Below are 57671 nucleotides of genomic sequence, written 5' to 3'. Positions count from 1 at the left end.
AAATATCGACGAGATAGATAATGCAACTTATGATGGTGTTATAGAGTTTATTGATTTTGATTTAGGAAAGTTTGCAGAAAATAATGATTTGCATAAAGTGTCATTAAAAGCAGACGTTCATGGAAGTGGTTTTAATGTTGAAAATATCAACTCTTCTATTATAGGTAAAGTAACTCGTTTAGATTTTAGAGGATATTCTTACAAAGATCTAAATGTGAACGGGCAATTTCAAAACAGAAAATTTGATGGGTACCTACAATCAAGGGATGAAAATTTTAAACTAGATTTTAAAGGGCTAGCAGATTTTTCTTCTGAAACACATAAATTTGATTTTGTAGCAGATATTGATAAGTTGGATTTAAAAAAGACTAACTTTTTCAATAGAGACAGTATCTCAGAATTAAAAGGAAAAATCCAATTAGATGTTGTAGGTAATACGTTTGATGATATTGTTGGTAAAGCAACCTTTCAAAACCTTATTTATAAAAATGAAAATAAAACGTTTTCATTTAAAAACTTCAATATTAAATCTTCTGTAAAAGATAGTATTAAAACTATCGAAGTAAATTCTACAGATATTGTCAAAGGTAAATTAGAAGGTAAATTTTATTTTAACGATATAATACCAGTTTTTCAAAATGCTTTAGGAAGTGTATATACTAATTATGAAGCCTTGCCAATTGAAAAACATCAATTTTTAAATTTTGATTTCACAATTTATAATCAAATTGTAGATGTTTTTTTACCTAAAATCTCTATAGGAAAAAACACAAGAATTAGAGGACGAATTAACTCTGATAAAAATTTAGTGAAATTGACTTTTTCTTCGCCTAATATTAACGCGTATGAAAATGATATTAAAGATGTAATATTGAGAGTTGATAATAAAAATAAACTTTATAACACACACTTTACAGCACAAAAAATAGCCAATAAATATTATCATATAAGCAAGTTAAATCTGGTAAATAGAACGGCAAATGATACTTTGTTTTTTAAATCTACATTTAAAGGGGGGAAAAAGGAAAAAGAAAACTTCGATTTAAATTTTTTCTATACAATAAATGAGTTACACGAATCTGTACTTGGATTACAAAAATCAACTTTTAATCATAATGGATTCGATTGGATTATCAATCCAAAATCAGATAAAAAAAATAAATTAGCTTTTAACGTTAAAGATAAAAGTTACAAATTCAGTCCTTTTAAATTGATATCTGATGAGCAAAATATTGATTTTGAGGGAAGTGTAATAGGTGATAATCAAAAAGATATTAAAGCAAGTTTTAAGAAAGTACAATTGCAAAGCTTTTTGCCTGAAATAGAAGGGTTGTTTTTAGAAGGTTTATTAAATGGTAATCTGGCACTTAAAGAAGAAGAAGGAAAAATTGAGCCCAAAGCAAATATTATTATTAATGATGTTATCGTAAATGATTTTTCGCAAGGTACTTTAAAAGCTAAAATAGAAGGAGAAAACTCTTTAAATAAATTTAAAGTTGATGTCTCTTTACGAGATTATAATTTCGATAATATTAAAATCATAGGAGGTTTAGATTTTACAAATAATAAAAAACCTCAAGTAGATCTTAAAGTTAATTTTAATCAATACGAATTAAATGGTTTTACTGATTTGGGAGGAGAAGTACTTTCCAATATTAGAGGTCGTTTATCTGGAGACTTTACAGCGAAAGGATTAGCGTATAATCCTATTTTTAAAGGAGAGTTAAAGTTAGATGAAGGAGGTTTAACATTTCCTTATTTAAATATAGACTTTGATCTTATTGAAAACACTAAAATTAAACTAGTTGATCAAACTTTCTTTATCAATAATATTATAATAAAAGACACTAAATATGATACTAAAGGGTATTTAAATGGAAGTATTACACATAGTAATTTTGAACAATGGTATTTAAAACTTGATTTAGATACTCCTAATTTATTAGTGTTAGATACTAAAGAAGCTGAAGAAATTCCTTATTATGGGAAAGGATTTATTAGAGGAAATGCTAGAATAAGAGGTTTAACCAGTAATTTAAGTATTAAAGTAAATGGAAAAACAGAAGAAGGAACTTTATTTGTTATTCCTTTAAATGATGTAACTACTATCGATAATTATAAGTTGATACGTTTTAAAACTAATGAGGAGGTAAACGAAAAAGAAATTAATATTGAAAAAATTAAAGGTGTAAATCTTGATTTTGATTTAGAGGTAACTAAAGATGCAATAGCCCAAGTAGTAATTGATAAAGTGTCAGGAAGTGATTTAAAAGGAAGCGGAAACGGAAATTTACATATAGAAATTGATACACGAGGTAAGTTTATTATGGATGGTGCAATTACTATCGATAACGGGTTTTATAATTTTAAATATGGAGGTATTATAAGTAAGCCTTTTCAAGTACAAAGAGGAGGTACGATTTCTTGGTCAGGAGACCCTTTAAAAGCACAGTTAAATCTTACGGCAATTTATAGAACTAAGGCCAATCCAGCTCAATTATTAGATAATATTAATTCAACTAGAAAAATCCCTATCGATTTGTATACGCATATCACAGGAGGTTTATTTGATTCTAAACAAGAGTTTGATATAAAGATACCAAATGCAAATTCAACAGTAGCTTCTGAACTAGAATTTAAATTGAATGAAAACGATATTAATACCAAAATGCAACATTTCACATTTTTAATGGCATTTGGTACTTTTTTTAATGAAGAAAATATAGGAAATAGCGCATCTAATGGTATAACAGGTACAGCAGCTCAAGTTGCGTCTAATATATTATCAAGTGTTATAAATAAAGAAGATAGTAAATTTAAATTTGGAGTGCAGTATACACAAGGAGATAGAACAAATGTAGAGCAACTTCAAAATAATATAGACGATCAAGTTGATTTATCGTTTTCAACTCAAATTTCAGACAGAGTCTTAGTGAACGGAGCTTTAGGTGTACCTATTGGAGCAAGTGCTCAAACTAGTGTTGTAGATGTTAAAGTAGAGGTTTTATTAAATGAAGAAGGAACTTTAAGAGGAATGTTTTTTAATAAGCCTAATGATATTCAGTTTGATATAGATAATGAAGGTTATACTCAAGGTTTAGGATTATCGTATCAAGTTAATTTCAATTCATTAGGTGAATTAGGTGAGAAATTAGGTATAAAGAAAAAGAAGAAGAAAAAGAAAAAAGAAGTAAAAAAAGATAGTATTATTGTAAAAAAAAGTAAGTTAATAAACTTCAAAAAGAAACAAGACACTACAAAAATTAAACAATGATCCGAACAACTAAAAACTACATAGTTTTAGCTTTAAAAGGAATGGCGATGGGAGCAGCAGATGTAGTTCCTGGAGTATCAGGTGGAACAATAGCATTTATTTCTGGAATTTATGAAGAGTTATTACAATCAATCAGTAATATAAACTTAAGTTTATTTAAGACTTTAAAAGAAGAAGGTTTCAAAACAGCTTGGAAGCAATTAAATGGGAATTTTCTATTAGCACTTTTCACAGGAATTTTTATAAGTGTTTTGTCGTTAGCTAAAATAATTTCTTGGTTACTAGAAACACAACCAATTTTAGTTTGGTCTTTTTTCTTCGGTTTAGTTTTGGCGAGTGTTATTTATATAGGAAAACAAATTAAGAAATGGAGTGTTTTGTCTTTTGTATTATTAGTTTCTGCCGCAGTTGCAGCATATATAATAACAACATTACCGCCACTAGTATCAGAAAGTTCTTCAAATTTATTTTTGTTTTTATCTGGAGCAATAGCAATTTGTGCTATGATTTTACCTGGAATTTCGGGGTCTTTCATCTTAGTTTTATTAGGGGCTTATAAACCAATATTAAACGCAGTAAGTTCAAGAGATTTTGTAACTGTTTTTTTTGTGGCTTTAGGGTCGATAGTTGGATTATTATCGTTCTCTAGAGTTTTAAAATGGTTATTTGCTAATTATAAAAATTACACATTAGCTGCATTAACAGGTTTCATAATAGGTTCTTTAAATAAAATTTGGCCTTGGAAGAAAGTATTAACCTACAGAATAAACTCTCACGGAGAAAAAGAAGCCTTTAATGAATTGTCTATTTCTCCATTTTCATACGAAGGAGATCCGCAATTACTTTATGCAATAATTTTATCAATAGTTGGTTTTAGTTTAATTATTCTTTTAGAAAAATTAGCCGTTAAAAAGTAATTATTGGTAAATTAGGCCTTATGCACAAGGAACGAACATTCTTAGAGAAACTAAATCTTTTTTTAAAAGGTTTAACCATGGGAGGAGCTAATAAAGTTCCTGGGGTTTCTGGAGGAATGGTTGCTTTTGTTATGGGATTTTATGAAGAATTAATTTTTACTTTTCAACGCATAAATAAAACAGCTTTTAAGTTATTGTTTAGTGGAAAGTTTAAAAGCTTCGCCAGATATACCAATTTTCAATTTTTAGTTTGGGTAATGTTAGGAAGTACATTTAGTTACTTTAGTGTTTCTCTAGTACTCGATTATTTCCTTAAGAATTATGAACTTTATGTTTGGGCTTGGTTCTTTGGAATGATTATAGGTTCCATTTATTACATTTCTAAAGATTTTGGAAATTGGAATTTTAAAAGTGTAATTTCATTACTTATAGGTGTGAGTATAGGTTTGGCAATCAGTTTTATGACACCAGCAAAAGAGAACGATAATTTATGGTTTGTTTTTCTTTGTGGAATTATTGGTGTCTCAGGAATGACTTTACCAGGTTTATCAGGTTCTTTTATTCTTATTCTTTTAGGAAATTACGTTTTATTACTAGTAGATAGTGTCAATGTACTAGGAGTAGTAATTGCTAATATGTTTTCTGGTGATTTTTCAGGATTTAAAGATGCTGTTAAAGTTAGATATCTGAAAATTATATCTGTTTTTACCTTAGGTTCAGCTTTTGGTTTAGTGTCTATTTCTCATGTTTTAGGATATGTGTTAAAACATTATAAAAATATAGTTACAGCTGTTATTATTGGTTTTATTAGTGGTTCTTTAGGAATTGTTTGGCCTTGGAAAAAAACCATTTACAAACAAGAAAATAGTCAGTTTTTGTTTGATAGTAAAGGAAACAAAATTGTAGAAAATTACGAACGATTTATTCCAGATTTTCAATTAACAGAAACTTGGATTACAATTGGTTTTATAATAACAGGAATAGCACTTATTTTAATAATCGATTTTTATGGAAGAAAAAAGAAGTAAGAAATTATTCGGATTAATAGGTAAAAATATTTCCTATTCATTTTCTAGAGGATATTTTGCTGAAAAGTTCGAAATGTTAGATTTACATGATCATGAATATGTAAATTTCGACCTTACAGTTATCAACGAGTTAGACGATGTTTTAAAAGAGTATAATTCTAGTTTAAAAGGTATGAATGTAACAATACCGTATAAAGAAGAAATCATTCCTTTTTTAGATAAAGTTGATAAAAAAGCTAAAAAAATAGGAGCAGTAAATACTATAAAAATAAGCAAGAAAGGAAAACTTAAGGGGTATAATACCGATTATTATGGTTTTAAAAATTCATTAAAACCATTATTGAAAGAAAAACATAAGAAAGCATTAATTTTAGGAACAGGTGGTGCTTCTAAAGCGATTGCTTATGCATTAAAAAAGTTAAACATAGAATATGCTTTTGTTTCTCGAAAAGCTAAAAATGAAGCTATGTTTAGTTATAATGATTTAAATAAAACAGTTGTAGAAGATCATTTAGTAATTATAAATTGTACACCTTTAGGAACTTCACCAAATATTACACAAAAGCCAAATATTCCTTATCAATACATTGGAGAACATCATATTCTTTACGACTTAATTTATAATCCGGCAGAATCTGCTTTTTTAAAGTCAGGAAAAGAAAATGGAGCAACTATTAAAAATGGTTTGCAAATGCTAGAATTACAAGCTGAAAAGGCTTGGGAAATCTGGAACTAATATTTTTTTTTCTACAAAAAGAAGGATTCGCTTATTTAGAATCAAGATATATTCAATATTCCTTATCTTTATGTTCGAAATCAAATGGAACTATAAACATTTTTAATATGTTAGAAAATAAAGATAAAAGTACAAACGAGAATTCTACTGAAGCTATAACAAACAAAGAAACGGTTTCTGAAGCTACACAATCTGCAGTTAATGAAGTGGAGAATATGGTAGCCGAGAATTCTGAAAAAGATGAGAAAAAAGAAGAAATTCCAATGCTAGACTATAATGCAATGGAATTGGAACAATTAGTAGTAGAATTAAAGAAACTATTAAAAAATCATCCCGTACAGCTTATCAAGAATAATGCAGATGAAATTAAAAATGCGTTTAATGTAAAGTTTGGTAAACTTTTATCTCAAAAGAAGGAAGAGTTTTTAGCTGAAGGAGGTAATTCTATCGATTTTCAGTTTTCTAGTCCTGTAAAAGTTGAATATAACGGACTTTTACGAGAGTATAAAGAAAAGAGAGATGCTTACTATACACAAATAGAAAATCAACTTAAAGATAATTTAGAGAAACGTAATATTATTATTGATGAATTAAAATCGTTGATAGAAAATGCAGATCCTAGAACAATGTATAATGAATTTCAAAAAATTCAAGAGCGTTGGAAAGGAGTTGGTGCAGTTCCTAGAGATCGTTACAATGATACATGGAAAATTTACCATCATCATGTAGAGCGTTTTTATGATTTATTACATTTAAATAAAGATTTTAGAGAGTTAGATTTTAAACATAATTTAGAAGAGAAACAAAAGTTAATCGCAAGAGCAGAATCTTTATTAGAAGTTGAAGATGTAAATGTTGCTTTTAAAGAATTACAGGAATTACATAGAATTTGGAAAGAAGATGTTGGACCTGTAAATAGAGAACTTCGTGAAGATGTTTGGAATCGTTTTAGTGATATAACTAAAAAATTACATGATAAACGTCACGATTACTACAAAGATTTACGATCTAAACACCAAGAAATTATCGATGCTAAATTGATAATAGTTGAAAAGATCAGTAATTACGATTTTTCTAAAAACCAAACACATAAAGATTGGCAGAAAAGTATTCGCGAGGTAGAAGCTTTACGCAAAGAATATTTTAATGCTGGTAAATTGCCATATAATAAAAGTGAAACTGTTTGGCAAAAATTAAAAGAAGCTACTAAACGTTTTAATACAGCAAAAAATACTTTTTATAAACAAGAAAAATCTTCTCAAACAGATAATTTGAAGAAGAAAATGGAGTTAGTAGAATTAGCAGAAAGTTTAAAAGATAGTGAAGATTGGGAAACTACAACTAATACGATGAAGCGTATACAGTCTGATTGGAAAAAGATTGGGCATGTACCTCGTAAATATTCAGATGAAATATGGAATCGATTCAAAGCTGCTTGTAATGCTTTTTTCGACCGTTTAAATGCTCATAGAGACGGTGTAAGTCAAGAACAAGAAGCTATTGTTGTAGAAAAGAAGAAGTTTTTAGAAGATTTTAAAGCATTAGAAGGCCTAACTGTAGAACAAGTACAAGAGTACATTCAAAAATGGAGAGCTTTAGGTTCTTTACCAAGAAATGCGCGTCATTTAGATGGTAAATTTAACAAAGCTGTAGATGCAAGTTTAGCAAAATTAAATTTAGGCAGAGAAGAGATAGAGTTAATGAAGTTTAAGAATGTAGTTGATGGTTATTTAGCTCAAGAAGATTATAGAAAATTAGATAGTGAGCAATTCTTTATCCGTAAAAAGATTACAGAAACTGTAAGAGAAATGCAACAGCTAGAGAATAACTTAAGTTTTATATCTAATGCTACAGAAGATAATCCATTAGTGAAGAATGTAAGAAAAGGAATTCAAGGATTTAAAGACGAGTTAGATATTTGGCAGATGAAGTTAGATTATTTAAGAAAGTTAGATTACTAATAATCTAGTTTTATGAAATTACAAAAGCCCAGATAAATATCTGGGCTTTCGTGTTTAATCCGTATATCTATGGAAACTAGACCCTTGATTTTTTGGTGCTGGTTCTGGAACTGGTGTAGCAATGAAATTTTGAGATTCAGAAGAACAAAAAGTGCTTGAGCTTGCAATTCTCTGATAACATGTTTGGTTGTTTAAATAAGTTTCATAACTATTTTAGTATAGTTATCACTTAAAATATACTGTTAAAATGGTTGTTTTTTTTTCGATTAAAAAAAACTAATAGGAATTAGAAATAAAAAAACCTCGAATTATTTCGAGGTTTCTTGTTTTATATTTTTATGATTGATTAAGAGAATAAATTATCAATTTTATGTTTCTCTTCAGCAGCTAAGGCAGCATCAACTAAGATTCTACCACTGTGCTCATCAATTGTAATCTTTTTTCTGTTAGCTATTTCTAACTGTACTTGTGGTGGAATAGTAAAGAAAGAACCTCCAGCAGCTCCACGCTCAATAGATACAACAGCTAATCCGTTTTTTACTTTATTACGAATTCTTTTGTAAGCAGTTAATAAGTGCTTATCAATAGATTCAGAAAACTCAATAGATTTCTCTTGTAATAACTTCTCTTCTTTTTCAGTTTCTTGTAAAATAGCGTCTAACTCAGATTTTTTAGCATTTAAGTGTCCTTCTTGTTGTGCTAATTTTTCTTTAGTGTTTTCAACTACTTGTTTCTTTTGTGCAATTTTAGCTTTAAATTCCTTAATTCTTTTTTCAGCTAATTGAATTTCTAATTCTTGATATTCAGTTTCTTTACTTAAAGAATCAAACTCTCTATTGTTACGAACATTCTTTTGTTGTTCTTGGTACTTTTTAATTAAAGCTTTAGCCTCTTCAATAACTAACTTTTTGTTACTAATATCAGTATCTAAATTAGAAATATCTTGCGCTAAGTTCGAAAGTCTAGTATTTAATCCGGCAACATCATCTTCTAAATCTTCTACTTCTAAAGGTAATTCTCCGCGAACATTTCTAATTTCATCAATTCGAGAATCGATTAATTGTAAGTCGTATAAGGCTCTTAACTTTTGTTCTACCGTTACTTCTTTTTTTGCCATCTTTAAATATAATGTATTGGATTTGTATTTTCTTCGCTTAAAATAATTGCAAAATTAGTAAATTTTTTTGTAAGATAATCAACTAAAAGATTTTTTGTATACTGTTCACTTTCATAATGTCCAATATCTGTAAGTAAAATCTTGTTTTCTGCTTTATAAAATTCATGATACTTAAAATCTGCACTTATATATGCGTCTGCTTTTCCTCGTATTGCGTTAGAAATCGCAAAACTTCCAGAACCTCCTAAAACTGCTACTTTTTGTATAGGTTTTCCTATTAATTCAGAATGTCGAACACATCCAGTTTTAAAAGTTGATTTTACAAATTGTAAAAAATCTATTTCTTCCATAGGAGAACTAAATTCCCCAATCATACCCATTCCTACTAATTGATTTTTATTATCTAAAGTGATAATTTCATAAGCCACTTCTTCATACGGATGATTTTTTTGTAATGCTTGTAAAATTTTTCCTTCTAAATGGTTTTCAAAAGTTACAGTTATACATGTTTCCTCTTCAAAATGTAACTCTCCTTTTTTACCAATAGTTGGATTCGAGTTTTCTTTTCCTCTATAACTGCCTTTACCTTCAACATTAAAGGAACATTGATCGTAATTTCCTATGTTTCCAGCTCCAGCATTAAATAAAGATTTTCTTAAATCATTAGCATCACTGTAAGGAACATAGGTGGTTAGTTTTTTGATTTGTTTCTTTTTTGGGATTAAAACCTTTGTGTTTTGTAAACCTAATACTTTACACATTTTTGCAGAAACACCGTTGTTTGAATTATCTAAAGCGGTATGTGTAGCATATATTGCAATATCGTTTTTAATTGCTTTTAAAACTACACGTTCTACATAATTATTTCCGTTTAATTTCTTTAAGCCACTAAAAATAATAGGATGGAAACTTACAATTAAATTGCATTTTTTCTCAATAGCTTCGTCAACGGTTTTTTCTAATGTATCTAAGGTAACAAGAACTCCTGTTACTTTTGTATTATAATTGCCAACTAACAAACCTACATTATCAAAGTCTTCAGCATAAGATAAAGGAGCTAGTTTTTCTATATAGTTTGTAATATCTTTTACGATCATAGTATCTATTTAGCTAAAGGTAAAGTTAATATTTTTAATGTATTTTCGCTGCAATGAAAGCTATTAGATATTTATTATTTCCTTTTGCGATTATTTATGATTTAATAACTACGATTAGAAACTTTTTTTATGATAAAGGAGTATTTTCATCTACAGAGTTTCAATTACCAGTTATTGCTGTTGGAAATTTAAGTACAGGTGGTACAGGGAAGTCACCTCAAATTGAATATTTAATTCGTTTATTAAAAAATGATTATAAAGTTGCTGTTTTAAGTAGAGGTTATAAAAGGAAGACAAAAGGTTTTATTATATTAAATGAGAATCATATTGCTGAAGATGTTGGAGATGAACCTTTACAATTTTTCTCAAAGTTTAATGAAGATATTCATGTTGCTGTTAATGCAAACAGAACAGAAGGAGTACAACAGTTAATATCGAAGGTTAATCCAGATGTAATTTTATTAGATGATGCTTTTCAGCATAGAAAAGTAAAAGCAGGTTATTATATTTTACTTACTAAATTTAATGATTTGTATTGTGATGATTTTATTTTACCAACTGGTAATTTAAGAGAGAGTAGGAGAGGAAGTAAAAGAGCAGATGTTATTATTGTAACGAAATGTCCTGGAAATCTTTCTGTAAGTGAAATGAATATTCTTCGAAAGAAATTAAATATTAATAAAAAACAAAAGTTGTACTTTTCTACTATTGATTACAATGAAAACTTGAAAGGAAGTAAAAAAATATCAGTAAAGGAATTAAAAGGTTATGATTTAGTTTTAGTTACAGGTATAGCAAATCCAGATTCTTTATTAGCGTACTTAAAAGAAAATAATTTAAATTTTACCCATATTAATTTTCCTGATCACCATAATTTTTCTAATTCAGATATTTCTAAAATTGAAAAGACTTTTAATGCTATTTCTTCTGAAAAAAAAATGATTCTAACTACAGAAAAAGATTTCATGAGGTTGAATGGCAGAATTTCTAACTTAATATATATTGCTATAGAAACAAAGTTCTTAGCAGATGAAAAGCTTTTTGTATCTGATATTACAGGTTTTATAAAAAGTTAAATTTGTATATTGGCATTGTTTTTGCTCCCCTTCACCTGTAAAAAAGAATATAATGGGAAGAATAGTTTACACTTTATTATTAGTTTTTTCTGTAACTATTGGTTTACAAGCTCAACAAGAAAATCAAATGAAAACGGAAGTTGAGAAAAACATTTGGTTACCTACAATGAAAGAAGCTATAAAGAAAGCTACTGCAGAAAATAAACCCATTTTAATTTATTTTACAGGTTCTGATTGGTGTGGGCCTTGTATCAATCTAGATAATACTTTATTTCATACAGAAAAGTTCGAAAAATTTGCCGCTGAAAATTTAGTGTTGTATACAGCTGATTTTCCTAGGAATAGAGATTTAGTTACTAAAGAGAATAGAAAAATTAATAAAGAACTAAGTCACAGATACGATCAAAGTTCTTTTCCAACGATAATTTTAATTAATTCAAAAGGAGAGGTTTTAGGGAGAAAAAATGGGGCTTATTTACCTGAGTATTATTATACTTTCTTTGAAGAAATTGTAAGTCAAAACAAATAAAAAAATGCCATTTTAATATAATTTAAAATGACATTTTTTAATATAATTCAGTGTTTAATTATACATGTTTTTTGCCAAAAGACTCTCTTGCTTCAGCCATGATTTGTTTAATGTCTTGATCATCTTTTCTTGGACAAATCATAATTACATCTTTCTTTTCAACTACGATGAAATCTTGTAATCCTTGAATAACAACACGCTTTCCGTTTTGTGTACGAATCATATTTCCTTTAGCGTCTCTAAAAATAACACTAGCACCAACAACAGCATTTTCTTGTTCATCTTTCTTTAGCTTACCATAAAGAGATCCCCAAGTACCTAAATCATTCCATCCAAAATCAACAGGTAAAACATGTACGTTATTTGCTCTTTCCATAATGGCAAAATCAATAGAAATATTCTCACATTTTCCGTAGTTATTTTTTATAAAGTCATCTTCAAAATCTGTATTGTATACATTGCTTCCATCGTCAAGAACATCAACCATTTCGGGTAGGTAGACTTTAAATGCTTCTATGATACTTTTCGCAGACCAAACAAAAATTCCAGCATTCCATAAATAATCACCGCTTTTTAAAAATTGTTGAGCCGTTTCTAAATCTGGTTTTTCAGTAAATCGAGTTACTTTTTTTATTTCTGTTGAATTTTGTTCGTATCGAATATAACCGTATCCAGTATTTGGATGATCTGGTTGAATACCTAGAGTCATTAAAATATCTTCTTTAGAACAAGCTTCAAAAGAAGTTTTAATATTCCTTAAAAATTCACCTTCATCTTTAATCCAATGATCGGAAGGAGCTACTAACATAACCGCGTTTGGATTTTGTCTATAGATTTTTAAAGCAGCATATAAAATACATGGAGCTGTATTACGCATTACAGGCTCTAAAAGTAATTGTCGATTACTTAGTTGAGGCAGCTGTTGCAATACTAGTTTTTCATAACTCGTATTTGTGGCAATTAAAATATTATTAGTAGGTACAAGTTCATTAATACGTTCAAAAGTCCTTTGAATAAGAGATTGACCAGTTCCCAACATGTCATGAAATTGTTTAGGAAACTTTTGAGTACTTACTGGCCAAAATCGAGAGCCAACTCCTCCGGCCATAATTATAGCGTAATAATTTTTAGTCATAATGGGTGTGTTTTATGTCAATCCAACAATTGAAACTTCTATATTTTGATTAAAGAGATAAACTTTATTGTTCTTTAAATTTAAGCATTCAAATCGAGTTCTTCTCTTTTTTCCTTTTTTATATGTGTTTTTTTTATACACAAAAATACTACCTTCTGGAATTTCAAAGACAAAGTTCTTTCCTGATTTTGCCATATTTCCTTTTAAAGCTAGGGCTAATTTAGGATCAGAATCTGTGCTAGCTTTTGGGTTTTTAAAGTGGTTAGCTAATAGAGGAAGTATATGATTTGGATAAATATCTGGTCGTAAGAACGGAAGCATTAAATGTTGAAAGACTGTTTTCCATTCTTTACCATGTGGTTGAACTCTACCAAATTTTTTATAGGTAACATGATGTGCTATCTCATGAATTAAAGTTAATAAGAATTGGTATTTATTTAAATTGTTATTAACTGTAATTTGAGTTCTACCATCTGCAAATGTTCTAAAATCGCCATGTTTGGTTTGTCGTTCATTTACAATTTTAAGATTTATAGCATATTTTTTAATTAGATATTCTGTCAAAGGAACAGATTGTTCTGGAATGTATGCTAAAAGTGTTGCTTTCAATTGTGTTAAAATCTTAAATAAGAAAAAGTTATAAGTTTGATTCTTTTGTAAAAGAAAAACCTAAAACTATGATAAAAATTAACTTTATACTAGTTTTAGGCTATTAAAATGAAAAAACTTATTTAAATTTTTGCTGTAGTGTTTAATTAAATAAACAGTTACATTTAAAAATTATAGACACTCAAAAATAGTATTACAGCAGATTTTTTTTCAAATGCTTTTCACTGAAATGAGTAAGGTGTTTTTCCTATGAGTTATAATTAAATTTTATTTTTTAGATAAGTAATTGTACTTCATTAAATCAGATTTACTTTGAATTGGGAATTTTTCTCCATCTTTTAATATGAAGTTTAAGTTAGTAATTTTTAATACGTCGTTATAGTAGTGATCTGTAATGATAATCCCTTTTTCTTGTTTGAGTTTTAAAAGTAAGTCAGAAATAATCTTTATATAATTTGGTTCTACCATAGAAAAAGGTTCATCTAATAGTAAAAAGGGGTGATTTAAATTTCCAATCAATAAAATTTCTAGATATCTTAATTCACCTATAGAGAGAGTTCCTATTTTTTGTTTTTCAAAAGAAGCTATTTTGGTATCATAAAAGATTTTTTCTTGATCTTTAGATTTGGAAAAAAATAAAGGTATAATATCTCTTACTTTTTTCTCTTTCGGTAAAAATGTATTTTGAGGTAAGTAAGCTATAAGTTTATCTGATATAACCTTTTCTTTTGGGATACTTTTATAATCTATTTTAATTAAAATCTCGTTGGCTTTAATAGTGCCAAATATAGTTTTTAGTAATGAAGATTTACCAGATCCATTTCTTCCAAAAACACCAATAATATCTCCTGTACTACATTCAAAACTAATATTATTCAAAATCTTTTTGTTACCAAAAGAGAGATTAATTTTTGAAACGTCTAACTTCATTATTTAATAACTAAAAGTATTAATAAAACAGGAAGAATAAAGATCCAATTGAACAGGAAAACATTGGAAAGTAATTTTCTTTTTGTAAATCCTAAATTGTAATACATGTAGTATTCATTTTCTTTAAAAAGATGAAATCCCCAGTATCCAATTAACACTCCAAAAGTAGAGAAGTTGATAATAGCCCAAAATAAACTACTTGATAAAAAAAGTACTAAAGAAAATACAAAGTTTAAAAAGTTTACATCAACATAATATTTCCAGAAAGCTGTGTAATTCATAGAATTGTAAATAATTCAATACAATAATATGTTTTGAAACTGGAAAAAGCTGGTAATTAAATGTTAAATATGTTTTGAATACAAGTTATGGAGTAGAACTTGAAACTTGAAGTACTTTTCCGTTATAAAATTTATTTCCAGTTAAAGCAAAATTAAAAATATAATCAGCCATTTCTATAGCTTTTAAGGGAGCTTGATAACCAGGAAAGGCTTCTTCTAACATTTCAGTTTGTACAGCTCCAAGAGCTAAAACATTAAAAGCGATTTGTTGTTCTTTGTATTCTTCTGCTAGTAATTCAGATAATGTAATAACAGCTCCTTTTGCAGAACTATATGCTGCTAAACCAGGGAATTTCATGCTGCCTTGTATTCCTCCCATGCTACTTACTGTTACAACATGACTTCCAGATTTCATAAAAGGGAGTAAATTTTTTGTAAGAGATGCAACCCCAAAAACATTTACTTGATACACTTTTATGAAATCATCGGTAGTTAATTCGCTAAAAGGTTTATTAATTAGCATACCGGCATTATTGATTAAAATATCAACAGAGTTCCATTCTTTTTCTACAAAATTAGCCGCATTTATAATGTCATTTTCTTTAGAAAGGTCAGTAGAAATTGTAGTTATATTTTCATGATTTACTTTATCTAAAGAATTTGAATTTCTTGATAAGGCTAAAACTTTATGTCCGTTATTAGCAAATTGTAATGCTAATTCATAGCCAATTCCTCTACTAGTTCCTGTTATAACAATATGTTTACTCATGTATTTTGTATTTTAATCTAAACTAATGCTTTAATATATCCCACTTTTCTTTTAACAAAGAGTTATTTACGATGTTATTTTCTTTGTCAGCTATTTCCTTCGAATATTTAATTCGATCATCTAATATTGGATGCGAACTTAAGTATTTCGGTGTGTATGCAGAAGTTTCTTCTTTCAAAATTTCGAATAATTCATGCATTCCGTTTAAGTTGAGGTGGTTGTTTTTCATTAATTCTAGTCCAAAAAGATCAGCTTCTTTTTCTAAACTTCTTGAAAACGACAATTGAGAAAAGCGATGAGCGTTATCTTTAAAAATATTAGTAACTCCATTTGCGTCTCCAAAAATTATTGAGAAAAATATAGAACCTGAAATATCACGAGCTAGGTTCTTTAAAATATGACGTTTTTCAATATGCGAAACTTCATGACCAATTAAGGCCGTTAATTGATGTTCACTTTCTATTTTTTCTAATAAACCAGAGTAAATTACAATGATGCCTCCAGAAATAGCGAATGCGTTTAATTGATTACTTGTTGATACTTTTACTTGGATTGGGAACTCAGATTTTATGTGTAAAGTATTTACAAAATCTTGTAGTTTTTCTGATTGTTCTTCGTTTATATGTAATGTGTTAGCTAAATTGTTATATACATAATCGCCAAAGATTATTACATTTTCTTTAGCTAAGTTTTTAGCAAAGTTTACTGCTACAAAAGGAAAAATCCAAAAGTATAAGATTAAGGATAAACTTAAGATTCCAGAAAGTAAAAGCGCAATCGATTTTCCTATTGACTTATGTAGTTTTACATCAAGTTGATTACTGAATTCTTTTTTGTTATTTATATATTTTATGAATTCTTTATCTGAACTTTCAATTCTTTGAAAAGGAAAATTATTTCCATAGGTGAAAGCAACTATGTCTTTTGTGTAAACTTCTGATTTTTTGATAGAATTTGTTTTCCAAAGAATAATTTTAGAAAATTCATTCAATTTATTTTGATCTGCAATACTGATTTTCCATTCATGGGGATTAGGGCAAATATTTACTTCATGAGAAGCAGAAGATATTCCATCAAAGTAAGTCGCAGAAAATTGCATTTTATATTAAATCAATATCTAAAAAATCTAAGAAATCATCACCAGCAGCATTATTATAATCATCATATTGCACTTGTTTAATACTATTGGTATCTAAACCTTCTTCTATTTGTAAAAAACGGAACATAAATTTATGAGTTCTAACAATAACCCATGGTGTAGCGATTCCAAAAGTAAATGTGATTAGTAAAAAGTTTACAATTACAAGTTCAAAAACATCACCGGCTTTCATATCTAAAGAGAACTTAACTTTTCTGCCGTTTTGAGTAATCTCTGTATTATTTGCGTAAAAAGCTAATAATTCTTTGTAATACCAGAAAGTGTATATACCTAATGTTAAATAGAATAAGAAAAAGAATTTAAGGTTTATCCAAAATAAAGTACTTCCTTCACCTTTGAAGTCAAATGATAAATTTCCAAATCGTAAATGACTAAAAATATATTTACGAATATCTACAGCAAACCAAGGTGAGTAAATTCCTAAAGTTAAAATGGTTAATAACATGCCAATTAAACATTTCCAGAATAATTCCATTCGATCACCTAAATATTTAAAATAAATACCTTTCCAAGAACTTCTAGAAGTACGATATCGCATTGCACCATGAATTGCAAAAGGAATCAATAAAATAATAAAAAGATAAAATACCCCAATAGAGATACCAAATGTTGTAGGATTATTACTTACAACTCCATAGATCAAGAAAAAATAAAGTAGAAGTAAGAAAACATATACTTTAATAAAACCTTTAAAAACTTCTTTTCCTGTTCCATGAAAAGCGAACCTAGCTTTATCTAATTCTGTTGATTGATAGTGATATTTTAAACGCTCAACTTTAGCCCAAGGATAGTATAAACCAAAACTAATAATAGTTAAGAATAGATTTTTAAAGAAAATAATGGCAAATTCACCACCTTTTCCAAAATATGTAAAACGCTTTTTTTCTGATTGTAAACGATTAAGAAAATCCATAGAAACTTGTATAATAAACGTAAAAATGCAATATTATTTTAAAGTATACAACTTTTGAATATTTACTTTAAATTTGATTCTTTAACTCCAAAAAAACTATTTACTAATGAGAAAATATATATTGTTATATCTTTTTATATTCATTCAAAGCGTAGCTTTTGCCCAAAACACTTATATCTATTGTGGAAATCTTTTAGATACTGAATCTGGTAAAATACAGTCGAAACAAACTATTATTATTGAAAAAAATAAGATTATTGATGTTGTTTCAGGTTATGTAACCCCCAAAAAAAATAGTGATAAAACAATTGATTTAAAAGATAAATACGTGCTTCCTGGATTAATAGATATGCATGTTCATATTGAGAATGAATTTGGACCTACTACTCGTTTAGATAGGTATATTTTAGATGAAGCTGATATTGCTTTTAATTCTGTTGGTTTTGCTAAAACAACCTTACTTAAAGGATTTACAACGGTAAGAGATTTAGGAGGAACTGGAGTTAATATTTCTATTCGTAAAGCTATTGATAAAGGGAAAATTCCTGGTCCTAGAGTAATTACAGCAGGAAAATCGATAGCTTCTACTGGTGGACATGCAGACCCAACGAATGGAAGTAGAAGGATTTTAGTGGGGAATCCAGGACCGAAAGAAGGTGTGGTAAATAGTGTAGAAGATGCAAAAAAAGCAGTACGACAACGTTATAAAAATGGAGCAGATTGTATAAAAATTACAGCTACAGGTGGTGTATTAAGTGTTGCGAAAAGCGGAGATAATCCACAGTTTACAATAGAAGAAGTTAAAGCTATTTGCAAAACTGCCAAAGATTATGGAATGCATGTTGCAGCTCATGCCCATGGAGACGAAGGAATGCAACGAGCTATTATTGGAGGTGTAAAAACTATTGAACATGGAACTTATATGAGTGAAGCAACTATGGATTTAATGAAAAAATATAACGCATATTTAGTACCTACAATAACAGCTGGAAAAGAAGTAGAAGAAAAAGCTAAGGTTAAAGGATATTATCCTGCAATTGTTGTTCCTAAAGCATTAGCCGTGGGACCACAAATTCAAGGAACTTTTGCTAAAGCATATAAAAGAGGAGTAGGAATAGCTTTTGGAACCGATGCTGGCGTATTTAAGCATGGTAAAAATGCAAAGGAGTTTGGTTATATGGTTGAGGCAGGAATGCCTGAAATTGAAGCAATTCAATCTGCTACAATAACAAATGCAAAAATTTTAAAAATGGAAAGTGAAATAGGTCAGGTAAAAAAAGGTTTTTTTGCAGATATTATAGCTGTTACTGATAATCCATTAAAGAATGTGAAAACAATTGAAAATGTAGTTTTTGTAATGAAAAATGGTGAAGTTTATAAAAAGTAATAGATAAATGATTTAATTTGAAAAAAGACTTTTACATTTTTGTAAGAGTCTTTTTTTTATAGAATAAATTCATCTAAAATTATGTAACTTTTTCTAGTTGAAATAGACTTATAAATTGAAATTAAAAATTACTTAGTTATGATTAAAATGACTCCATTTTTAAGTAGATATAATTTTATCTTAATACCGTTGTTACTTCTAGTATCACTAACATTATTAAGCCTTAATTTTCAATCAAATTCTAATTTAGCTCCATATTTAATTATAGATTTCTTATTCACTATTCCTCTAGTATATTTTTTACTAATTAGAAAAAAAGATATTCATAAGTTTACTGTGGTTTCTGTCTTTGTGTTAGGTGTTTTACTTTCTAGTTTTTTAATTCCGACTGAAAATCAAGGGACATTAAAGTTGGTGAAATCATACATAATTCCAATTCTTGAGTTAGTGATTTTTTCTACTATATTAATAAAAACTAGAAAATTATATCAAGGATATAAAAAGAATAATGTAAAGAATTATGATTTTTTTGAGACAATTCAAGCTGCTAGTTTAGAAATTTTTCCCAGTAAAATAGCTTCTTTTCTAGCGACAGAGATTACCGTTTTTTACTACGCTTTTTTTAAATGGAAATCTACAGATATAAAGAATAATGAATTTACATATCATAAAGAAGGTACTTATACAGGTATTTGTATAGGAATTCTGTTAGTTATTTTAATAGAAACTTTCGTTTTACACATGTTGATAGCTGAAAGGAATTTGGTTTTAGCATGGATAATTAGCGGATTAAGTATTTACACCTTAGTACAGGTTATTGCCTTAATAAAATCAATGAGAAGTAGACCAATTTTTTTTGATAATGATAAACAAAAAATATATTTAAGATTTGGTTTTTTAGGCAAAGCAGAAATAGATATAGAAAATATTAAAGCTATAAGAAGTATTAATGATAGTGAAAAGTTAAATCACATCTCTTTTTTAGGAAGTTTAACAGGAGCAAATATGATTATTGAATTTAAGGAAGAAATCAGTTATAATTACTTTTATGGAACTGATAAAAAAACAGATCATTTAGCTTTTATTATTGATGATAAAAATAATTTTATAAAAAGAGTTAATGCCTTAATATAAAAATAAAAGAAGCCATTTAGGCTTCTTTTATTTTGTTTACATATTCCCCCCGAAACTGTAAACCTACTATATTTTTTTATAATCTTCTTTTTTAAAGAAAAAGAACTATTCATTTTCTTTTCAGTAATAAATAGTTCTTTTTAACAAACCAAATTAACTACTATAAATAATTATAATGAAACAAACTTTACATTAAAGATAGAACAAAGCTTTAATGATTTGATTGTATTTCGATGAATGGTAGACTTTCCTTAGTTTAATAAGAAAAGTACTTTAGTTAAAAGTAATATGCTGATAAGCACCTATATCAGGATTAGGATTTCTAGCAACACCTAAGATATCTATGCTAATTGAAGAGGGTAATGCATTACCCACAGCAGCACTGTTGCTACCAATAATAAATTCTTCTTTGCTGTTATCTTTAAAATCTTCATTACCATTTAGTATAACATTTAAATAATGAGAAGTATCGTTGAAATTTAATTCATTATTATTTTGAAAATTATTGTTGAAATCATCAAAATGAATTAAACAGTTTTGAACCATATAGTTAAAACTATCACCATTTTGTACACGATCTATAACGAATTCTATATTATTATTTCCTGTAATTATACAATTGGTGAAATTTGCAGCATTTAAATCTCTTGTTTCTATAACATCTTGTCCGTTCTCATCTTTAAAAGATAAAAAGTTATTTATTAAAACAGCTGGCAAAGAACGTAAGCTTTTATTCCAGTAATTAGCAAAAGTAGAATGTGTAAAGTTATAAGTTCCACCAATAGTACCAGCAAAAGAAGCTTGTCCTGCATTACCTATAACAACATTTTCTCCAGAGATATTTGCTTGTCTACCTAAAAGGCCAAAACTAGTTTGATTATAAATTTCTGTATTTGTTAAGCGGAGAGTAGGAGAGGAGTTTGTTCCTTGATTATCTACTAATATTCCTACAATACCATTTTTAATCTGTGCATGGTTTATTTCATTGTTTATACTTCCAGATCGCATCCAGATTGTACCCCATTGACCAGAAACTCTACTGAAAGAATTTTCTAAACGATCTCCTTCAAAAACAACTTTTTCATCTAATGTACCATTAACTTTTAAAGTTGCATCTTTGTCTATGATTAAACCAGAATTATCATGAAAATGGATTCTTGCTCCAGCTTCAATAGTTAAAGTTTTGTTTGCAGGTACAGCTGCGTAACCGTATATAACATAAGGTTTGTCTTTGGTGAAAGTAAGTTCGCTATCTTCTAAAAAACGCCCTTGAATAGATGTTAATTCTCCATCTAAGGAAAGGTTGTCTATTTCCATAGATATAGGATCTCTATCAGGAAAAATAAAAGTGGCATCTTGAACTAAAGTAACTAAATCAACATCTTGTTGATTTGTACCTGTATCAAAAAGAATTTTATCTGTATAAAGTGGATCTGGAATGGCACTAAAATCGATTGTAGTTTCTACAAAAACAAAAATACTGTCTTTAGCTAATATTTCTACATCCTGAAACATTTTCCCAGGAACTCCATCAACATTTAAACGATAATTAGAAGAGGTTCCGTTTTCTAATCGAATTTCAGGAACAGTGATAGCTTTATCGCTTCTGTTATATACTCTTAAGTTATAGGTAGCAGATCCTATATTTGTGAAAATAGTATCTAAAAAAACTGTATCTCTAGAGAATTCTAAATTACCAAAGCTAGGAACAGTGCTGAAATCTTTTCTGCAAGAACTAACAATAGTTATAAGTGCGATTATTAAAACAGTCTGTATTAGCTTGGTCATAGTTTTATTCTTTTATGATTTCAATTTCAAATAATTTACTCCAGTGTTTACCTGTAACGAATAAGCGGTTGTTTTTAGTATCGTAAGCTATACCATTTAATACATCATCTGTTTCTAATTTTTGCTCTCTTAAAATGGTTTGCCTTAAACTTTTCATATCAATTAAAGCTTCAACAATTCCACTATTAGCATCAATTATTGCAATTGTAGGTTTTATTTCTTTACCAGTCTTCCAGTAATTTGAGTAAATTTTACCATCAACATATTCTATTTCATTAAGTTTATCAATAGGCTTTTTTAAGGCATAAACTTGAATATTTCTTTTTTCCTTTTGGGTAGCTGGATCTAGAAACCAGATTTTATTAGTTCCGTCAGTTTTAATTAATTCAGAATCTGAATGTGTTAATCCCCATCCTTCAACACTATTTCCATAAGGGAATTCTTTTTTTAGGACAAATGTATCTAAATCAAATATAAAACCTTTTCTTGCCTGCCAAGTTAGCCAGAAGATTTCATTATTAAAAATAGTCATACCTTCTCCGAAATATTTGTCACTAAGATCATATTTTTGTATAACTTCCCCTGTTTTAATTTCTACTTTTCTTAATGAAGATTTACCTCTTCTACCAGTAGTTTCATATAAATAACCATTGTAATATTCTAATCCTTGTGTATATGCATTTTTATCATGCGGATAGGTATTTACAATTTTATAGCTATATATTTTAGGAGTTACATTAGAATAAACTTCTATTGAAGAACGAATCTTTTTTACTTTGCCAGGAATAAAAGCAAGTGCAGTAATATCATGTTTTCCTATTCCGAAATCAGAAATATTAATAGTTGTTTTATTTTCATTTATGGTTAACTGTTTTTTCCCAAAATATAATTGAATACTATCTGCTTTTTTACCGTTTAATTCATTTAAATCTATCTGAACTTTTTCTCCTAAAGCTACCTTTTTCTTATTTTGTAATTTAAATTTGTAGTTGTTTTCATTACAAGAGGTTAGGGTAAAAGCTAAAGCGATTAAAATACCAGAAAAACATGAAATTTTCATATAAGGTTGAGTTGAATGTATTAGTTCTTTAATTATACTACAAATAAAACAATTTATTTGTTTGGAATTTAAAAAAAAGGGTTAAATTTGCACCCTCAAATAGCCATTGCAGGTTTTTGATTTTACTTGAAGGCGTTTAAAACCTTACCAATTTTAAACAAATTCACACTAAATTAAAAGTTTTAAAGATGAAAAAAGGTATACACCCAGAAAATTATAGAATGGTGGCTTTCAAAGATATGTCGAACGGAGATGTATTTATAACAAGGTCTACTGCTAACACAAAAGAAACTCTTGAAGTAGAAGGAGTAGAGTATCCATTAGTTAAATTAGAAATTTCTAGAACATCTCACCCATTCTACACAGGTAAGTCTAAATTAGTAGATACTGCAGGACGTATCGACAAGTTCAAGAACAAATACGCAAAGTTTAAGAAATAAACTTTTCAAATATAGAAATATAAAAAGCACTAACATTGTTAGTGCTTTTTTATTGTATAAATCTTGTATCTTAGCCTGTAAACTAACAAAAATTCAAGAAAATGAGAGACACCATTTTAGCGGTAGTAATCTTAATTAATCTTTTATGTGGAGTATTGGTTTACTTTATTCCAGATTTAGGTAATTACATTTTATTAACTATTGCTTCAGCCTTTACTTTATTAGCTTTTTACGATGCTTTTATTCAGAAAAATCACTCATTAATGAGAGCATTTCCAATTATAGCGAGATTGCGTTGGTTTTTTGAAGAAGAAAGAGAAAAAATTCAACAATATTTCATAGAGGATGATTTAAATGGTACACCAATTAATAGAGAGAAAAGAAGTATTGTTTATCAAAGAGCAAAAAAGGAGGTTGAAACAGTACCGTTCGGAACTCAACATAATGTTTATGAAAAAGGATATGAATTTGTAAAACATTCTTTGTTTCCTACAGATCATCACAAAGTAAAAGGAGAAAATATTGTTTTTGGTTCAGATAAATGTTCTCAAAAATATGAAAGCTCTATTATAAATATTTCTGCAATGTCATTTGGTTCTTTAAGTAAGAATGCAATTAAAGCTTTAAATCAGGGAGCTAAAATGGGATCGTTTGCACATAATACAGGAGAAGGTGGAGTTTCTCCTTATCATTTACAAGGAGGAGATCTAATTTTTCAAGTTGGTACAGGTTATTTTGGAGCAGGAAAAACAATAGATGGTAAACGCTACTTTGATGATGAAATATTTAAAGAAAATGCAATAAGACCAGAAGTTAAAATGATTGAGATTAAATTATCTCAAGGTGCAAAACCTGGTCACGGTGGAATTTTACCAGCCAAAAAGAATACAGAGGAAATTGCAAAAATACGTTCAGTAAAACCTTTTACTAGAGTAGATTCTCCACCTTCACATTCTTCATTTTCTAATTTTAATGAAATGATTGCTTTTTTACAAAAAGTACGTGAGTTGAGCAATGGAAAACCTATTGGAATTAAATTTTGTGTTGGTAACAATGAAGAAATAGAACAAATGATAAAAGCCTTTGCTGATGCAAATAATTATCCAGATTTTATTGCTGTTGATGGAGGAGAAGGAGGTACTGGTTCTGCACCATTAGAGTTTTCTAATTATGTTGGAACACCTCTGTTAGAAGGACTTGCTTTTGTAAACAAAATGCTGATTAAATATAAGCTGAAAGATCAAATTAAAATTATAGCTAGCGGAAAAGCTATTGATGCTTTCGATATTGTAAAGTTTAAAGCTTTAGGAGCCGATGCTATTGGAATGGCTAGAAGTTTTATGTTGAGTTTAGGTTGTATTCAAGCTCGTGAATGTAACTTAGATACTTGTCCTGTTGGTGTAGCAACTCAAGATGAAGATTTAGTAGAAGCTTTAGTAGTAGAAGATAAAAACGTTAGAGTCAGAAATTATCATGCTAAAACCATTTTAGCATTAAAGGAGTTAGTTTCTGCTATGGGAAAATCTTCTATTAATGATATCTCGGCTAAAGATGTTTTTAGAAGAAATAAAGCAGGTGATTTAAGCTCTTTAGAACAAATTTATTTTTCAGAAAACTAGTCATTACAAACATATTTTTGGAAACAACTTTAGAATTTAAAAATACAGTATATCATTTAGAAAGATATCCAGAAACAAAAGATAATTCTTTAAAAGCTTGGAGTAATGCAGAAATCTTAGCCTTAAATTATTTAGAGGATAAAAAATTTAGTCATTATCATATTTTTAATGATCGTTTCGGGGTTTGGAATTGTGTATTGAAAGATAAACCTGTAAAAACGGTTTGGACTTATGCTAGTCAGAAAAAAGCTGTTCAAAAGAATTTAAAGTTAAATAAAATTGATATAGTTGACTCATCATTTATTCATCCATTAGATGAATATGGAACTATAGATTGTGCTTTGGTAAAAATACCTAAATCTCTGGAACTGTTTGAACTTTTCTTAGCTAAGATTCATAAAGCATCTGAAGAAAACACAGAGGTTGTATGTTGTTTTATGACTAAGTATTTTAGTACTTCTTATCTTAAAATTGCTGAAAATTATTTTAGCGACATTCAGCAAACTAAAGCATGGAAAAAAGCTAGATTATTAATTTTAAAAAATCCTAAAAAAGAATTGATAAATGAAAAAAAGTTTATCAATAAAATTTCTTGGAAAGAAGATGTATTGCATCAATATTATGGTGTTTTTTCGTCTAAAAGTGTTGATATAGGAACACAGTTTTTGCTAGAGAATATAAAAATTACAAAAGATGAAGTTAAGGTTTTAGATGTAGCTTCAGGTAATGGAATAATAGCCCGTGAATTATTAAAGTTAAATGAGAATTGTGAGCCTACACTTGTCGATGATTTTAATTTAGCCATAGCATCATCGAAATTAAATCTACCTGAAAATAAGTCAACATTTATTTGTGATAATAATTTACTTACATTAAAGAAAAACAACTTTGATTTGGCTGTGAGTAATCCTCCTTTTCATTTTGAATATGAGAATAATATAGAAGTTAGTTTAGAGTTGTTTTCTCAAGTTAAAGACTGTTTAAAAGACAATGGTCATTTTGTTTTGGTGGCTAATAAACATTTGAATTATAAAGTACATTTAAAAAAGCTTTTTACTGAGGTTACTATTGTTAATAGCAATAATAGATTTGAAATAATATTATGTTTTTAAAAAACTTCCTTCTTATTTTATTACTGAAAATAATTAAAAATTAAATTTAGGTGTATTAATAGTAAAATGTAATTTTTATTGAAAAAAAACAATTTATTTTGTTAGGCATAGAGTTTTTTTGAGACTATTATGTTGCGAAAAAATAAAATATTAATCTTATATTGCAAAAACGAGTAAAATATTATACATATCAATTAAATTTATTTTCTTTCTACATAAAGTTAGGAATTACACGCAAAATATAAAAAGAGATAAATAAAGTATTTTAAGTTATCTAAAAACGAAAGTTTTAAGGAAAAAAGATTAAGTTAACAGAAGCTTTTAATTGATTATATTATTACTAATTATAAGTATTGAATAACACGAAGTAAAAATTGTCATCATAGATAAAAATGAATATAAGAGAGTAGAAACTACAGTATAGTGAATTACAAACATATCTGTAACTCTAAAAAATAATTTAATGCCATTATAAAGAATTATTAGTGTAGCTTGAAAAGAAGAAAATTATTTGAATTAAAAAGAAACCCAATAAATACATTTATTGGGTTTTTTGATTTGCAGAAGATGAAATTTTCAAATCTTTTTAATAACAAATTTCCCCTCATTATTATATGCATTCATAGCAAAAATGCAAAAGAGGGATTCAAAGAATAATAGTTTTATCATAAATAAATTTAATTGGTTTTTATAGAAACAAAACTATTCTCGTATCAAATGTATTTCTATTAAAGAACTGTTAATTTAAAGTTATTGCCATTATAAAAAACAATAATGACTTGTATATTTTTCTTAATTTATATTAAGAATTAAAAATTTAACAAAACTAAAATGAAACTTCGTAAAGTTCTTTTATATATTTTTTTCCGTATTTACGTTCAAGTTTTCTTACAGTAAAATGCCCCTTAGCCATTTCTTGAAAATGATTAATAAAGAGTGTGTTTATTAGTGCTCCTCCAGCTGCTCCTATTATAGGAACAGATTGGGCAATTGTTTTTTCAGTTACTTGAATTCCAAACCGTTCGGCTATTTTACCAATTACATTTAAGAATAAAGTTGTTCCCTCGTGAAAAACACCATGTTCTGTAACAAATTTATTCGTTTGTACTATAGAATTTGAAAGAAACGCTCTTGTAGCATAGTAACTAGATTCTAAATTATCATCTTCAATACTGTTTCCACCTAAAGCGAATACTTCTAAACAAGCAAGTTTTGTGTCAATTTCTTTTATAGGTTCACCATGAGATCGAGCTATATCTGCAATAGATCTTAATATAATAGTAGTAGTTAAAGGTAGTTCAAACGCTAAACCAGTTAAGCCGAATATACCACCTATAGTGCCAGTGGCGCCAACTGCTATTTTATGAATTAGATTACTAGACTTTTCAAACTTTTCTTCTTTCATAGTAAAAATAGCAGCATCAGCAGCTTTTAATAATGATGATTTAGTAATATCATTTAGTTTTTCATTCCAATTTTTAGGAAGTGCTTCTATGCCTTTTTGTATAGGGTTACCAATGATATTACTTAATTTAATGGCTATTCCTGAATTTTCTAGTAACTGTTTAGCATTTTTTAATTCTTGAAAATCTTCGTTAGTGATTGTGTTTCTTAATTTATTCATTGAAGCAATTTATAATTTAAATATACTAAACTATTCTTGATATTTTATTTATTATTTTTTTAGATACACACTATAAATAACAAACCATTCGACTTAACATATGTTAATTTCATCTGTGTTTTAATATTCATTCGTCTGTATACAAGTTGATAGAGGTTTTTCTCTTAGTATATTAGTTGGGGATTATTACAGGATTATTAACACTTGAGAAAAGAAAATGGTTTTAAGGAATCATTTTCTTTTTTTACAAATTTTAATATTGTATTAACAAGTTGTTTTAATTCTAATGCATATATTTACTTTAGCTATGAATGTAATTGCTATTAGCTTTCATTTTATTATTATACAGTTTGTGTTTATTTACAATAAACGATTATAAAGCTATTAAGATTTAAATGTTAAGGGTTTGTTTGAATCTTTAAATTACTTAGCTAAAAAATTGAAAACTTCTTGTAACGCTAATCATTTTGGGGTAAATCAAAGCGTTATAACTTTTTAATTCAATTTTTGCCGCAACTCAATAAACTTATGCTTCTGAGTTGCGGTTTCTTATTTTTATTTTAACATGTATGAATGTAATTTATCGCTTATAGTTTAGACTATATAAACAAGATTAGTTTTACTTATGGGAAATATATTACAGTTATTAGATAGGAATACTATTGAAACGGGAGGTTTTCATGGTATCGTGCAGAAGAGATTGGTTGTTAATTCCAAATTTGGGCCTAAATCTGGAGTAAAGAAAGGAACTTGGGAGGGTATTGGAAACCTAGTGTATTTTGCTGATAGTTGGTTTGGAGAAGGAGTTGAGACTGGATTACACCCACATCAGTATATAGATGTATTAACTTTTGTAGTAGAAGGGAAGTTAGATCATGAAGGTTCTCTTAAGCATGGAATTAGTTTAAAAGCATTAGATTTTCAAGTGCAAAAATCCGGTAAGGAAGGTTTTTTACATAATGAAATAAATAAAGGAACTACTACAACAAGAATGTTACAACTTTGGTTACTACCAGAACAAATAGAACAGAAATCAAGTTTTAGAGTTCATAGAGCAGAAAAAGGTTTAATAACAAATGTATACGGACTAAGAGATAAAAATTCTACACAGATAGATGTAATTTATTTATCACAAGACGATTTGTATATATCAAAAAAAGAAAGTTTAGTATATGTTGCTAAAGGTAGTATAAGAATAGGTGAAGAATATATTTCTGAAGGAGTAATGTTGAATATCGATAAGGATATTATTCATTGTAATAAAGAAAGTATATTAATTAGTGTTTATATAAAAGAATAAAAAAAGCCTTGCTATTTGTTATAGCAAGGCATTTTTTTTATGCTTCAGCTTCCATGTAATCTTCTATAGGATTACAAGAGCAAATTAAATTTCTGTCTCCATAAGCATCATCAACTCTTCTAACTGATGGCCAGAACTTATTATCCATGATATATTCTAAAGGATAAGCAGCTTCTTGTCTAGAATAAGGAAAATCCCAACTATCATTAGTTAACATTGCTAAAGTATGGGGAGCATTCTTCAATACATTGTTTTGATCTTCTTTAGTAACAGTATCAATTTCTTTTCTGATAGAAATTAAAGCATCACAAAAACGATCTAACTCACTTAAACTTTCACTTTCAGTTGGCTCTACCATAATAGTACCTGCTACTGGGAAAGATACAGTAGGAGCATGGAATCCATAATCCATTAAACGTTTAGCGATATCAACTACTTCGATTCCGTTTTGTTTAAACTCTCTACAATCTAAAATCATTTCGTGAGCAGCACGTCCCATTTCTCCAGTATACAAAGTTTGGAAATGTTCTTGTAAACGCTCTTTCATATAGTTTGCGTTTAGGATAGCTATTTTTGTTGAGTTAGTTAAACCATCTGCTCCTAACATTGTAATGTATCCATAAGAAATTAAACAAGCAAGTGCAGAACCCCATGGAGCAGCAGAAATCGCTGTAATAGGATTTTCACCTCCAGTTGTAACTACAGGGTTAGTAGGTAAGAAAGGGACTAATTGTGGAGCAACACAAATTGGTCCAACTCCAGGTCCACCACCACCATGTGGAATAGCAAATGTTTTATGTAAGTTTAAGTGACAAACATCAGCACCAATAGTTGCAGGGTTTGTTAATCCTACCTGTGCATTCATATTTGCACCATCCATATATACTTGTCCACCATTATCGTGAATGATAGAAGTAATTTCTTTAATTGCTTTTTCAAATACTCCATGAGTAGAAGGGTAAGTAACCATTAAAGCCGCTAAGTTGTCTTTATGTAACTCAGCTTTAGCTCTTAAATCTTCTACATCTATATTTCCTTTTTCATCTGTTTTTGTTACAACGACTTTCATTCCTGCCATAACAGCGGAAGCAGGATTTGTACCGTGTGCAGAAGATGGTATTAAACAGATGTTTCTGTGTGTATCTCCGTTAGCTTCATGATAAGCTCTAATAACCATTAGTCCAGCAAATTCACCTTGTGCTCCAGAATTTGGTTGTAATGAAGTTCCAGCAAAACCAGTAACAACATTTAATTGTTGTTCTAAATTTTTTAATACAGTTTGATAACCTTCAGCTTGATTTAAAGGAACAAAAGGGTGAATATTTCCCCATTGTGGGTTACTTAAAGGTAACATTTCAGAAGCTGCATTAAGTTTCATTGTACATGAACCTAAAGAAATCATTGAGTGATTTAAAGCTAAATCTTTTCTTTCTAATTTCTTGATGTAACGCATCATATCAGTTTCTGAATGATATGTGTTGAATACTTCGTGATCTAAGAAAGATGTGTTTCTTTTTATATTTTCTGGAATTATATCCTCTGAAACAAATTCAGTTATTGTAATATCTTGAATATTAAAAGCTTGCTCAAAACAATCAACTATAGCATTAATTTCTTTTAAACCTACAGTTTCATTTAAAGAAATAGCAACATGATTTTTATCAACATAATTAAAGTTAATCTGGTTAGCTTCTGCCGTAGATCTTAATTTTTCAGCTTCAACTTCAACTAAAATAGTGTCGAAATATGCAGTGTTCTTTTGTTTAAACCCTAAACGATTTAATGCTACTGCTAATGTTTGTGAAGCACTATGAACTCTGTTGGCAATAAATTGAATTCCTTCTTTACCATGATAAACAGCATACATTCCAGCCATAACAGCTAATAGAACTTGAGCTGTACAAATATTAGAGGTAGCTCTTTCACGTTTTATGTGTTGCTCTCTGGTTTGTAGAGCCATTCTTAAGGCAGGTCCGCCATCTTTATCTTTAGTAACTCCAATAATACGACCTGGAATACTTCGTTTGTACGCTTCTTTAGTTGCAAAATACCCTGCATGTGGCCCACCGTAACCTAATGGAATTCCGAATCTTTGTGTAGTTCCTACTACAACATCAACACCAAATTCACCTGGAGCTTTCAAAACAGCAAGAGATAAAATATCAGCAGCTACAGCAACTTTTATATTGTTGTCGTTTGCTTTTGATACAAATTCAGAATAATCTATAACATTACCGTTTTTTCCAGGGTACTGAAGAATAGCACCAAAGTAATCATCAGCAAAATCAAATTTTTCATGATTACCTATTACTAACTCTATTCCAATAGGAATAGCACGAGTTTTTAATACCGATAACGTTTGCGGTAAAATTTCCTCAGAAACAAAGAATTTGTTAGCTCCAGCTTTCTTTTTAGCTCTTTCTCTAACATCAAATAATAAAGCCATTGCTTCCGCTGCAGCTGTTCCTTCATCTAATAAAGAGGCATTAGCTAACTCCATTCCTGTTAAATCACAAACCATAGTTTGGTAGTTTAACAAGGCTTCTAATCTACCTTGAGCAATTTCTGCTTGGTAAGGAGTATAAGCAGTATACCATCCGGGATTTTCTAAAATATTTCTTTGAATTACACTAGGAGTAATTGCTTCATGATATCCTAGACCAATATAACTTTTGAATATTTTATTTTTAGCCCCCAATTCATTAATATGTTGTAAGTATTCATACTCACTTAATGCTTCAGGCAAATCTAATTCATTTTGTAAACGAATATCGTCTGGTATAGTTTCGTAAATTAATTGGTCAATACTATCTACACCAATTGTTTTCAACATAATATCCTTTTCATTATCTCTAGGCCCAATATGTCTTAATTGAAATAAATTTGTATTCATTGTTGTCGCGTTGTTTATTTTGATGAGCAAAAATAACTAAATATTGAAAATCTTTTAAATCTTAGCTAACAAGTTTTTAACTATCCATAATAGTTCTAAACAAATAATTACTTTTATACCGTGAAATATTTGAAGGCAATTTTTGAATTTTATATTAACTCGAGTTTACATGTTGCATTTTCGGTTTATGCATTAGTAAGGGTTACAGAGTATTATTTTAATTTATCTTATAATGAAGAGTTAAGTTATTTTATTTTTTACGGTACTATTACTGGATATAATTTTGTTAAATATGCAAGTATTGCTAAGTTACATCATATGAGTTTAACCAAAAACTTAAGGTTAATTCAAATTTTTTCTTTTTTGTCTTTTGTATTAATGTCTTATTATCTAACACTATTAGACTCTAAAGTACTTCTATATTTTTGTCCTTTTGTTTTGCTTACACTTTTTTATACAATTCCTATTTTTAAAGGTTTAACAACGAGCTTAAGGAATATAAGTACAATAAAGATTTTTATTATAGCCATAGTTTGGGCTGGAGTAACATCTTTTATCCCATTATTAAATCAAAGTGAAATAGGAATTATTGAAGTCTATTACATTATACAACGTTTACTATTTGTAGTTGTACTTACTTTACCTTTTGATATTAGGGATATGAATTATGATAGAAAATATTTACAAACTATACCTCAAGTGATAGGAGTAGAAAGAGCAAAAAAATTCGGAGTTATTTTATTATTAATAACTATTCTAATAGAGTTTTTTATAACACCAAATTTTAACTTTAAACTTATATATACAATTGTATTTTTTGTTTTATTACTTTTTTTACAAAAGTCAAAAGTAAAACAATCTAAATATTACGCTTCTTTTTGGGTAGAAGCAATACCGATTTTATGGTGGTTTACTATTGAAACTGTAAAATAAAAAAAGGCTTTTGTAAAAAGCCTTTTTTTATTAATTTGTTAATATTTCTTTTTTACTTGATTTGAAGTTTTTCTTCTTAATTTTTGATGGACAAAACTGAGAGTATGTAATTGTACTATCACATGAAAAGCTTTCACCTTGACTCCATGCGTTTATTGTTTTATTTCCTTGGGTTACTACAGCTTTTGAAATAATAGTCGTACAATCTGTTTTTTTAAATTTATGAACAGATATACTATATGAATGCTTTTGAACACCAGCTTCATGTTTTTTTTGATTTTCTACTTCTTTTAAATTAGGACAACCATTGTTTTTTAAAGGAATGTCGTTATAATCACCAACAAATAGTTTAGTCTTGTTTAAATTCCATCCTTTTTTAATTGTAAAAGTAACGTAGAGGTTGGTTTTGTTTTTGTAGCTTATTGTTAAAGTACCAACTTCAGTATTTTCTCCTATGAGTTTAGAACTAAAAAAAACTTTCTCTTTCTTAATCAAAGGATTTGAATTTGAGAAAATATTTTTATTATAGGTATTATTAGTAGTAGTGTAGTTAGAAAAAAGTAAAGTTAGACAAATTACAAAGCATAAATTTTTAACTTTTCTCATATTGTATTGATTTAATAATATTTATAAATATAATTTTTTATAATAAAATAAGAGTCATTATTATAATCATTAATGACTCTTAGAATTTAATGTGTTTATTAAACTATTTAGTTTTCTAATTAGTGGTAGGTCCTCCACCTTCTCCACCTCCGTTATTACAAAGGGGTGAGTACATAGCCCAGCTTTTACCATCAAATCGAACACCTTTACCCCAGGCAGTTTCATTAGAAGATCCATTACTTACTTCAGCATGAGTGGCAATACATAAACAATTAATACCTCTTAAAGATGAATTTGGAATAGTATAAGTAAATTCGTTAATATTATTATGATTCATTTTATAAGGGAATTTACCTATTTTAGGATTTCCTTTACGAGTTGTAGGTATTAAATCACAATCACCTAAATATAAATGCGTAGCTTTTATAGTCCAATTATCATTTGCTGTGTAGGTTACATACATATTGGTTCTATCAAAACTTAAAGTTACAGAACCAATTATTTCGTTCTGTCCAGCAATTAAATCAGCAGACCACAAAGTGAAAGGAGATTTTACAAGTATAGGAGTCTTATTTGATAAATTATTTTGATTTAATAAGTTCATTAAAAAATCATATCCATAAGTTAATTCTTGGTTTTCAATGTTGTTAATACTTTCATCATTTTTATTACAAGAGTATAATAAAGATAAAGACAAGATAAAAATGCATAATAAGTTTCTCATAATTGTTGTTTTTGGAATTATTTGAATTTTAAATTCATATTCATTTATAAAAAAGTTATAAGTAGAATAGTGTCTTTATAAAAAGAAATTTGGTTAAGATTTATAGTTAATTAAAAACATTTGATGTCACTCTAAGCTGAGTACTTCTAATTTTTTCGTGAAGTTAAGATATATCTCTATTTTTTTATATCTAATAATAGATAATAATGTAGGTGTAAAAACATAAAATATCCCCCTCATAATTTAAGTTTTTAAAAAATTAAATAATTGATGGGCAAATATATACATTTTTATATTACTTGCAGGAAAGTAAATAAAAAATAAACAAAGCCTAATATATAAGAGTCAATTGTTTTATAGATAAAAGGGTCGTATTTTTACTTTTCAATAAATAAAAGTGACCATGAAAATAATCATTTCTCCTGCAAAATCATTGGATTTTGATACTAAGGCAACTACGGAAGATTTTTCTATTTCTAGTTTTTTAAACCACTCTGAGAAACTGAATAAAAAATTAAAAACATTATCAAGAAAGAAACTATCTGAGTTAATGAAAATTTCTGACGATTTAAGTGCTTTAAATTATGATAGAAATCAAAAATGGAGTTTACCATTTAATTTAGATAATGCCAAACAAGCAGTGTTTAGTTTTACTGGAGAAGTGTATAGAGGTATAGATGTATATTCTTTAGAGGTAGAAAAAATTTCTAAATTACAGGAAAAACTCAGAATTTTATCGGGATTATACGGAGTATTAAAGCCTTTAGATTTAATTCAACCTTACAGATTAGAAATGGGAACAAAATTAAAAGTGGGGAGAAATGAAAATTTGTATCAATTTTGGGGAGATATTTTAGTAAATTCATTAAATCAAGAACTTAAAGATGATGAGTTGTTAGTAAACCTAGCAAGTGCAGAATATTTTAAAGTATTACCCAAAAAATTATTAAAAGTACCTATGATTACACCTGTTTTTAAAGATTTTAAAAATGGGCAATATAAAACCATTATGACATTTGCCAAAAAAGCCAGAGGACTAATGGTGCGATATATAATAGATAATAACATAGAAAACTTAGATGGTTTAAAGGGGTTTGATGTAGAAGGGTATAGGTTTTCAGAAGAAATGTCTAAAGAAAATGAATTAGTATTTACAAGATAGTAATTAAATAAAAAGGTGTTATTAATAATATAAATAACACCTTTTTATATTTTAACAATCTGCTAAACCTACGGTAATAGCCAATCCTCCTTCGGAAGTTTCTTTATAATTTTTATTCATGTCTTTTGCGGTTTCCCACATAGTTTCTATAACTTTATCTAAAGGTACTATAGCGTCTTCTGGGTTACCTTCTAGTGCTAATTCAGCAGCATTTATAGCTTTAATGGCTCCCATAGCATTTCTTTCGATACAAGGGATCTGAACTAAACCACCTATAGGGTCACAAGTTAACCCTAAATGATGTTCCATTGCTATTTCAGAAGCTTCTAAACATTGAGAAGGTGTTCCTCCAAGTAGCTCTGTTAATGCCGCCGCCGCCATAGCTGATGAAACCCCAATCTCCGCTTGACAACCTCCCATTGCAGCTGAAATTGTTGCATTTTTCTTAAAAATACTACCAATTTCTCCAGCTACTAATAAAAATTTACGAACATGCTCTATAGTAGCATTATGATTTTCAATAACCATATAATACATAAGTACAGCAGGAATTACTCCAGCACTTCCATTTGTAGGCGCAGTAACTACTCGCCCCAAAGAAGCATTAACTTCATTTACAGATAAAGCTAAACAACTTACCCATTTTAATATTTCTCTAAACTTTACTTCTGTGCTTCTAATAGCTGAAACCCACTCTTCCTTATTATTGTATTTACTACCTTTAATTAACTTTTGATGAGTAGAAAATGCTCTTCTTTTAACATTTAATCCGCCAGGTAAAATACCTTCTGTATGACATCCGATATACATACACTCTAACATTGTGTTCCAAACATTATCCAACTTTGCATAAATTTCGTTTTCAGAACGTAACATATTTTCGTTAGCAAAAACAATTTCAGAGATGTTTTTTCCGTGCTCTTTACAATAACTATCTAAATCTATTGCTTTGTTGATAGGGTAAGGAAAGGTAATGTCTGTATTATTAGAAGTGTTTTCATTATTTTCTTCCTGTATTACAAATCCACCTCCAATAGAATAATAAGTTTCAAATGAAATTAGTTCTTTTTTTAGATTAAAAGCTTTAAACGTTAATCCATTAGAGTGAAAAGGTAAAAATTCTCGGTGAAATTCAATATCGTCATTTACGAAATCGATTTCTTTTTCAAGATTAAAAAAAAGAGTATTAGTATCTTTTATCTTACTGATTATTGAGTTTATTGATTCTACAGGAATAAACTCAGGATCGGTTCCACTTAATCCTAATAAAATAGCTAGATCGGTTGCATGACCTTTTCCTGTTAAAGATAAAGAACCATATAAATCTACCTTTATAGTGTTAATACTATCGAATAAATTTTGTTCTTTGATTTTTTGAATCCATTGTTGAGCTGCTCTCCAAGGGCCTAAAGTGTGTGAGCTAGAAGGGCCAACACCTACTTTTAGCATATCAAAAACACTAATGAATTGTGACATAAGTTTCAGTTGTTTGTATTAACAAAAATAAAGAACCTGTATTGAATTTCAATACAGGTTCTTCTATAAGTTTAAAAAACGGAAAAAATTACATTCCGTATACAGATTCTTTACCAAATTTTTTAGCTAAAAGATAGTAAACTACTGCACGATATTTATTTCTTTCTGACTTGCCAATTTGCTCAACAACCTCAGCGATTGCATCATCTAATTCAGAACCATCAGTTAAACCTAATTTTTTGATTAAGAAATTTTTCTTCACAGTTTCAAGTTCTTTAGGGTCGGAACCAGAAACAGTTTCAGCATCTCTTTTGTAGATAGAAGGTCCTAAACCTTTAGTAACAGCGGTTAATAAATCTGCATCAAAACTTAAATTTTTGTCATTCATAAAGTTTTTGTACAGCTCCACTTTTTCGTCAAATTTGCTCATAATTTTTTAATATTAGTTATTTTGTTTTTCAACATCTTTTCAAATATAGAAAAATAATTAGGTAAATCAAATTGATTTTCAGTATCAAAATCTTTCATTTTTTGATTAAGTTTTATGCTTGTTAATTTGTTAATTATTTTGTTGAAAAATAAACAGTGTTGCTGTTAGAAAAAAAGACTTCTTGTAGTAGATTTATAATAAATCAAATTCTACAGTAAATGTCTTTATCAAAATTTGAATCTATGTTAAAAACCAATGAAGTATATTTTTTCGATACTTCTGAGTTTGAAAATATAGTAGAGCATTATTTAAATGTAGGAAAGCATTCTTTAGCAAAGAAAGCATTGCAATTGGGGTTAGAGCAACATCCAGAATCTATTAATTTAAAATTATTAAAAGTAGAGGTTCTTGTATTTGATAATGAAATAGAGACTGCAATTAGCTTATTAGCAGATATAGAAGCTATAGAGCCTCATAACGATGAGGTTTTTATACAAAGAGCTACAATTTTATCAAAAGATAAAAAACATAAAGAAGCTATTGAAATTTTAAAAGAATCATTAGAGTTCGTTGAAGACCCTGTGGATGTTTGGGCTATGATAGGAATGGAGTATTTGTATTTAGATGATTATGAAAATGCAAGATTTAATTTTGCAAAATGTATAGATGTAGATTTTGAAGATTATTCTTCCTTGTACAATATTATTTATTGTTTTGAAATGGAAGAAAACTATGAAGAATCAATCGATTTTTTAAAAAAATATTTAGAAAAGAATCCATATAGCGAGGTAGCCTGGCATCAATTAGGAAAGCAATACTATGAGTTAAATATGTTTGAAGATGCTTTAAAAGCTTTTGAATACGCAGTATTAGTAGATGATGCTTTTATTGGAGGTTATTTAGAAAAAGCAAAAACATTAGAGAATTTACAACGCCATGAAGAAGCTATAGAAAACTATTTAATTACATTAGAATTGGATGATCCAACAGCTTATGTTTATATAAGAATCGGAGAATGTTATAATAAATTAAATATAAAAGAGACAGCAATAAAATATTTTAAAAAAGCTGTTTATGAGGATCCTTTACTTGATAGAGGTTGGTTGTTATTGACAGACATTTATTATGATGTTGAGAATTATAATAAGGCTGTTTATTATATTAATAAAGCTCTACAAATTGATGATTCTAATCCAATGTATTGGAGGAAATATGCTGAAATAAATATTAAACTTAATTTTTATGAAGAAGCTGTAAAGGCTTTTCAAATGTGTGTAAACCTTGGAGATATTGATGTTGAAATTTATATTGCTCTTGCAGATGTTTTACTTTTTATAGGTGAATTTGAAAATGCATTAAGTATTTTATTAAAAGCTAAAAAAGTTTATAACAATTTTGCTGAAATTGAATATCGCCTATTTGGTCTGTTTAAAATAAATCATGAAGATGATTACGCTTTTAGCCATTTAAAGAAAGCATTAGAGATCGATTTTGAGCACCATGAGTTGATAAAGGATTTGTTTCCTACAATATATAAAGATCAAGACACTCAAAATTTTATAGCTAAGTTTAGCTTACTCTAATAGTTTTTTCTTCCAAAGTTGCTGAATGATTATACCTGAAATTATTGTTAAAATAGATAGAGTTAATGCAGTGCTTGTTCTTCCATATATCCAATTTCCAGTAGCGAATAAGAACCCATAAATACCTATAATACTACAAAAGAAAGCTACTATTTTTGACCCTATGTTTTTAAATTTACTTTCGTTACCAAAAATTAATTGATTAAATTGATCAAGAGTGTTTTTGTCTGTAGGTTTAGTATTTAAAGTTACAATTATCCATACTACTGTGGTTACAAAAACTCCAATTATTAATTGCCAATAACCTTTAATATCTAAAATAGGTTCAACCATTTTATTATTTATAAAAAAGAAAATAGCAATTAAGAATGAAACTATCATAGCTGCAATTTCACTATAAGGGTTAACTCTATACCAAAACCATCTCAAAATGAATAATAACCCAGTACCTGCTCCTATTTGTAGTAATAAATCAAAAACATCCTTAGCAGATTGTAGAAAGAAAGAAAAGGAGGCAGCCATGATCATTAATACAACTGTAGAAACTCTACCAACAATTACTTTCTGATTTTCTGAAGCTTTATTATTTATAAAACGACTATAAAAATCATTTACTATATAGGAACTTCCCCAGTTTAATTGTGTTGAAATTGTACTCATAAATGCCGCAATTAACGATGTGAGTACTAAGCCTAATAAACCTGCTGGTAAATATGTCATCATTGCAGCATAAGCGACATCATCACCTCTCATTTCCTTAGTTAAATTAGGAAAAGTATTATTAATGCTAACTAAGTCTGGGAATACAATTAATGATGCTAAACCAACTAAAATCCAAGGCCAGGGTCTAATAGCATAATGAGCAAAGTTAAAAAATAAAGTAGCCCAAGTTGCATTTTTTTCGTCTTTAGCAGCTAGCATTCTTTGTGCTATATATCCTCCGCCACCAGGTTCGGCTCCAGGGTACCAAGTACTCCACCATTGCACTGCAAAAGGAATAATAAACAAAGTGATTAAAGTTTCAGTATTTGAAAAATCTGGTAGTAAATTTAATTTACTTTCAACAGAGGAGTGTGTTAGTAGTTCTTGAATTCCACCTATTTCAGGTAGGTTCACTATGTAAATTGTGGCCCAAATAGAACCTATCATCGCAATTATAAACTGAACAAAATCTGTTAATAAAACACCTTTTAAACCACCTAAAGATGAATAAATAACAATTATTATAGAAGAATACAATAGAGTCTCAGTTTGTGATAAACCTAATAAAATGTTAGCTATTTTAGATCCTGCTAAACAAACTCCAGCCATAGTTATTACATTGAAAACGACTCCTAAATAGATTGCTCTAAATCCTCTTAAAAATCCAGCAGTTTTACCAGAATATCTTAATTCGTAAAATTCTAAATCTGTTGTAATTCCTGATTTTCTCCAAAGTTTAGCATAAAAAAAAACGGTTAGCATACCTGTTAGTAATAAAGCCCACCAAACCCAATTTCCAGATACGCCATGAGTTCTTACGAGTTCAGTTACTAATCCAGGTGTATCTGCTGCAAATGTAGTAGCAACCATAGAGATTCCTAAAAGCCACCAAGGCATGTTTCTGCCAGAAAGAAAAAAATCGGCACTACTCTTTTTGGCTGATTTTGATGCTCTTACTCCGATGTAAAGTGATAATAAAAAGAAAATTATAATTATTGAATAATCTAGTGTGGTTAGCTTCATTTCAGTAAGTTTATGCTAATGTAAATAATTATTTTAAAAAGGGATAAAATACAATGAAAATCGAAAACGATTTCGCATTTTTATCTCAAAAAACAGCAAAATATAAGTAACTTTGGTATCAATATTTATGGGACAAAAAGTAAAAAAAATAGCAGTTATGACTTCTGGAGGAGATTCTCCAGGTATGAATGCAGCAATAAGATCTGTTGTAAGGACAGCAGCATATTATCGAACAGAATGTATCGGAATATATAGAGGATATCAAGGAATGATAGAAGGAGATTTCACTCCAATGTCTGCTCGAAGTGTAAATAACATAATTCATAAAGGAGGAACGATTTTAAAATCGGCTCGTTCTAAAGAATTTATGACTAAAGAAGGAAGAGCAAAAGCTTACGAAAATCTTAAAGAAGAAGGTATAGAAGGCTTGGTAATTATTGGAGGTGATGGTTCTTTTACAGGAGGAGTTGTTTTTAATAGTGAGTATAATTTTCCTGTAATCGGTATACCAGGAACTATAGATAATGATATTTATGGTACTTCACATACTTTAGGTTATGATACTGCATTGAATACAGCAATGGAAGCTATAGATAAAATTAGAGATACTGCTTCTTCTCATAATCGATTATTCTTCGTAGAAGTTATGGGGAGAGATGCTGGTTTTATTGCTTTAAATACTGGAGTTGGAGCAGGAGCTGAAGAAATTTTAATTCCTGAAGAAGATTTAGGATTAGAACGCATGTTAGAATCTTTAAAGAAAAGTAGAAGATCAGGTAAATCATCTAGTATAGTAGTTGTAGCTGAAGGTGATAAATCAGGTAAAAATGTATATCAATTAGCTGATTATGTTGAAGAGAATATGCCAGAATATGAAGTTAGAGTTTCAGTTTTAGGTCATATGCAAAGAGGAGGTTCTCCAACATGTTTTGATAGAGTGTTAGCTTCTAGGTTAGGTGTAAGAGCAGTTGAATTATTAATAGATGGAGAATCTAATTTAATGGTAGGATTGAAGGATAATGAAGTAGCTTCAACTGATTTGGAAAAAGCTATTAAAGGTCAAAATTCAATAGATAAAGAGTTATTAAGAGTGTCGGATATTATGACGACATAAATCATGTAAAAATAAACAATAAAATGATTAAAATAGGAATTAATGGTTTTGGTAGAATTGGAAGATTAGCTTTCCGTTCTGCAATCCAAAGAGACAATATTCAAGTAGTAGCAATAAACGATTTATTAGATGTAGATTACTTAGCTTATTTATTAAGATATGATTCTGTACATGGTCGTTTTAATGGAACTGTAGAAGTAAAAGATGGAAATTTAGTTGTAAATGGTCAAACAATCAGAATTACAGCTGATAGAAATCCAGAAAATCTAAAATGGGATGAGGTTGGAGCTGAGTATGTTATAGAATCAACAGGTTTTTTCTTAACAAAAGATAAAGCTAATTTGCATATTAAAGGAGGAGCAAAAAAAGTAATTATATCTGCACCTTCTAAAGATGCAAAAATGTATGTGATGGGAGTAAATCATAATACATTAACTGCTGATGAAACAATAATATCTAATGCTTCTTGTACAACGAATTGTTTGGCTCCTTTAGCTAAAGTAATAGATGATAATTTTGGTTTAGAAGAAGGTTTAATGACAACAATTCACTCTGCAACTTCAGGCCAAGATGCAGTGGATGGACCAAATTCTAAATGGAGAAGAGGGCGTTCTGTATTACGAAATATGATACCAACTTCTACAGGAGCAGCTGTAGCTGTAACTAAAGTAATTCCAGCTTTAGAAGGAAAATTAACAGGAATGGCTGTTCGTGTTCCAACAGCAGATGTTTCTTTAGTTGATTTAACGTTTAGAACAAAAAAGAAAACGTCTTTAAAAGAAATTTTAGCTAAGTTAGAAGAGGCCTCTAAAGGAGAATTAGAAGGTGTTATTGGATATACAAATGATGAAGTTGTTTCTCAAGATTTTGTGTCTGATCCAAGAACATCTATTATCGATGAAGGTGCTAGTATTGAATTAAATGAGAATTTCTTTAAAGTAATTTCATGGTATGATAATGAGTATGGTTATGCTACTAAGATTGTAGACTTATTAGAGCATGCTGCTTCATTATAATTTATAGATAATTTGAAATGAAAAAAAAGCACCAATTTAGGTGTTTTTTTGTTTAATAAAGATTACAAAAAAATAAGACTCATTTTAATGTCAAATGAGTCTTTTTTAATTAAATAATTAATATGAAAATAAATGGGCTTTTACCATGTAAATGTTTCTCCAGTTTCATAATTGATCAAAGTGCCATTACCACTTGCTGTCCAAGTACATTTAACACTAAGACTGTTATTTTCGTAAATTTCAAGATTTCCAGAATTGTCTGGATTAGCAGTTAAAATGAATTGGCTACCATCATTACTTTTAATATCTAATGTTGCAGTATTATTTATAAAAGTCCATTTTAAAGAAAGTACACTTCCGCCAGTAGAACTATCATACATATTTAACTCAGCTCTACTTTCATCTTTTAAACTGTATCCGTCCATTACTTTACCTGAATAATTAGGACTCTGAATTTCATAGGTAAATGTGAAGCGATCTACTAACTCCGTAACGCTATAATTAATTGTAGAATTTCCATCGGACCAAGTATAAGTTTGTGTATTTCCAGTAGCGCTATTTCTTCCTGCTAAATTTAACCTTTGAGATGTAGCGTTTTCAGGAACATTAAAGAAAGCAGAAAAAATTTGTCCGTAACTTTTAACAACATTAAAGTATGTAGCTGTGGTTTGTGCATTAGAGTTTGAATTATCACTTAATGCTGTAGGAATTTTAATTTCTGAAATTTTAGTTTGGAAACCTTCCATTACTTCAGATAATTCTTTGTCTTCAAATTCGTCTATGATTTTTTCATTACTATCACTACAAGCAGATAAAATGATTAGCCCTAAAATTGCGATTAGATTTCTTAAATTTTTCATGTTTTTATATTTTAAAATGTTTCTATTTTTTTTAGAAGTTATATAATAACCCAACACTGAATACAGCTTGGTCAAAGGCACTCAAAATGTATTTAGTTTCAAATACACCTGTTAAAGAAGAAGATAAATCGTAGTTTAATCCACCACCAACATTAAACCCGATTTCAGTTACAGAAGCGCTAATACCTAAAACAGTGGCACTAGATCGAGTTAAGTTTAAACCAGCTAAAGGATAAAAAGAAAGTCCATCTTTATCAGATAAAATATAGTGAGCATCTGCATTGATACCAATAACAGAAGAACTTGCTCCCTGAACACTTTCTCCAAAGAAATAATTGAAAGAAGGTGAAGCACGAAATTTATCTGAAATTCTAAATGAAGCTTTAGCTCCGATTCCAATCTCTGAATTTGTTCCATAAGCAGCTTGAAGTCCAACTTTTGTTTGTGAAAACATTGCTGTTGAAACGATCATAAATAAAATAGTAAATGTTAAATTTTTCATCTTGTTATTTGTTGTTTTACATTACTTAGTGGATGAAAATTTTAGAGGTAAACATTTTTGGAAATTTTTTTAAAAAAAAAGATGAATTAAAAAGAAATTAGATGAATCTGTTTACTTTTTCTTTTTTAAAACATTAAATATTTAGAATAATGATTTGATATAGAGTAAGTCAAGTTTCTAGATGAAAGAGTTCATGTTTCATCTAGAGTCTTTTAAATTTAGTATAAATGAATAAGTCCTCCCTGATTGATAAATATTTTCAAAATATCTTATCAAGAAAAGAAGAAATAATTTTTAATGAATTATTAATAAGTGATAATGAATTTGCTATAGAATTTAGATTTCAAAAAGATGTTAAAGTAGCTTTAGAAATTTTAGAAAGAAGAAGTTTAAAGAAATACTTACGAGAAATAGAGAAAACAAATTTCTATAAAGAAAAAACAAGTTTTTTTTATCTAAAACTTATAGCTTCTATAACATTACTATTTGCTATAGTTAATTTCTCTGAACTTTTTAATTTCAATAAAATAGATCATAAAAGATTATATGCTTCATATTTTACAACTTTTGATAATGTGATTTATGCTATGAATAGAGGAGAAGATGAAAATAATTTAAAAAAAGAAGCTTTTTTAGCTTATGAAAACAAAGAGTTTAATGTCGCGGCTTTTATGTTATTAAATGCTTTTGAAGAAACGCAAGAATCGGATTTATTACTTTATTTAGGAATCTCTTTGTTGGCTTCAGATCAATATGAAAAAGGGCAATCAATTCTGTTGAAGTATTTGCAATTAAATTCTAAATACAAAGTACAGGCTCAATGGTATATCGCATTATCTTACTTAGTATTGAATAAAACAGTTGAATCAAAAAAATATTTACAACAAATTGCAATTGGGCCTCATAAGTTTAAGAAACAAGAGGCAGAATTATTACTTAAAAAAATAAAATAACTTTTTCCTTGCTAAGACAAGAAGTAATAATGGTAAAACTACATATAGAATCCAATAGAAATTATAAGAATTCGCAATAGGTTCTGTATTACCATTAATAACGAAACCAGCCCAAAAGAAAGGATGTTTTAATTCTTTAATACTCTTTTCTAAATAATCTTTTTTAGCATATTGTAAGGCTTGTTTTTTATTTTTACCATCATTTAATTTATTGTAAAAAGAACTCATAATCTCAGCAGAAGATTTGTCGTTCACTTTCCATAAGCTTTTTACTAGAGATTTCGCTCCTGCATATGTGAAAGCTCTGGCTAAGCTGATACTACCTTCTCCATTTTCTAATTTTCCAATTCCTGTTTGACAAGCACTTAAAGCAACTAAATCAGCATTAAGTTTGGTGTTGTAAATATCTTTAATGTACCATAAATTACTTTCATTTTTGGTAGGAGTGAAAGCTAAATAAGAAAAATCAGGGTATTCATCATTAGCGGAAGCATGAGTAGCAAAATGTAAAACCTGATAGTGAGCTAGATCTTTTTCAATATTTTTTAATGTAGCTTTTTTACCAATAATAGTATCCGTTTTAAAATAATTAGCAATATTTTGGACTTCTTTTTTGTTGAAGATTAATGGACTAAAATCTGCTCTTTCATTTGTGTTTTTTGTATTGTAAAACTCAGGAGCAACTGCTAGAATCTTTTTCTTTTGTATATCATCATATTCAATTTGATTCATTTGATCCAATAAAGTGAAAGAATTTCCATAACTAATAGCGAACGATTCTATTGCGTATTTAGTTTTAGAAGATGAAATAGATAATGCTTCAAAAGGTATGTAATGTAAAAAACCATCAGGTAAAATGGTAATATTTGTTTTATTTTTTAATACTTCAGGTATTAGTGTGTTAAAAAGTTGATAAGCTTTTTTATTATCGTATTTACTTTTAAAGTTAGAAACTGTTTGGTAGAAATCTATCAGTTTTTTCTTAAAACTATTAGTGCTTTCAAATCGAAGTAATTCGATCTTGTTTTTTGTAATCGCTAATTGATAAACATGATTTTTACCATAAAGAAAAGAAAGGTTTCCTTCAGTTTCAGATATTTTTTGTGTTACATTATCTAAAGAAATAACTTCATAGTTATATTTTAAATTGTGGTATTTGGGTTGTGTAATCTTAATAGAGTCAAGAAATGAGTTATATATTTCCCTTGCTGTGATTAATTCTTTTTGTTTTTCGGAAGAAGTCTCGGAAGTGTAAATGTCAGTTTCTATTTTCGAAATATCATCTAACAATTGTTGTTCTTTGTCTATTAATTGTTGTGGTATGTTATTAAATTTTACAGCTTTGGTAAGATTTAAAACTTCTAATAATTGAGTCGATTTACTTTTTTCTAGTATATAAAAAGCTTTACTCAGAAGAGAATTATCTTGTGTTTGGTTGAATAATAAGAAGCATTCATTAAGAGCTGTTTCAAAAATAGGATAAACATTATTTATTAAGAATTGTTTATCGTTTTTGTTTTCTAAAGTAGGTTTAATTACATCTAAAATTTCTATACTAAGTAAACTCGTTTGTAAGGCTTCTTTTAAATATTCTAAATCATTATTTGAAGTATAAATTTTGGTCAGTATTTTAGACTTCAAATGTAAAATTTCAATGGTTTTATCATTTGTAAGTATATTGTTTGTAGTAATGTCTTTTATTTTGCTTTCTAGTAAGGTTAGGTTGTTGATTGATAGGTTTATATGGGTTAAAGATTTTTCGTTTTGTTTAGAGTTGAAATAACTTTCTGCTATTTTTTTCTCAATTAATGCAATATCAATATGCTTTTCATGATTACGATAATTTTTGAATAAAGTCAATGATTCTTGATAGTAATTTATAGCTTTTAAATGATCTTCTTTTTTTGCGTAAACATCTCCATATAGTTCAAGAAGAATTTTATAAAAAGGGTCATTTTTTCTATATATCTTTTCTGAATTAGATAAAAGTATAAGCGCTTTTTCTGTGTTGTTAGAGAGTATGTAAGAGTTTATTAATGCTTGATATGAGGTTATTAATGAGTTTTTGTAGTTTTTTTGTTTATAAAATTCTACAATTTCTTCAAGTAAACTGATGCCTTTTCTGTATTGTTTTTGTGAATTATAAATTTTTGCCATGTAGCTTTTCAAAAGCATTTTTCTAGATTCAATATCTTCAAAAAAATGAGGGTGTTTATTTAAAAGTATAGCAGCTTTATCATGAAAATTAATAGCTGAATTATATTTCCCTTCACTTGTGTATATATTGGTTAAAAAAGAATAAACACTACTAAGATTCGTTATATTTTCTTTAGAATCTGTTTTAGCTTTTAAGGATTTGTATAATTCTAAAAAAAGAGGTTTGGCTCTTTTGTAATCTTCTAATTTAAAATAATAATTCGCTTTATTTAAAAGAAAAAGAGGAAGTAAGTTGTTGTAACTATTTGGGGTTAAAGAGTCTTTGTTTTTTACTAATAATTGTTCAAGATTATTTAAGTTATGTTTTAATACAGGTAAATTATAATGATAGTCGCTTACATAAATAATATAAGACAAAATACTAGCTTTACTATCATGCCAATTTTGTTCTTCTGTTAATTTTAATGCCTTGTTGAAAAATAAATAAGCACTGTCTTGATTTGTATATATGTGTTTATAAGCATTTGCTGTGTGTTTTTCAAACTGTTTAGTCTTAACAGAATCGTTTTGTGCGTTAGAAAAAAAATAGAGTAGGAGGAATAAAAAAAGTAGTTTAGCTCTCATAATCCAATTTGGTATGTAGCTAAACTACTAATTATTTAAAGAATAAAGTAATTTATTAATCTATGATAGCATTAATTTCATAAGAAATTACTCTTTCATGTAAAGGAGAAAATTTAGTAATGCTTAATAAAACATTACCTGAAAAATCTTTTTTATCTAGTTGAGCAGCAGGTAATCCTTCAAAATTTTCAGCAGGAAATAACTCTTTGTTATCACTAATAATTTCTCCTTCTTCAGTTTTAATTTGAACAGAAAACTCTTTAATATCTTTATTTAATAAGATAAAATTGTAACTATTTAAAGGTAATCTACAGCTTGTTATTTTTTTTGGGCAAGGTACAGGCGGTGGAGGTAAACTAGGTACTCTTGGGCTAACTTCTAAAAATTTTAAAGCTTTTTCATTTGTCTCAATATCCCTTTGAAGTTTTTCCAATTCTTCAATAAGATCTTCTTCACCTTCCTCGATTTTTAATAATAATTCTTCTTTAGTTTTGTGTTGTTTAGCGATTTTGTTTTCTAAATAAAAAATATGCAAATCCTCTTCATAATAAGTATTGTCATGATTGGGTTCTTCATTTCTTTTAAAGATTGTTGTTTCGCTAAATTCCAGGTTTTCTGCTTGTAAAGTTTCTAATTCACTATTGTTTGAGCACGAAATTATTAAAACTGGCACAATTAGTAACTTGAATAATGATGTTTTCATTTTATGTTAAATTATATGTTCCTGTTTGTTAGTGTAACATAAACTTAAAAGGTTAACATCGGGGGAGAAAAAATTATGATTTAATTGCAATCATACTAATTTCTACGTTAACAAACTTTGGAAGGTTTGCTACTTCAACTGTTTCTCTTGCCGGAGCTGTATCCTCATTAAAGTAAGAGCCATATACTTCATTTATTGCAGAAAAGTTATTCATATCAGAAATAAAAATTGAAGTTTTAACTACGTCTTCAAATGTCATTTCTGCTTCAGTTAAAACAGCTTTCATATTTTCTAGAACTTGTTTAGTCTCTGTTTTAATATCATCTAAAACTAATTCTCCGGTTTCTGGATTAATTGCTATTTGTCCAGAAGTATATAGTGTATTTCCAGTTAAAACAGCTTGATTGTATGGACCTATCGGAGCAGGAGCATTTTTTGTGTTTATAATTTTTTTCATTAGAATAAAGTTGATTTATATTTATTAAAATAATCTTCTATCTGGTGGTTGACGCTTATCCCATTTTAAATCACTTAACATTGATGATTTAACTCCAATAAAAAAGTTATACGAAGTAAAGTTTCCAAATGGAACCCAGTTAAAGTTGAAACGCCAGCTATCTAAATCTCTAGAGAAATTCAAAGTAGTGTAAGAGAAAGCACCATTAAAAATATCGTAAGAAGATCTAAAGTTTACTTTCCATTTTGGTGTTAAGTCAATACTTCCATTAAATCCAACAGTATGGCTTTGAATACCAGCTCTGTTAAATCCATTGTTAGAGTAGCTAGCTGAATAAATAAAACTTAAATTCCAAGGGATTTTAGAGCGATAAAGATCAGCTGTTTTTTCTTTCACTTCTCCTGGTCTTGAAGGTTGCTGAGTTGCAAATCCGTTTATAGCTTGATTATCATTAATACCAAATACATCTGGTGGATTATTCGGATTATTGTTTTTATTCTTATCGTCTTTCTTACTCTTGTCAAAATCGCTACTAGAAAAACTATAGTTTGCTGTTAGTGTAGCATTACTTAATCTGAATAAAGATGCATTAAATTTATCAATTTTAACACCTTCGGGAGTAACTTGGTATGGATCTAAACTACCTGCTAAATTTACAGACATTTTATTTTTGAAAAGTTGAGTACCAGCGGAGAAATTTACATTACTCCATCGTAAACTATCTGCAGCCATATTATAACTTGTATTAAAATTCAAGTTATTTAAAATGGTAATTTTTTTATCTTCTTCGGAATCATCATCTTCCCCAGGTTTTACTTTAGCTTCAAGGACATTATTTAAAGCGAAACTTAAAAGATTTGAAACGCCACTACTTGGTGCACCAAAAATTCCAATACCATCATCAAATGGAGTATAAGTTCTAATCCCTGAACGATCTCTAACTCGTTCTTGAAAAGGAGCTGCGAAATTTGGAGCATAACTCCATGAAATAGTTGGGCGAATTGTATGGCGAATTGCTTTTATTTTTCCTTTAAATTTAAAATCCCCATAAATGTTAGTTGTTAAACCAACTCCAAAGTTATACCTGTTAAAACGTTTAAATCCATTAATTGTATCATTAACTGCAGCACCAACCTCAGGATCAAATCTTTTTTTAATTGTAGCAAAATTCCATACATCTGTATAATTAAAGTTTGGAGATAAAGTGAAATATTTAAATGCTTTTATATTCGTGTTTGCTCTAATTTCATGCTGTACTCCAGCTTTAGCATCTTCAAACATTTTTGATGTAAAGAAATTGTCCTCTTGTGTACTAATACTATATCTACCTTGTAAAGTGTAATTTACCCCTATTTTTTGAAGTGCGTTTTTCTTAACTCCATTTGCTGCAAATGGGTAAATACGATCCATATTTACTTGTAAACTAGGTAAGGTAAGATTTACAATATTATTATTTGAATTTTGACTATGAGTTAATGTCACATTCATATTGAATGGAGTTCCAACAAATTTTTTGTAGTAACTTATAGAGGAGTCAAATGAGTTTCTTAAGTTTTGATTCTGATCAATTTGATTCAACGATTGTCTAAAAAATTGACTACTACTACTCACATTTACTCGAGCTCTTAAGTTAGAGTTCGGACTCGATTTTGGATCTTGTTGATGATTCCAAGTAATGTTAAAATTAGAAGCTTTAGAGAAATCGCTGAAACCTCTAATACTATTGGTTAAGTTTTGAAAACGAATACTTAACCCTCCAGAAAATTTATAACGTAAATTATAATTAGAACTGGCATTTACAGCCCAACTTCCATTGGAATAAATATCACTAGTAAGTTCTAAATCGAAATAATCATTAATAGCAAAATAGTATCCACCATTTTGTAAAAAGAAACCTTGTTGATTGTTTTCTCCCCAAGATGGAATAATAAAACCTGAAGATCTTTTATCAGTTAAAGGGAAATAAGCAAAAGGTAGGTATAAAGGTGTAGGAACATCAGCAATAACTAAATTACTACCGCCAACAATAATTTTTTTACCAGGAACTAATTTTGCTTTGTTTGTAGCGATATGGTAATCTGGTCTATCTTTTTTAGAAGTAGTAAAACGGAGTTTACTCATATAAATGGTAGAATCATTTACCTTTTTAGTTTTTTCACCATAGGTTATAATTTCACCTTGTACGGTTTTTACACCATATACTAATGCTTTCTTTGTTTTGAAGTTAAACAAAATAGAATCTTGCTCAGATTCTTGACCACCTTGTTTAAAAACTGGTCGTTGGGCATAACCTGTACTGTCTTTAATCCCAGTAGCATAAACTGTATTGTTTTTGTAATTGATAATAATTTTCCCAGCTTTTAAGTCAATGTCTCCATAAACTAAATGTGCATTATTATAAAGAGTTACAGTTTTGTTTTTTGCATTTTGAATAGTGTAGTCTTCAGCATCATGTGTAATGATATAATCAATAACCTCTTTAGGTTTAATTATTGAATCCTTTTTAATTGAATCCGATTTAACCTTTGGAACTGTATCTTTTTTTAAAAGATTAGATTTTTTTACTAGAATTTTAGCTGAATCTTTTTTAACTATAGGTCGGTTGGGTATATTGTCTTTTCTTAGTTCTTGAGCCAAGCTATTTTCAAAACAAAAAAAAGATAAAATTAAAAGTATGTACAATGAATTTGCTTTCAATCCGATAAATGCTATTTTTGTGTTTAATAAAAGTATGGCTCAATATTTGGAGTGCCAAATAACAGGAGCCAAAAATAGTTAAATTTTATTGATGCAATTCTTAAAATTCACCAAATATCATATTAATATAAATATAATATTCTTTTTGCTGCTTTTTGTAGGAAGTATAACGGTTTCTTATTCACAAAAAAAATATACTGTAGTTTTAGATGCGGGACATGGAGGTAAAGATCCAGGGAATTTAGGAAATGGTTATAAAGAATCTAAAATAGCATTAAAAGTTGTTTTATTAGTGGGTAAAGCTCTCGAAAAGAAAAATAAAGACATTAATGTTATATATACTAGAAATAAAGATGTTTTTGTTGAATTACACAATAGAGCCAAAATAGCTAATGAAAACAAAGCAGATTTATTTGTATCTATTCATTGTGATTCTTATCGAAGTTCAAAAGCATTTGGTGCAGGAACTTTTGTTTTAGGGTTGAGTGGGAATAGACAAAATTTAGAGATAGCAAAAAGAGAGAATGCTGTAATTAAATTAGAGGATAATTATAAGCAAAATTATGATTATAATCCAGATTCTCCTGAAGCGGTTATAAATTTATCAATTCAACAAGAAGAAAATTTAGATGAAAGTTTGGCTTTTGCACAATTGGTTCAAAATAATTTTTTAAATGCAAAACGTTTTGATAGAAGTGTAAAGCAAAATAACTTTTTGGTACTTAGAGAAACAGTAATGCCAAGTGTGTTAATTGAATTAGGTTTTTTAACAAATAAAGCAGAAGGACGTTTTTTAAATTCTCAAGTAGGGCAAGCCAGAATGGCAAAATCTATATCAGATGCAATAGAAAGATATATACAGCAACTTAAAATGAATACAGTTGGTGAAGAAGTTCAAGTTATAACTCAAAACAAAAAAACTACAGATAAGGTTACTAATACAGTTGAAAGAAAAAAAATATATACGAAAGGAAATACAATAACTAAAAAAGAAATCCCTTTAAAAGCAAGAGAGAAAGAACCAATAACTGTAGCAACTAACTCTAAAGAGAAAACAATTTTAGTTAAAATAAAGCCTGAAAAAGCTAAAGAAAATATTATAGAGAAACAGGAAAAAGTAATAGAAAATACTGCTAATAAAATAGAAACTTCTCGAAAAGAAATAGAACAACCTAAGAAAGAGGAGCCTTCAATAATAGAGTTTAAAGTTCAAATTGCTGCGTCAAGAGAATATTTAACTGACGATAATTTTAATTTCAGAGGTCTTGAAGATGTTGAAGTTTTAGTTATAGATGAATATTACAAATATTACTTTGGTAGTACTGAGAGTTTTAAACAAGTTAAGAAAAATTATACAATAGCAAAAAAAGCAGGTCATAAAGATTGTTTTATCGTAGCTTTTAAAAACGGAAAGAAGATTTCTGTGAAAGAAGCATTAAAGAAACAGTAATTTAGAAAAAATCTATTCTATTCTACCAAAAATAATTAGTAATTTCGTCCATAGTAATTTTTGCTTATGTCAAAAGAACTTAAAACAGGTATAATAGCCTTATCAATTATCGCTCTAGGTATTTGGGGATATAATTTTTTAAAAAGACAAGATGTTTTTCAAAGTGGCGCTCGTCATTTTTTCGTAGAATATGATAATATTAACGGATTAAGCGAGGCAAGCGTTGTAACAATTAATGGGTTACAAGTAGGGAAAGTAGATCAAATAACATTTAATACAGATCCAGAAAAAAAAGGAACTTTATTAGTGAGATTTTCTCTCGAAAATAGTTTTGAGTTTTCTAAAAATAGTGTTGCTAAAATTTATCCAGCTGGATTAATGGGTGGGCAAAATTTAGCTATCATTCCAGATTATACTGGTTCTAAAGCACTATCTGGAGATTTCTTAAAAGGAGAGATAAAGTCAGATTTATTTTCTGCAGTTGGAGAAAAATTTAATCCAATTCAATCTAAATTAGAAAATGTTTTAGTACATGTTGATTCTTTAGTTATGGGTATTAATCAAACTTTAGATAAAAAAGCTAGACAAAGCTTAAACAGAAGTATTATAGGTTTTGAAGGAACTGTATATAATCTTAATAAGACAATGCGTTCTGTAAATCAACTTCTTGAAGATAATAAAGTTAAAGTTAATGTAACTCTTGATAATACAAAGAAAATTACAGAAGATGTATCTAAAATTACCGAAGATTTAGCTAAAGCTGAATTAGGAAAAACTATAAAAAAACTTGAAGGAACTATTGATAATGTTAATGGTTTATTAACTGGAATGAAAAAGGGTAATGGAACATTAGGTAAATTAGTTTCCGATGATAAATTATATACTAATTTAACTAATGCTACAAAAGAAATGGAAGAGTTGCTAAGGGAAATGAAATTAAACCCTAAACGTTTTGTTCACTTTTCGTTGTTTGGTAAAAAAGCAAAGCCTTATAATGAAGAGAATAACAACAATAACGTGAGTAACGATAAATAATTAATGAGTTGGATTGATATTATTCCTTTTGATAAAGCACAAGGAAAACTTAAACGTTTATATGAACGTGTAACTGGCCCAAATAACAATGTAGATAATATAATGCTTGTTCATAGTTTAAGACCTAACACTATGGAAGGGCATATGGCTATTTACAAAAAAGTTTTGCATCATAGTGAAAACACATTGCCTAAATGGTATTTAGAAACTATAGGGGTTTATGTGAGTATGTTAAATCATTGTAATTATTGTATAGATCATCATTTTGAAGGACTTAAAAAATTAATGCAAAATGATGAAAAGGCTAATCAAATCAAAAAGGGTTTGATAAATAACACCTTTGAAGGACTAACTACAGCTTATACAGAAGGTTTAAAATATGCAGAAAAGCTTACCTTAAAACCTTTTTCACTTGAAAAAGTAGATATTCAAAAACTTAAAGAAAATAAAATTTCAGATGGAGAAATTTTAGAAATAAATCAAGTAGTAAGCTATTTTAATTACGCAAACAGAACTGTTTTAGGATTAGGAGTAACTACTGAAGGAGATATTTTAGGTTTATCACCTAATAGTTCTCAAGAAGACAATTGGAAACATCAATAACTAACAAATAAGGAAATGGAGAAATACGTACCAAACATTTTTTTTGCATTTATTTTAATCGCAGGTATAGGGTATTTTGTGATGAATGTTCGAAAGTTAATTCGTAACATTAAATTAGGAAAGGATATAGATCGAACGGATAGGAAACCTGAACGTTGGAAAAACATGGCTAAAATAGCCTTAGGACAATATAAAATGGTTCGCAGACCATTATCAGGAATTCTTCACATTGTAGTTTATTTAGGTTTTATACTCATTAATATTGAAGTTCTCGAAATTGTTATCGATGGTTTATTTGGAACACATCGTGTATTTCAACCTTTATTGGGTAATGGGATTTATGGATTCTTAATCGGAACTTTTGAAGTTTTATCTGTACTAGTATTAGTTGCAGTAATTGTATTCTGGTTCAGAAGAAATATAGAAAGAATTAAACGTTTTTGGAGTGCAGAAATGCAAGGTTGGCCAAAGAATGATGGTAATATTATTTTATATTTTGAAATCGTATTAATGTCATTGTTTTTAGTAATGAATGCTACAGATATTCCTTTTCAAGAAGCTGGAGCAGGTAATATAATTTCTCAATTTATAGCACCATGGTTTCATGATTTTTCTCACGAAACTTTACATACAATTGAGAAAACTGCTTGGTGGTTACACATCGTAGGTATTTTAATTTTCTTAAACTACTTGTATTATTCTAAGCATTTACATATTCTGTTAGCTTTCCCAAATACATTTTTTGCAAACTTAAAACCAAAAGGAGAGTTTACTAATTTAGAATCTGTAACTAACGAAGTTAAAATGATGATGGATCCTAGCGCAGATCCTTACGCAATGCCAGAAGATGGAACAGAGGAAGAAGTGCCAGAGAAATTCGGCGCATCTGATGTTGCAGATTTAAACTGGGTTCAATTAATGAATGCATATACATGTACAGAATGTGGTCGTTGTACATCATCTTGTCCAGCAAACTTAACTGGTAAAAAATTATCACCTCGTAAGATTATGATGGATACTCGTGATCGTTTAGAGGAAGTAGGAAAAAATATTGATGCTAATAATGGTGAGTTTAAACCAGATGGAAAACAGTTATTAGATGATTATATCACAAGAGAAGAGCTTTGGGCTTGTACAAGTTGTAATGCATGTGTACAAGAATGTCCAGTAAATATCGATCCTTTATCAATTATCATGGATATGAGAAGATATTTGGTAATGGAAGAATCTGCTGCTCCACAAGAGTTAAATATGATGATGACAAACATCGAAAACAACGGAGCGCCATGGCAGTATAGTCAAATGGATAGATTAAACTGGAAAGATGAATAGACAAATGTCTGTTTATCGAGATTATTAAAATTACACATCAACTTTATTAAACAATACAATATTATGAACGTACCAACAATGGCAGATATGATGGCTCAAGGAAAACAACCAGAAGTGTTGTTTTGGGTTGGAGCAGCTGGAAGTTATGATGATAGAGCTAAAAAAATCACAAAATCTTTTGTGAAAATTTTACAGCAAGCTAATGTTGATTTCGCGGTATTAGGTACTGAAGAAAGTTCTACTGGTGATGCAGCAAAAAGAGCAGGAAATGAGTTTTTATTTCAAATGCAAGCAATGACAAATATTGAAATTTTAAATGCTTACGAAGTAAAAACAATAGTAACTTGTGATCCTCACTCTTTCAATACATTAAAAAATGAATATCCTAGTTTAGGAGGAAAATACGAAGTATATCATCATACACAATACATTAATAAATTAGTAGCAGAAGGTAGGTTATCTATTGGAAGTGAAAACTTAAAAAATAAAAGATTAACATACCACGATCCTTGCTATTTAGGTCGTGCTAATGATGTGTATGAAACTCCACGTGATTTAATTCGTCAGTTAGGTGTAAAATCTACAGAAATGAAACGTCACAAGTCAACAGCTTTATGTTGTGGAGCAGGAGGAGCACAAATGTTCAAAGAACCAGAAAAAGGTGATATGGATATTAATATTCTTCGTACAAAAGATGCTTTAGAAACTAATCCTGAAATTATAGCAACAGGTTGTCCGTATTGTAATACAATGATGACTGATGGTGTAAAGTTTCATTTGAAAGAAGATCAAATTGTTGTAAAAGATATCGCTGAGCTTATTGCAGAAGCAAATAATCTATAAAATTTATAAAATCGTTATGAAAAAGAAAATTTTACTGTTAGGTGTTTTATTCCTTACACTTATTACAAATGCACAAGAAAGTGCTTTAGATAAAATATCCAAAGAGACTTGTGAGTATCTTACCAAAATCAACAATATGAATCTTTCTGGTAATCAAAAAAGTACCGAGTTGGGATTGTATATGGTAAAACTTTATAGTAAATATAAAGAGGATTTAAAAGAAGAAGGAATTGTAGTTGATTTTTCTAGAGGAAAAGAAGGAGGTGCTGAATTTGGAAAAAAAATAGGAATGAATATGGTAAACTTTTGTCCTGATGTCTTAATAGCTTTAGCAAATGAAGAAGATGGAAAAGAAGAAAAAGATGAAGATAATTTTTCTGAACTTTCTTTTTTAGAAGGAGAGATAAAGAAAATTTCTGGTGAAGAATTATATGTCATAGAAATTAAGGATACCTTAGGGAAAACTCAGAAGTTCTTATGGTTAAATAATTTCGAAGGATCAGATGAGCTTATAGAGCTAGGAAAGAAATCAAAAGGGAAAAAAGTAAAAATATTTTATGAAGACATAGAGTATTTTTCACCAAAATTACAAGAATACATTGTTAGAAAGAAAGTATCTAAAGTAGAGTTTTTATAAAGCTTAAAGTATGGAAGATCAATTTCAAAATAATGAAGTCAATAACTTTCCAGATATTTCAAGTGTAACTTTTACAAGAATCGAGAAATCGTATTTTAAAGTAGCATTACTAAGTGTTTTTTCGTATTTCTTAGTAATAGTTCCAGTTCTAATCTTGTTTT

50 protein-coding genes (2 of these 50 only partly in view) are annotated in these 57671 nt (G+C 28.6%); 26 read left to right on the top strand and 24 right to left on the bottom strand.

Annotated elements, in window-relative coordinates:
• The 5 genes from AC2TEO_RS05410 to AC2TEO_RS05390 form a co-directional block, all read left to right on the top strand.
• A protein-coding gene (locus tag AC2TEO_RS05410; RefSeq protein ID WP_442267140.1) for a translocation/assembly module TamB domain-containing protein crosses the window boundary here: on the top strand, nt 1–3274 show its 3' portion. Its footprint begins 1100 nt before the window's first position; 3274 of the gene's 4374 nt are visible here — the last part of the coding sequence; its start codon lies off the left edge, out of view; it ends in the stop codon at nt 3272–3274.
• The gene (locus AC2TEO_RS05405) at nt 3271–4191 is read left to right on the top strand and encodes a polyprenyl-phosphate transporter (protein ID WP_442267139.1); all 921 of its coding nucleotides are present in this window, start codon (nt 3271–3273) and stop codon (nt 4189–4191) included. Before AC2TEO_RS05410 ends, AC2TEO_RS05405 begins: the two co-directional genes overlap by 4 nt.
• 20 nt (nt 4192–4211) lie before the next feature.
• A complete protein-coding gene (locus AC2TEO_RS05400; protein ID WP_442267138.1) occupies nt 4212–5219 on the top strand; it encodes a DUF368 domain-containing protein in 1008 nt (335 codons plus the stop codon).
• The gene (locus tag AC2TEO_RS05395) at nt 5200–5955 is read left to right on the top strand and encodes a shikimate dehydrogenase family protein (protein WP_442267137.1); all 756 of its coding nucleotides are present in this window, start codon (nt 5200–5202) and stop codon (nt 5953–5955) included. Before AC2TEO_RS05400 ends, AC2TEO_RS05395 begins: the two co-directional genes overlap by 20 nt.
• A 107-nt stretch (nt 5956–6062) precedes the next feature.
• Complete coding sequence (locus tag AC2TEO_RS05390) at nt 6063–7916, top strand: DUF349 domain-containing protein (RefSeq protein ID WP_442267136.1); 1854 nt, start codon at nt 6063–6065, stop codon at nt 7914–7916.
• A gap of 346 nt (nt 7917–8262) precedes the next feature.
• On the opposite strand, the gene AC2TEO_RS05385 is transcribed toward AC2TEO_RS05390, so the two are convergent.
• Nucleotides 8263–9033, bottom strand: a complete 771-nt coding sequence (locus AC2TEO_RS05385) for a zinc ribbon domain-containing protein (RefSeq protein WP_442267135.1) — start codon at nt 9031–9033, stop codon at nt 8263–8265.
• 2 nt (nt 9034–9035) lie between these two features.
• Nucleotides 9036–10130, bottom strand: a complete 1095-nt coding sequence (locus AC2TEO_RS05380) for a Nif3-like dinuclear metal center hexameric protein (RefSeq protein WP_442267134.1) — start codon at nt 10128–10130, stop codon at nt 9036–9038.
• A 53-nt stretch (nt 10131–10183) separates the two neighbouring features.
• Between AC2TEO_RS05380 and lpxK the strand changes: the two genes are divergently transcribed.
• Together lpxK and AC2TEO_RS05370 are read left to right on the top strand one after the other, a co-directional pair.
• On the top strand, nt 10184–11206 hold the full coding sequence (lpxK, locus tag AC2TEO_RS05375; RefSeq protein ID WP_442267133.1) for a tetraacyldisaccharide 4'-kinase: 1023 nt from the start codon (nt 10184–10186) through the stop codon (nt 11204–11206).
• Nucleotides 11207–11258: 52 nt separating this feature from the next.
• Complete coding sequence (locus AC2TEO_RS05370; protein ID WP_442267132.1) at nt 11259–11735, top strand: thioredoxin family protein; 477 nt, start codon at nt 11259–11261, stop codon at nt 11733–11735.
• A 58-nt stretch (nt 11736–11793) separates the two neighbouring features.
• On the opposite strand, the gene AC2TEO_RS05365 is transcribed toward AC2TEO_RS05370, so the two are convergent.
• From AC2TEO_RS05365 to AC2TEO_RS05335, 7 genes are all read right to left on the bottom strand, one after another.
• Nucleotides 11794–12870, bottom strand: a complete 1077-nt coding sequence (locus tag AC2TEO_RS05365) for a mannose-1-phosphate guanylyltransferase (protein WP_442267131.1) — start codon at nt 12868–12870, stop codon at nt 11794–11796.
• 12 nt (nt 12871–12882) lie between these two features.
• A complete protein-coding gene (locus tag AC2TEO_RS05360) occupies nt 12883–13479 on the bottom strand; it encodes a SprT-like domain-containing protein (protein ID WP_442267130.1) in 597 nt (198 codons plus the stop codon).
• Between the two features lie 267 nt (nt 13480–13746).
• A complete protein-coding gene (locus tag AC2TEO_RS05355; protein ID WP_442267129.1) occupies nt 13747–14409 on the bottom strand; it encodes an ATP-binding cassette domain-containing protein in 663 nt (220 codons plus the stop codon).
• Entirely contained in the window at nt 14409–14690 is a 282-nt protein-coding gene (locus AC2TEO_RS05350; protein WP_442267128.1) for a hypothetical protein, read from the bottom strand. Before AC2TEO_RS05350 ends, AC2TEO_RS05355 begins: the two co-directional genes overlap by 1 nt.
• An 85-nt stretch (nt 14691–14775) precedes the next feature.
• Nucleotides 14776–15459, bottom strand: coding sequence for an SDR family NAD(P)-dependent oxidoreductase (locus tag AC2TEO_RS05345; RefSeq protein ID WP_442267127.1), 684 nt, complete (start codon nt 15457–15459; stop codon nt 14776–14778).
• Between the two features lie 22 nt (nt 15460–15481).
• Nucleotides 15482–16558: a M48 family metallopeptidase gene (locus AC2TEO_RS05340; RefSeq protein WP_442267126.1), complete on the bottom strand. Its 1077-nt coding sequence runs from the start codon at nt 16556–16558 to the stop codon at nt 15482–15484.
• 1 nt (nt 16559) lies between these two features.
• Complete coding sequence (locus AC2TEO_RS05335; protein WP_442267125.1) at nt 16560–17531, bottom strand: YjgN family protein; 972 nt, start codon at nt 17529–17531, stop codon at nt 16560–16562.
• 106 nt (nt 17532–17637) lie between these two features.
• Here AC2TEO_RS05335 and AC2TEO_RS05330 point away from each other — a divergent pair, with 106 nt between their 5' ends.
• Nucleotides 17638–18918: a metal-dependent hydrolase family protein gene (locus tag AC2TEO_RS05330; protein ID WP_442267124.1), complete on the top strand. Its 1281-nt coding sequence runs from the start codon at nt 17638–17640 to the stop codon at nt 18916–18918.
• A 138-nt stretch (nt 18919–19056) separates the two neighbouring features.
• A complete protein-coding gene (locus AC2TEO_RS05325) occupies nt 19057–20052 on the top strand; it encodes a hypothetical protein (protein WP_442267123.1) in 996 nt (331 codons plus the stop codon).
• A 273-nt stretch (nt 20053–20325) separates the two neighbouring features.
• Here AC2TEO_RS05325 and AC2TEO_RS05320 read toward each other — a convergent pair whose 3' ends face one another.
• Both AC2TEO_RS05320 and AC2TEO_RS05315 read right to left on the bottom strand, forming a co-directional pair.
• Nucleotides 20326–21840, bottom strand: coding sequence for a beta-helix domain-containing protein (locus tag AC2TEO_RS05320; protein WP_442267122.1), 1515 nt, complete (start codon nt 21838–21840; stop codon nt 20326–20328).
• Between the two features lie 4 nt (nt 21841–21844).
• The gene (locus AC2TEO_RS05315; protein ID WP_442267121.1) at nt 21845–22900 is read right to left on the bottom strand and encodes a glutaminyl-peptide cyclotransferase; all 1056 of its coding nucleotides are present in this window, start codon (nt 22898–22900) and stop codon (nt 21845–21847) included.
• 188 nt (nt 22901–23088) lie between these two features.
• Here AC2TEO_RS05315 and AC2TEO_RS05310 point away from each other — a divergent pair, with 188 nt between their 5' ends.
• From AC2TEO_RS05310 to AC2TEO_RS05300, 3 genes are all read left to right on the top strand, one after another.
• Entirely contained in the window at nt 23089–23340 is a 252-nt protein-coding gene (locus tag AC2TEO_RS05310) for a type B 50S ribosomal protein L31 (protein WP_442267120.1), read from the top strand.
• Nucleotides 23341–23441: 101 nt separating this feature from the next.
• Nucleotides 23442–24959, top strand: a complete 1518-nt coding sequence (locus tag AC2TEO_RS05305; RefSeq protein WP_442267119.1) for an FMN-binding glutamate synthase family protein — start codon at nt 23442–23444, stop codon at nt 24957–24959.
• Nucleotides 24960–24976: 17 nt separating this feature from the next.
• Nucleotides 24977–26071 (top strand): methyltransferase, encoded by a 1095-nt coding sequence (locus AC2TEO_RS05300; protein WP_442267118.1) that lies wholly within the window; start codon nt 24977–24979, stop codon nt 26069–26071.
• Between the two features lie 826 nt (nt 26072–26897).
• Here the strand turns inward: AC2TEO_RS05300 and AC2TEO_RS05295 are convergent.
• Nucleotides 26898–27695, bottom strand: a complete 798-nt coding sequence (locus AC2TEO_RS05295; protein WP_442267117.1) for an EcsC family protein — start codon at nt 27693–27695, stop codon at nt 26898–26900.
• Between the two features lie 625 nt (nt 27696–28320).
• Between AC2TEO_RS05295 and AC2TEO_RS05290 the strand changes: the two genes are divergently transcribed.
• Entirely contained in the window at nt 28321–28995 is a 675-nt protein-coding gene (locus tag AC2TEO_RS05290; protein ID WP_442267116.1) for a pirin family protein, read from the top strand.
• Nucleotides 28996–29032: 37 nt separating this feature from the next.
• Here AC2TEO_RS05290 and gcvP read toward each other — a convergent pair whose 3' ends face one another.
• Nucleotides 29033–31888, bottom strand: coding sequence for an aminomethyl-transferring glycine dehydrogenase (gene gcvP, locus AC2TEO_RS05285; protein ID WP_442267115.1), 2856 nt, complete (start codon nt 31886–31888; stop codon nt 29033–29035).
• A 120-nt stretch (nt 31889–32008) separates the two neighbouring features.
• On the opposite strand from gcvP, the gene AC2TEO_RS05280 reads away from it, so the two are divergent.
• Nucleotides 32009–32821, top strand: coding sequence for a UbiA prenyltransferase family protein (locus tag AC2TEO_RS05280; RefSeq protein ID WP_442267114.1), 813 nt, complete (start codon nt 32009–32011; stop codon nt 32819–32821).
• Between the two features lie 30 nt (nt 32822–32851).
• Here the strand turns inward: AC2TEO_RS05280 and AC2TEO_RS05275 are convergent, their stop codons facing one another.
• On the bottom strand, nt 32852–33427 hold the full coding sequence (locus AC2TEO_RS05275; RefSeq protein WP_442267113.1) for a hypothetical protein: 576 nt from the start codon (nt 33425–33427) through the stop codon (nt 32852–32854).
• 115 nt (nt 33428–33542) lie between these two features.
• A complete protein-coding gene (locus AC2TEO_RS05270; protein ID WP_442267112.1) occupies nt 33543–34151 on the bottom strand; it encodes a hypothetical protein in 609 nt (202 codons plus the stop codon).
• A 403-nt stretch (nt 34152–34554) separates the two neighbouring features.
• Between AC2TEO_RS05270 and yaaA the strand changes: the two genes are divergently transcribed.
• Entirely contained in the window at nt 34555–35313 is a 759-nt protein-coding gene (gene yaaA, locus AC2TEO_RS05265; RefSeq protein WP_442267111.1) for a peroxide stress protein YaaA, read from the top strand.
• Nucleotides 35314–35364: 51 nt separating this feature from the next.
• Here the strand turns inward: yaaA and AC2TEO_RS05260 are convergent, their stop codons facing one another.
• Nucleotides 35365–36789, bottom strand: a complete 1425-nt coding sequence (locus tag AC2TEO_RS05260) for an L-serine ammonia-lyase (protein WP_442267110.1) — start codon at nt 36787–36789, stop codon at nt 35365–35367.
• Between the two features lie 88 nt (nt 36790–36877).
• Nucleotides 36878–37219, bottom strand: coding sequence for a DUF2853 family protein (locus tag AC2TEO_RS05255; protein ID WP_442267109.1), 342 nt, complete (start codon nt 37217–37219; stop codon nt 36878–36880).
• 218 nt (nt 37220–37437) lie between these two features.
• Here AC2TEO_RS05255 and AC2TEO_RS05250 point away from each other — a divergent pair, with 218 nt between their 5' ends.
• A complete protein-coding gene (locus AC2TEO_RS05250) occupies nt 37438–38802 on the top strand; it encodes a tetratricopeptide repeat protein (RefSeq protein WP_442267108.1) in 1365 nt (454 codons plus the stop codon).
• Here AC2TEO_RS05250 and AC2TEO_RS05245 read toward each other — a convergent pair.
• Nucleotides 38794–40527, bottom strand: a complete 1734-nt coding sequence (locus AC2TEO_RS05245) for a sodium:solute symporter family protein (protein ID WP_442267107.1) — start codon at nt 40525–40527, stop codon at nt 38794–38796. The two genes, AC2TEO_RS05250 and AC2TEO_RS05245, sit on opposite strands and share 9 nt — an antisense overlap.
• Before the next feature lie 127 nt (nt 40528–40654).
• Here AC2TEO_RS05245 and pfkA point away from each other — a divergent pair, with 127 nt between their 5' ends.
• Nucleotides 40655–41641: a 6-phosphofructokinase gene (pfkA, locus tag AC2TEO_RS05240; RefSeq protein ID WP_442267744.1), complete on the top strand. Its 987-nt coding sequence runs from the start codon at nt 40655–40657 to the stop codon at nt 41639–41641.
• 23 nt (nt 41642–41664) lie between these two features.
• Entirely contained in the window at nt 41665–42657 is a 993-nt protein-coding gene (gene gap / locus AC2TEO_RS05235; protein ID WP_442267106.1) for a type I glyceraldehyde-3-phosphate dehydrogenase, read from the top strand.
• 140 nt (nt 42658–42797) lie between these two features.
• On the opposite strand, the gene AC2TEO_RS05230 is transcribed toward gap, so the two are convergent.
• Both AC2TEO_RS05230 and AC2TEO_RS05225 read right to left on the bottom strand, forming a co-directional pair.
• Complete coding sequence (locus AC2TEO_RS05230; protein WP_442267105.1) at nt 42798–43517, bottom strand: hypothetical protein; 720 nt, start codon at nt 43515–43517, stop codon at nt 42798–42800.
• A gap of 31 nt (nt 43518–43548) precedes the next feature.
• Complete coding sequence (locus AC2TEO_RS05225; protein WP_299681928.1) at nt 43549–44019, bottom strand: outer membrane beta-barrel protein; 471 nt, start codon at nt 44017–44019, stop codon at nt 43549–43551.
• Between the two features lie 227 nt (nt 44020–44246).
• Here AC2TEO_RS05225 and AC2TEO_RS05220 point away from each other — a divergent pair, with 227 nt between their 5' ends.
• Nucleotides 44247–44972 (top strand): hypothetical protein, encoded by a 726-nt coding sequence (locus AC2TEO_RS05220; RefSeq protein ID WP_442267104.1) that lies wholly within the window; start codon nt 44247–44249, stop codon nt 44970–44972.
• On the opposite strand, the gene AC2TEO_RS05215 is transcribed toward AC2TEO_RS05220, so the two are convergent.
• The 4 genes from AC2TEO_RS05215 to AC2TEO_RS05200 all read right to left on the bottom strand — a co-directional run bounded on the left by AC2TEO_RS05215 (nt 44952) and on the right by AC2TEO_RS05200 (nt 51550).
• A complete protein-coding gene (locus AC2TEO_RS05215) occupies nt 44952–47753 on the bottom strand; it encodes a CHAT domain-containing protein (RefSeq protein ID WP_442267103.1) in 2802 nt (933 codons plus the stop codon). The two genes, AC2TEO_RS05220 and AC2TEO_RS05215, sit on opposite strands and share 21 nt — an antisense overlap.
• A 55-nt stretch (nt 47754–47808) precedes the next feature.
• Nucleotides 47809–48456 carry a hypothetical protein gene (locus AC2TEO_RS05210; protein ID WP_442267102.1) on the bottom strand — a complete coding sequence of 216 codons (648 nt, stop codon included), beginning with the start codon at nt 48454–48456 and terminating at the stop codon, nt 47809–47811.
• A gap of 73 nt (nt 48457–48529) precedes the next feature.
• Complete coding sequence (locus tag AC2TEO_RS05205) at nt 48530–48913, bottom strand: RidA family protein (protein ID WP_442267101.1); 384 nt, start codon at nt 48911–48913, stop codon at nt 48530–48532.
• Nucleotides 48914–48937: 24 nt separating this feature from the next.
• Nucleotides 48938–51550, bottom strand: coding sequence for a putative LPS assembly protein LptD (locus tag AC2TEO_RS05200; RefSeq protein WP_442267100.1), 2613 nt, complete (start codon nt 51548–51550; stop codon nt 48938–48940).
• Between the two features lie 151 nt (nt 51551–51701).
• Between AC2TEO_RS05200 and AC2TEO_RS05195 the strand changes: the two genes are divergently transcribed.
• From AC2TEO_RS05195 to AC2TEO_RS05165, 7 genes are all read left to right on the top strand, one after another.
• On the top strand, nt 51702–53060 hold the full coding sequence (locus AC2TEO_RS05195) for an N-acetylmuramoyl-L-alanine amidase family protein (RefSeq protein ID WP_442267099.1): 1359 nt from the start codon (nt 51702–51704) through the stop codon (nt 53058–53060).
• A gap of 66 nt (nt 53061–53126) precedes the next feature.
• Entirely contained in the window at nt 53127–54095 is a 969-nt protein-coding gene (locus tag AC2TEO_RS05190) for an MlaD family protein (RefSeq protein ID WP_442267098.1), read from the top strand.
• A gap of 3 nt (nt 54096–54098) precedes the next feature.
• Entirely contained in the window at nt 54099–54698 is a 600-nt protein-coding gene (locus tag AC2TEO_RS05185) for a carboxymuconolactone decarboxylase family protein (RefSeq protein WP_442267097.1), read from the top strand.
• 15 nt (nt 54699–54713) lie between these two features.
• Nucleotides 54714–56030 carry a 4Fe-4S dicluster domain-containing protein gene (locus tag AC2TEO_RS05180; protein ID WP_442267096.1) on the top strand — a complete coding sequence of 439 codons (1317 nt, stop codon included), beginning with the start codon at nt 54714–54716 and terminating at the stop codon, nt 56028–56030.
• A 63-nt stretch (nt 56031–56093) separates the two neighbouring features.
• The gene (locus AC2TEO_RS05175) at nt 56094–56873 is read left to right on the top strand and encodes a (Fe-S)-binding protein (RefSeq protein WP_442267095.1); all 780 of its coding nucleotides are present in this window, start codon (nt 56094–56096) and stop codon (nt 56871–56873) included.
• Nucleotides 56874–56889: 16 nt separating this feature from the next.
• Nucleotides 56890–57510, top strand: a complete 621-nt coding sequence (locus AC2TEO_RS05170) for a hypothetical protein (RefSeq protein ID WP_442267094.1) — start codon at nt 56890–56892, stop codon at nt 57508–57510.
• Nucleotides 57511–57520: 10 nt separating this feature from the next.
• Nucleotides 57521–57671 carry the 5' end (the start) of a PH domain-containing protein gene (locus AC2TEO_RS05165; RefSeq protein WP_442267093.1) on the top strand. The gene runs 362 nt beyond the window's last position, so 151 of the gene's 513 nt are visible here — the first part of the coding sequence; its start codon is at nt 57521–57523; its stop codon lies beyond the right edge, outside the window.

The organism is Tenacibaculum aquaeponti (assembly GCF_057221555.1).
The sequence above is the reverse complement of the archived record's forward strand: the minus strand, read 5'-3'. Positions and strand labels throughout refer to the sequence as shown.

Bases quoted from the DNA above. Each gene is read 5' to 3' on its own strand.
- AC2TEO_RS05405 (WP_442267139.1), top strand. From the start codon at position 3,271: ATGATCCGAACAACTAAAAACTACATAGTTTTAGCTTTAAAAGGAATG.
- AC2TEO_RS05295 (WP_442267117.1), bottom strand. From the start codon at position 27,695: ATGAATAAATTAAGAAACACAATCACTAACGAAGATTTTCAAGAATTA.
- AC2TEO_RS05355 (WP_442267129.1), bottom strand. From the start codon at position 14,409: ATGAAGTTAGACGTTTCAAAAATTAATCTCTCTTTTGGTAACAAAAAG.
- AC2TEO_RS05365 (WP_442267131.1), bottom strand. From the start codon at position 12,870: ATGACTAAAAATTATTACGCTATAATTATGGCCGGAGGAGTTGGCTCT.
- AC2TEO_RS05320 (WP_442267122.1), bottom strand. From the start codon at position 21,840: ATGACCAAGCTAATACAGACTGTTTTAATAATCGCACTTATAACTATT.
- AC2TEO_RS05330 (WP_442267124.1), top strand. From the start codon at position 17,638: ATGAGAAAATATATATTGTTATATCTTTTTATATTCATTCAAAGCGTA.
- AC2TEO_RS05350 (WP_442267128.1), bottom strand. From the start codon at position 14,690: ATGAATTACACAGCTTTCTGGAAATATTATGTTGATGTAAACTTTTTA.
- AC2TEO_RS05400 (WP_442267138.1), top strand. From the start codon at position 4,212: ATGCACAAGGAACGAACATTCTTAGAGAAACTAAATCTTTTTTTAAAA.
- AC2TEO_RS05370 (WP_442267132.1), top strand. From the start codon at position 11,259: ATGGGAAGAATAGTTTACACTTTATTATTAGTTTTTTCTGTAACTATT.
- AC2TEO_RS05180 (WP_442267096.1), top strand. From the start codon at position 54,714: ATGGAGAAATACGTACCAAACATTTTTTTTGCATTTATTTTAATCGCA.
- AC2TEO_RS05190 (WP_442267098.1), top strand. From the start codon at position 53,127: ATGTCAAAAGAACTTAAAACAGGTATAATAGCCTTATCAATTATCGCT.
- AC2TEO_RS05255 (WP_442267109.1), bottom strand. From the start codon at position 37,219: ATGAGCAAATTTGACGAAAAAGTGGAGCTGTACAAAAACTTTATGAAT.
- pfkA (WP_442267744.1), top strand. From the start codon at position 40,655: ATGGGACAAAAAGTAAAAAAAATAGCAGTTATGACTTCTGGAGGAGAT.
- AC2TEO_RS05305 (WP_442267119.1), top strand. From the start codon at position 23,442: ATGAGAGACACCATTTTAGCGGTAGTAATCTTAATTAATCTTTTATGT.
- AC2TEO_RS05260 (WP_442267110.1), bottom strand. From the start codon at position 36,789: ATGTCACAATTCATTAGTGTTTTTGATATGCTAAAAGTAGGTGTTGGC.
- yaaA (WP_442267111.1), top strand. From the start codon at position 34,555: ATGAAAATAATCATTTCTCCTGCAAAATCATTGGATTTTGATACTAAG.
- AC2TEO_RS05340 (WP_442267126.1), bottom strand. From the start codon at position 16,558: ATGCAATTTTCTGCGACTTACTTTGATGGAATATCTTCTGCTTCTCAT.
- AC2TEO_RS05380 (WP_442267134.1), bottom strand. From the start codon at position 10,130: ATGATCGTAAAAGATATTACAAACTATATAGAAAAACTAGCTCCTTTA.
- AC2TEO_RS05210 (WP_442267102.1), bottom strand. From the start codon at position 48,456: ATGAAAACATCATTATTCAAGTTACTAATTGTGCCAGTTTTAATAATT.
- AC2TEO_RS05345 (WP_442267127.1), bottom strand. From the start codon at position 15,459: ATGAGTAAACATATTGTTATAACAGGAACTAGTAGAGGAATTGGCTAT.
- AC2TEO_RS05220 (WP_442267104.1), top strand. From the start codon at position 44,247: ATGAATAAGTCCTCCCTGATTGATAAATATTTTCAAAATATCTTATCA.
- AC2TEO_RS05325 (WP_442267123.1), top strand. From the start codon at position 19,057: ATGATTAAAATGACTCCATTTTTAAGTAGATATAATTTTATCTTAATA.
- lpxK (WP_442267133.1), top strand. From the start codon at position 10,184: ATGAAAGCTATTAGATATTTATTATTTCCTTTTGCGATTATTTATGAT.
- AC2TEO_RS05170 (WP_442267094.1), top strand. From the start codon at position 56,890: ATGAAAAAGAAAATTTTACTGTTAGGTGTTTTATTCCTTACACTTATT.
- AC2TEO_RS05335 (WP_442267125.1), bottom strand. From the start codon at position 17,531: ATGGATTTTCTTAATCGTTTACAATCAGAAAAAAAGCGTTTTACATAT.
- gcvP (WP_442267115.1), bottom strand. From the start codon at position 31,888: ATGAATACAAATTTATTTCAATTAAGACATATTGGGCCTAGAGATAAT.
- AC2TEO_RS05395 (WP_442267137.1), top strand. From the start codon at position 5,200: ATGGAAGAAAAAAGAAGTAAGAAATTATTCGGATTAATAGGTAAAAAT.
- AC2TEO_RS05175 (WP_442267095.1), top strand. From the start codon at position 56,094: ATGAACGTACCAACAATGGCAGATATGATGGCTCAAGGAAAACAACCA.
- AC2TEO_RS05205 (WP_442267101.1), bottom strand. From the start codon at position 48,913: ATGAAAAAAATTATAAACACAAAAAATGCTCCTGCTCCGATAGGTCCA.
- AC2TEO_RS05275 (WP_442267113.1), bottom strand. From the start codon at position 33,427: ATGAGAAAAGTTAAAAATTTATGCTTTGTAATTTGTCTAACTTTACTT.
- gap (WP_442267106.1), top strand. From the start codon at position 41,665: ATGATTAAAATAGGAATTAATGGTTTTGGTAGAATTGGAAGATTAGCT.
- AC2TEO_RS05270 (WP_442267112.1), bottom strand. From the start codon at position 34,151: ATGAGAAACTTATTATGCATTTTTATCTTGTCTTTATCTTTATTATAC.
- AC2TEO_RS05315 (WP_442267121.1), bottom strand. From the start codon at position 22,900: ATGAAAATTTCATGTTTTTCTGGTATTTTAATCGCTTTAGCTTTTACC.
- AC2TEO_RS05185 (WP_442267097.1), top strand. From the start codon at position 54,099: ATGAGTTGGATTGATATTATTCCTTTTGATAAAGCACAAGGAAAACTT.
- AC2TEO_RS05245 (WP_442267107.1), bottom strand. From the start codon at position 40,527: ATGAAGCTAACCACACTAGATTATTCAATAATTATAATTTTCTTTTTA.
- AC2TEO_RS05390 (WP_442267136.1), top strand. From the start codon at position 6,063: ATGTTAGAAAATAAAGATAAAAGTACAAACGAGAATTCTACTGAAGCT.
- AC2TEO_RS05250 (WP_442267108.1), top strand. From the start codon at position 37,438: ATGTCTTTATCAAAATTTGAATCTATGTTAAAAACCAATGAAGTATAT.
- AC2TEO_RS05195 (WP_442267099.1), top strand. From the start codon at position 51,702: ATGCAATTCTTAAAATTCACCAAATATCATATTAATATAAATATAATA.
- AC2TEO_RS05225 (WP_299681928.1), bottom strand. From the start codon at position 44,019: ATGAAAAATTTAACATTTACTATTTTATTTATGATCGTTTCAACAGCA.
- AC2TEO_RS05215 (WP_442267103.1), bottom strand. From the start codon at position 47,753: ATGAGAGCTAAACTACTTTTTTTATTCCTCCTACTCTATTTTTTTTCT.
- AC2TEO_RS05290 (WP_442267116.1), top strand. From the start codon at position 28,321: ATGGGAAATATATTACAGTTATTAGATAGGAATACTATTGAAACGGGA.
- AC2TEO_RS05230 (WP_442267105.1), bottom strand. From the start codon at position 43,517: ATGAAAAATTTAAGAAATCTAATCGCAATTTTAGGGCTAATCATTTTA.
- AC2TEO_RS05310 (WP_442267120.1), top strand. From the start codon at position 23,089: ATGAAAAAAGGTATACACCCAGAAAATTATAGAATGGTGGCTTTCAAA.
- AC2TEO_RS05385 (WP_442267135.1), bottom strand. From the start codon at position 9,033: ATGGCAAAAAAAGAAGTAACGGTAGAACAAAAGTTAAGAGCCTTATAC.